This is a genomic window from Bradyrhizobium sp. UNPF46, from assembly GCF_006658625.1.
GTDB lineage: Bacteria > Pseudomonadota > Alphaproteobacteria > Rhizobiales > Xanthobacteraceae > Bradyrhizobium > Bradyrhizobium nitroreducens.
The window spans coordinates 55,776-111,271 of sequence record NZ_LFJB01000046.1 but is presented as its reverse complement, the minus strand read 5'-3'; the positions used below and the strand labels follow the sequence as shown (position 1 = coordinate 111,271).

General features: G+C 64.7%; 56 protein-coding genes (2 of these 56 cut by a window edge). 31 read left to right on the top strand and 25 right to left on the bottom strand.

Translation table 11 applies throughout. From position 1 onward, the window contains the following. Together UNPF46_RS19300 and UNPF46_RS19295 are read left to right on the top strand one after the other, a co-directional pair. Positions 1-474, top strand: partial view of an acyl-CoA synthetase gene (locus UNPF46_RS19300; RefSeq protein WP_142251048.1) — the final stretch only. 1,434 nt of this gene lie to the left of the window's left edge; only the last 474 of its 1,908 coding nucleotides appear in the window; the start codon falls outside the window, past its left edge; its stop codon occupies positions 472-474. Positions 475-815: 341 nt separating this feature from the next. Continuing rightward, the gene (locus UNPF46_RS19295; RefSeq protein ID WP_142251047.1) at positions 816-3,038 is read left to right on the top strand and encodes a putative bifunctional diguanylate cyclase/phosphodiesterase; all 2,223 of its coding nucleotides are present in this window, start codon (positions 816-818) and stop codon (positions 3,036-3,038) included. 9 nt (positions 3,039-3,047) lie between these two features. Here the strand turns inward: UNPF46_RS19295 and UNPF46_RS19290 are convergent, their stop codons facing one another. After that, positions 3,048-3,638 (bottom strand): Crp/Fnr family transcriptional regulator, encoded by a 591-nt coding sequence (locus UNPF46_RS19290; RefSeq protein WP_100181102.1) that lies wholly within the window; start codon positions 3,636-3,638, stop codon positions 3,048-3,050. Positions 3,639-4,136: 498 nt separating this feature from the next. Here UNPF46_RS19290 and UNPF46_RS19285 point away from each other — a divergent pair, with 498 nt between their 5' ends. After that, the gene (locus tag UNPF46_RS19285; protein WP_142251046.1) at positions 4,137-5,492 is read left to right on the top strand and encodes a globin-coupled sensor protein; all 1,356 of its coding nucleotides are present in this window, start codon (positions 4,137-4,139) and stop codon (positions 5,490-5,492) included. Positions 5,493-5,495: 3 nt separating this feature from the next. Here the strand turns inward: UNPF46_RS19285 and UNPF46_RS19280 are convergent, their stop codons facing one another. After that, positions 5,496-6,665, bottom strand: a complete 1,170-nt coding sequence (locus UNPF46_RS19280; protein ID WP_142251045.1) for a M20 aminoacylase family protein — start codon at positions 6,663-6,665, stop codon at positions 5,496-5,498. Positions 6,666-6,794: 129 nt separating this feature from the next. After that, on the bottom strand, positions 6,795-8,102 hold the full coding sequence (gene purB / locus UNPF46_RS19275) for an adenylosuccinate lyase (RefSeq protein WP_142251044.1): 1,308 nt from the start codon (positions 8,100-8,102) through the stop codon (positions 6,795-6,797). Between the two features lie 564 nt (positions 8,103-8,666). Between purB and UNPF46_RS19270 the strand changes: the two genes are divergently transcribed. Continuing rightward, the gene (locus UNPF46_RS19270) at positions 8,667-9,251 is read left to right on the top strand and encodes a TetR/AcrR family transcriptional regulator (RefSeq protein ID WP_181770009.1); all 585 of its coding nucleotides are present in this window, start codon (positions 8,667-8,669) and stop codon (positions 9,249-9,251) included. Positions 9,252-9,308: 57 nt separating this feature from the next. Here UNPF46_RS19270 and UNPF46_RS19265 read toward each other — a convergent pair whose 3' ends face one another. Both UNPF46_RS19265 and UNPF46_RS19260 read right to left on the bottom strand, forming a co-directional pair. Further along, entirely contained in the window at positions 9,309-9,959 is a 651-nt protein-coding gene (locus UNPF46_RS19265) for a response regulator (RefSeq protein ID WP_142251042.1), read from the bottom strand. A 7-nt stretch (positions 9,960-9,966) separates the two neighbouring features. Further along, positions 9,967-11,337: a sensor histidine kinase gene (locus UNPF46_RS19260; RefSeq protein WP_100176693.1), complete on the bottom strand. Its 1,371-nt coding sequence runs from the start codon at positions 11,335-11,337 to the stop codon at positions 9,967-9,969. Positions 11,338-11,536: 199 nt separating this feature from the next. On the opposite strand from UNPF46_RS19260, the gene UNPF46_RS19255 reads away from it, so the two are divergent. The 5 genes from UNPF46_RS19255 (at position 11,537) to UNPF46_RS19235 (ending at position 15,900) form a co-directional block, all read left to right on the top strand. After that, a complete protein-coding gene (locus UNPF46_RS19255) occupies positions 11,537-12,304 on the top strand; it encodes a MotA/TolQ/ExbB proton channel family protein (RefSeq protein ID WP_100176694.1) in 768 nt (255 codons plus the stop codon). After that, entirely contained in the window at positions 12,301-12,987 is a 687-nt protein-coding gene (locus UNPF46_RS19250; protein WP_100176695.1) for a DUF2135 domain-containing protein, read from the top strand. The genes UNPF46_RS19255 and UNPF46_RS19250 overlap by 4 nt, the downstream gene beginning before the upstream one ends. Continuing rightward, the gene (locus UNPF46_RS19245) at positions 12,980-13,585 is read left to right on the top strand and encodes a hypothetical protein (RefSeq protein ID WP_142251041.1); all 606 of its coding nucleotides are present in this window, start codon (positions 12,980-12,982) and stop codon (positions 13,583-13,585) included. The genes UNPF46_RS19250 and UNPF46_RS19245 overlap by 8 nt, the downstream gene beginning before the upstream one ends. Before the next feature lie 116 nt (positions 13,586-13,701). Continuing rightward, the gene (locus tag UNPF46_RS19240; protein ID WP_142251040.1) at positions 13,702-14,442 is read left to right on the top strand and encodes a metallophosphoesterase family protein; all 741 of its coding nucleotides are present in this window, start codon (positions 13,702-13,704) and stop codon (positions 14,440-14,442) included. 6 nt (positions 14,443-14,448) lie between these two features. Next, positions 14,449-15,900 carry a serine/threonine protein kinase gene (locus UNPF46_RS19235; RefSeq protein WP_142251039.1) on the top strand — a complete coding sequence of 484 codons (1,452 nt, stop codon included), beginning with the start codon at positions 14,449-14,451 and terminating at the stop codon, positions 15,898-15,900. A gap of 88 nt (positions 15,901-15,988) precedes the next feature. Here UNPF46_RS19235 and UNPF46_RS19230 read toward each other — a convergent pair whose 3' ends face one another. The 6 genes from UNPF46_RS19230 to rpe all read right to left on the bottom strand — a co-directional run bounded on the left by UNPF46_RS19230 (position 15,989) and on the right by rpe (position 22,453). After that, complete coding sequence (locus UNPF46_RS19230) at positions 15,989-17,095, bottom strand: hypothetical protein (protein WP_142251038.1); 1,107 nt, start codon at positions 17,093-17,095, stop codon at positions 15,989-15,991. 10 nt (positions 17,096-17,105) lie between these two features. Next, positions 17,106-20,822: a CHAT domain-containing protein gene (locus tag UNPF46_RS19225; RefSeq protein ID WP_142251037.1), complete on the bottom strand. Its 3,717-nt coding sequence runs from the start codon at positions 20,820-20,822 to the stop codon at positions 17,106-17,108. 221 nt (positions 20,823-21,043) lie between these two features. Next, a complete protein-coding gene (locus tag UNPF46_RS19220) occupies positions 21,044-21,235 on the bottom strand; it encodes a hypothetical protein (RefSeq protein WP_063195324.1) in 192 nt (63 codons plus the stop codon). A 22-nt stretch (positions 21,236-21,257) separates the two neighbouring features. After that, the gene (locus UNPF46_RS19215) at positions 21,258-21,437 is read right to left on the bottom strand and encodes a hypothetical protein (protein ID WP_100176701.1); all 180 of its coding nucleotides are present in this window, start codon (positions 21,435-21,437) and stop codon (positions 21,258-21,260) included. A 5-nt stretch (positions 21,438-21,442) separates the two neighbouring features. Further along, on the bottom strand, positions 21,443-21,586 hold the full coding sequence (locus UNPF46_RS37560) for a hypothetical protein (protein ID WP_181770008.1): 144 nt from the start codon (positions 21,584-21,586) through the stop codon (positions 21,443-21,445). A 165-nt stretch (positions 21,587-21,751) separates the two neighbouring features. Continuing rightward, positions 21,752-22,453 carry a ribulose-phosphate 3-epimerase gene (gene rpe / locus UNPF46_RS19210; protein WP_142251036.1) on the bottom strand — a complete coding sequence of 234 codons (702 nt, stop codon included), beginning with the start codon at positions 22,451-22,453 and terminating at the stop codon, positions 21,752-21,754. A gap of 252 nt (positions 22,454-22,705) precedes the next feature. Here rpe and UNPF46_RS19205 point away from each other — a divergent pair, with 252 nt between their 5' ends. Then, positions 22,706-23,497, top strand: coding sequence for an EF-hand domain-containing protein (locus UNPF46_RS19205; RefSeq protein ID WP_142251035.1), 792 nt, complete (start codon positions 22,706-22,708; stop codon positions 23,495-23,497). A gap of 162 nt (positions 23,498-23,659) precedes the next feature. Here the strand turns inward: UNPF46_RS19205 and UNPF46_RS19200 are convergent, their stop codons facing one another. Together UNPF46_RS19200 and UNPF46_RS19195 are read right to left on the bottom strand one after the other, a co-directional pair. Beyond that, positions 23,660-24,658 carry a P1 family peptidase gene (locus UNPF46_RS19200; RefSeq protein WP_142251034.1) on the bottom strand — a complete coding sequence of 333 codons (999 nt, stop codon included), beginning with the start codon at positions 24,656-24,658 and terminating at the stop codon, positions 23,660-23,662. Between the two features lie 58 nt (positions 24,659-24,716). Then, the gene (locus UNPF46_RS19195) at positions 24,717-27,524 is read right to left on the bottom strand and encodes a PAS domain S-box protein (RefSeq protein WP_100176705.1); all 2,808 of its coding nucleotides are present in this window, start codon (positions 27,522-27,524) and stop codon (positions 24,717-24,719) included. 235 nt (positions 27,525-27,759) lie between these two features. On the opposite strand from UNPF46_RS19195, the gene UNPF46_RS19190 reads away from it, so the two are divergent. Continuing rightward, entirely contained in the window at positions 27,760-28,146 is a 387-nt protein-coding gene (locus UNPF46_RS19190) for a response regulator (RefSeq protein ID WP_174718885.1), read from the top strand. Positions 28,147-28,227: 81 nt separating this feature from the next. Here UNPF46_RS19190 and UNPF46_RS19185 read toward each other — a convergent pair whose 3' ends face one another. The 5 genes from UNPF46_RS19185 to UNPF46_RS19165 all read right to left on the bottom strand — a co-directional run bounded on the left by UNPF46_RS19185 (position 28,228) and on the right by UNPF46_RS19165 (position 33,323). Further along, the gene (locus tag UNPF46_RS19185) at positions 28,228-29,346 is read right to left on the bottom strand and encodes a branched-chain amino acid ABC transporter substrate-binding protein (protein ID WP_100176706.1); all 1,119 of its coding nucleotides are present in this window, start codon (positions 29,344-29,346) and stop codon (positions 28,228-28,230) included. Positions 29,347-29,507: 161 nt separating this feature from the next. After that, positions 29,508-30,248, bottom strand: a complete 741-nt coding sequence (locus UNPF46_RS19180) for an ABC transporter ATP-binding protein (RefSeq protein ID WP_100176707.1) — start codon at positions 30,246-30,248, stop codon at positions 29,508-29,510. Continuing rightward, positions 30,245-31,078: an ABC transporter ATP-binding protein gene (locus tag UNPF46_RS19175; RefSeq protein ID WP_100176708.1), complete on the bottom strand. Its 834-nt coding sequence runs from the start codon at positions 31,076-31,078 to the stop codon at positions 30,245-30,247. The genes UNPF46_RS19180 and UNPF46_RS19175 overlap by 4 nt, the downstream gene beginning before the upstream one ends. Beyond that, complete coding sequence (livM, locus tag UNPF46_RS19170) at positions 31,075-32,394, bottom strand: high-affinity branched-chain amino acid ABC transporter permease LivM (protein ID WP_100176709.1); 1,320 nt, start codon at positions 32,392-32,394, stop codon at positions 31,075-31,077. The genes UNPF46_RS19175 and livM overlap by 4 nt, the downstream gene beginning before the upstream one ends. An 11-nt stretch (positions 32,395-32,405) precedes the next feature. Beyond that, positions 32,406-33,323 carry an ABC transporter permease subunit gene (locus tag UNPF46_RS19165; RefSeq protein ID WP_100176710.1) on the bottom strand — a complete coding sequence of 306 codons (918 nt, stop codon included), beginning with the start codon at positions 33,321-33,323 and terminating at the stop codon, positions 32,406-32,408. Positions 33,324-33,605: 282 nt separating this feature from the next. Here UNPF46_RS19165 and UNPF46_RS37555 point away from each other — a divergent pair, with 282 nt between their 5' ends. Both UNPF46_RS37555 and UNPF46_RS19155 read left to right on the top strand, forming a co-directional pair. Continuing rightward, positions 33,606-33,782: a hypothetical protein gene (locus UNPF46_RS37555; RefSeq protein WP_181770007.1), complete on the top strand. Its 177-nt coding sequence runs from the start codon at positions 33,606-33,608 to the stop codon at positions 33,780-33,782. 280 nt (positions 33,783-34,062) lie between these two features. Beyond that, positions 34,063-34,632, top strand: coding sequence for a hypothetical protein (locus UNPF46_RS19155; protein ID WP_142251033.1), 570 nt, complete (start codon positions 34,063-34,065; stop codon positions 34,630-34,632). On the opposite strand, the gene UNPF46_RS19150 is transcribed toward UNPF46_RS19155, so the two are convergent. The 3 genes from UNPF46_RS19150 to UNPF46_RS19140 all read right to left on the bottom strand — a co-directional run bounded on the left by UNPF46_RS19150 (position 34,594) and on the right by UNPF46_RS19140 (position 37,280). Next, entirely contained in the window at positions 34,594-34,986 is a 393-nt protein-coding gene (locus UNPF46_RS19150; RefSeq protein ID WP_142251032.1) for a carboxymuconolactone decarboxylase family protein, read from the bottom strand. The genes UNPF46_RS19155 and UNPF46_RS19150 overlap by 39 nt on opposite strands. 127 nt (positions 34,987-35,113) lie before the next feature. Beyond that, on the bottom strand, positions 35,114-35,896 hold the full coding sequence (gene pcaD, locus UNPF46_RS19145) for a 3-oxoadipate enol-lactonase (RefSeq protein WP_142251031.1): 783 nt from the start codon (positions 35,894-35,896) through the stop codon (positions 35,114-35,116). A gap of 28 nt (positions 35,897-35,924) precedes the next feature. Then, positions 35,925-37,280 carry a 3-carboxy-cis,cis-muconate cycloisomerase gene (locus tag UNPF46_RS19140; protein WP_142251030.1) on the bottom strand — a complete coding sequence of 452 codons (1,356 nt, stop codon included), beginning with the start codon at positions 37,278-37,280 and terminating at the stop codon, positions 35,925-35,927. 172 nt (positions 37,281-37,452) lie between these two features. Between UNPF46_RS19140 and UNPF46_RS19135 the strand changes: the two genes are divergently transcribed. From UNPF46_RS19135 to UNPF46_RS19100, 8 genes are all read left to right on the top strand, one after another. Beyond that, a complete protein-coding gene (locus UNPF46_RS19135) occupies positions 37,453-37,899 on the top strand; it encodes an SRPBCC family protein (protein ID WP_142251029.1) in 447 nt (148 codons plus the stop codon). 134 nt (positions 37,900-38,033) lie between these two features. After that, positions 38,034-38,519 (top strand): (2Fe-2S)-binding protein, encoded by a 486-nt coding sequence (locus UNPF46_RS19130; protein WP_097658276.1) that lies wholly within the window; start codon positions 38,034-38,036, stop codon positions 38,517-38,519. 27 nt (positions 38,520-38,546) lie between these two features. Next, the gene (locus UNPF46_RS19125; RefSeq protein ID WP_142251028.1) at positions 38,547-39,353 is read left to right on the top strand and encodes an FAD binding domain-containing protein; all 807 of its coding nucleotides are present in this window, start codon (positions 38,547-38,549) and stop codon (positions 39,351-39,353) included. Positions 39,354-39,413: 60 nt separating this feature from the next. Continuing rightward, positions 39,414-40,337, top strand: coding sequence for an AAA family ATPase (locus UNPF46_RS19120; protein WP_142251027.1), 924 nt, complete (start codon positions 39,414-39,416; stop codon positions 40,335-40,337). 147 nt (positions 40,338-40,484) lie between these two features. After that, the gene (locus UNPF46_RS19115; protein ID WP_100176718.1) at positions 40,485-41,687 is read left to right on the top strand and encodes a vWA domain-containing protein; all 1,203 of its coding nucleotides are present in this window, start codon (positions 40,485-40,487) and stop codon (positions 41,685-41,687) included. A gap of 10 nt (positions 41,688-41,697) precedes the next feature. After that, positions 41,698-42,021: an XdhC family protein gene (locus UNPF46_RS19110; RefSeq protein ID WP_097658284.1), complete on the top strand. Its 324-nt coding sequence runs from the start codon at positions 41,698-41,700 to the stop codon at positions 42,019-42,021. Between the two features lie 2 nt (positions 42,022-42,023). Then, entirely contained in the window at positions 42,024-42,725 is a 702-nt protein-coding gene (locus tag UNPF46_RS19105; RefSeq protein WP_142251026.1) for an XdhC family protein, read from the top strand. Continuing rightward, positions 42,722-44,326 (top strand): NTP transferase domain-containing protein, encoded by a 1,605-nt coding sequence (locus UNPF46_RS19100; RefSeq protein ID WP_142251025.1) that lies wholly within the window; start codon positions 42,722-42,724, stop codon positions 44,324-44,326. Before UNPF46_RS19105 ends, UNPF46_RS19100 begins: the two co-directional genes overlap by 4 nt. Before the next feature lie 152 nt (positions 44,327-44,478). Here UNPF46_RS19100 and UNPF46_RS19095 read toward each other — a convergent pair whose 3' ends face one another. Then, positions 44,479-44,964: an avidin/streptavidin family protein gene (locus UNPF46_RS19095; protein WP_142251024.1), complete on the bottom strand. Its 486-nt coding sequence runs from the start codon at positions 44,962-44,964 to the stop codon at positions 44,479-44,481. Between the two features lie 192 nt (positions 44,965-45,156). On the opposite strand from UNPF46_RS19095, the gene UNPF46_RS19090 reads away from it, so the two are divergent. The 3 genes from UNPF46_RS19090 to adhP all read left to right on the top strand — a co-directional run bounded on the left by UNPF46_RS19090 (position 45,157) and on the right by adhP (position 47,192). After that, a complete protein-coding gene (locus UNPF46_RS19090) occupies positions 45,157-45,546 on the top strand; it encodes a DUF4189 domain-containing protein (protein ID WP_100176722.1) in 390 nt (129 codons plus the stop codon). 64 nt (positions 45,547-45,610) lie between these two features. After that, positions 45,611-46,021 (top strand): DUF2000 family protein, encoded by a 411-nt coding sequence (locus UNPF46_RS19085; RefSeq protein ID WP_142251023.1) that lies wholly within the window; start codon positions 45,611-45,613, stop codon positions 46,019-46,021. Between the two features lie 145 nt (positions 46,022-46,166). Further along, positions 46,167-47,192 (top strand): alcohol dehydrogenase AdhP, encoded by a 1,026-nt coding sequence (adhP, locus tag UNPF46_RS19080; protein ID WP_142251022.1) that lies wholly within the window; start codon positions 46,167-46,169, stop codon positions 47,190-47,192. Positions 47,193-47,196: 4 nt separating this feature from the next. Here the strand turns inward: adhP and UNPF46_RS19075 are convergent, their stop codons facing one another. Genes UNPF46_RS19075 through UNPF46_RS19065 form a run of 3 tightly spaced genes read right to left on the bottom strand, consistent with a single transcriptional unit; the run spans position 47,197 to position 48,419 of the window. Next, entirely contained in the window at positions 47,197-47,610 is a 414-nt protein-coding gene (locus tag UNPF46_RS19075) for a GFA family protein (RefSeq protein WP_100176725.1), read from the bottom strand. 12 nt (positions 47,611-47,622) lie between these two features. Then, a complete protein-coding gene (locus tag UNPF46_RS19070; RefSeq protein WP_142251021.1) occupies positions 47,623-48,087 on the bottom strand; it encodes an SRPBCC family protein in 465 nt (154 codons plus the stop codon). Then, positions 48,084-48,419 carry an ArsR/SmtB family transcription factor gene (locus UNPF46_RS19065; RefSeq protein ID WP_142251020.1) on the bottom strand — a complete coding sequence of 112 codons (336 nt, stop codon included), beginning with the start codon at positions 48,417-48,419 and terminating at the stop codon, positions 48,084-48,086. The genes UNPF46_RS19070 and UNPF46_RS19065 overlap by 4 nt, the downstream gene beginning before the upstream one ends. Positions 48,420-48,518: 99 nt before the next feature. Between UNPF46_RS19065 and UNPF46_RS19060 the strand changes: the two genes are divergently transcribed. From UNPF46_RS19060 to UNPF46_RS19025, 7 genes are all read left to right on the top strand, one after another. Continuing rightward, positions 48,519-49,205, top strand: a complete 687-nt coding sequence (locus tag UNPF46_RS19060) for a TetR/AcrR family transcriptional regulator (RefSeq protein ID WP_142251019.1) — start codon at positions 48,519-48,521, stop codon at positions 49,203-49,205. After that, on the top strand, positions 49,202-49,987 hold the full coding sequence (locus UNPF46_RS19055; RefSeq protein WP_100176728.1) for an HlyD family secretion protein: 786 nt from the start codon (positions 49,202-49,204) through the stop codon (positions 49,985-49,987). The genes UNPF46_RS19060 and UNPF46_RS19055 overlap by 4 nt, the downstream gene beginning before the upstream one ends. Further along, a complete protein-coding gene (locus tag UNPF46_RS19050) occupies positions 49,984-50,916 on the top strand; it encodes an ABC transporter ATP-binding protein (protein WP_142251018.1) in 933 nt (310 codons plus the stop codon). Before UNPF46_RS19055 ends, UNPF46_RS19050 begins: the two co-directional genes overlap by 4 nt. After that, positions 50,913-52,094 (top strand): ABC transporter permease, encoded by a 1,182-nt coding sequence (locus UNPF46_RS19045; RefSeq protein ID WP_142251017.1) that lies wholly within the window; start codon positions 50,913-50,915, stop codon positions 52,092-52,094. The genes UNPF46_RS19050 and UNPF46_RS19045 overlap by 4 nt, the downstream gene beginning before the upstream one ends. 108 nt (positions 52,095-52,202) lie before the next feature. Further along, positions 52,203-53,510, top strand: a complete 1,308-nt coding sequence (locus tag UNPF46_RS19040; RefSeq protein ID WP_142251016.1) for an adenylate/guanylate cyclase domain-containing protein — start codon at positions 52,203-52,205, stop codon at positions 53,508-53,510. Between the two features lie 506 nt (positions 53,511-54,016). Beyond that, positions 54,017-54,748: a GntR family transcriptional regulator gene (locus tag UNPF46_RS19030; protein ID WP_100176733.1), complete on the top strand. Its 732-nt coding sequence runs from the start codon at positions 54,017-54,019 to the stop codon at positions 54,746-54,748. A gap of 52 nt (positions 54,749-54,800) precedes the next feature. Further along, a protein-coding gene (locus UNPF46_RS19025) for an MFS transporter (protein ID WP_142251015.1) crosses the window boundary here: on the top strand, positions 54,801-55,496 show its 5' portion. Its footprint extends 546 nt past the window's final position; the window shows 696 of its 1,242 coding nt (coding positions 1-696); its start codon is at positions 54,801-54,803; its stop codon lies off the right edge, out of view.

Here is a 55,496-nt window from a genome sequence, read left to right as displayed (position 1 = left end):
CCGGCGCCGATCGAGGAGATCATGTTCCGCCATCCCGCCGTCGGCTTCGCCGCGGTGGTCGGCCAGCCCGACGCCTATGCCGGAGAATTGCCGGTAGGTTACGTGCAGCTGAAGCCGGGCGCGACCGTCGAGCCGGGCGAATTGGAGACGTGGGTGCGCGAGCGCACGCCGGAGCGCGCCGCCGTTCCGGTCCAGGTCATTCCGATCGACCCGATGCCGGTCACCGGCGTCGGCAAGGTGTTCAAGCCGCAGCTGCGCTGGGACGCGGCCGAGCGCGTCTTCACCAAGGTGCTTGCGCCGCTGGTCGAGCGCGGCATCGACTGCAAGGTCAAGGTCGGTGCCCATGGCAGCCACGGGTCAATCGCGACCGTCACGCTCGCCGGTCTGCCGGCGGACCAGCGCGAGGCGGTTGCTGGCGAGGTGCACACGCTGCTCGCGCCGTTCGTGATGCGGCACGAGGTCGTGCAGGCGTAAGGCGGCGTGCGATCTCCAGACCCAGGCATGATGCGGCGATATGTCGTCGCATCGTGATCTGGCGAAGAGATTCCGCCGCCGGTCATTGCTGCTGCGCGCTGGACCGGGTTCATCGATCCGGGGCCAGCCAGGGGAGTCGCCTGCGCCTGCATGTGACGATCGTGGTGGCGAGATCAGCAGGGCCGGAGCTGATCTTGATCCAGGTTAAGAACACCGATCAAGCGGCCGATTCAAACATTTACCGCAACCAAAGCTTGCGGCCGCAACGCGGGCGCGACGTTTTGATTTTAAGTTCATCTTAGATAGGTGGGTGTTCGCATCAGAGCCGGGAGGGAACTCTGATGCACTCATTAGGTCGTTCGGAGAGAATCGGCGGTTTGGCGGGCTTCGTGCTGCTGCTTGCTGCGGCGATCGTCATGCAGATCGGGACGGGGGCGCTGGCCGCCTATGTCGCGCTGTTGTGCGTCGGGCTTGTCTGGCTGTTGGCATCGGCGGACCGGCCCAAGTCGACAACTGTGCTGGACCACGCCATCGAAAGCGTGCCCGCCGGCCTTTGTGTGTTCGCGGCGGACTTGCGGGTCATCGCCAGTAACCAGCAATTCGCGAGCATGTATGGCTTAACGCGCGCCGACGTCAAACCCGGAACGCGACTGCGCCAGATCACCGAAGCAAGGAGGGCCAAGCGCGGCCTTTCGGAGAGCGTCGTCGACGCCATCCATGGGTTCGACGCCGCGGCGACGTCGGTCCACGAGCTCCGCGACGGCCGGTTCATCTCGGTGTCGCGGCATCCAATGGCCGGCGGCGGCCTGGTCGAGGTGCATCGGGATGTTACCGGCGAGCGGTTGGCCGAGATACGGGCCAACGAAACGATGCAGGAGCTGATCGAGAAGCAATATGCCATCGATCAGGCCGTCATCGTCGCGATCACGGACGTGAAGGGCGTCATCAACTACGTCAACGACAATTTCTGCTCGATCAGCGGCTATTCGCGCGAGGAGCTGATTGGGCAAAATCATCGGATTCTGAAATCGGGCGTCCATTCCAAGGAGCTCTTTCGCGACATGTACCGCTGTCTGGCGGGCGGCCATGTCTGGCGCGGCGAACTCTGCAATCTTGCCAAATCCGGCAGGCTGTATTGGGTGGATACCGTGATCACGCCGCAGCTCGGTCCCGACGGCAAGCCCGTTGCCTATATGGCCATCCGGGTCGATATCACGGCGCGGAAGGAAGCCGAAGCCAAGCTCTCGTTCGCCGCCACGCACGATTCCCTGACCGGCCTGTTGAACCGGTGTGCGCTGTTCGATCAGGCAGGAATTGGCCCCGAGCCTGACGTGCAGCCGGACCGCTTGGGCGTTCATCTGATCGACCTCGATGGCTTCAAGCGTATCAACGATACGTTTGGGCACGACGTCGGTGACCACCTGCTCAAGGCGGTCGCCTCGCGCCTGCGTTCGCTCGCCACGGACCGGGATCTCGTCGCGCGATTGGGCGGTGACGAGTTCGCCATGATCCGGCGTGTGGGTGACGACGCATACGAGACCGCGCAGGATCTCGGTCGCCGCATCGTCGATGTCATGGCGGCGCCGTTCGAGATCGAGGGCCATCAGCTCGACATCAGTGCAAGCGTCGGGATCGTGCTCTGTCCGGAGCACGGCTCGAGCAGCGCCGATCTCCTGAAAAAGGCGGATCTGGCCCTTTATGAAGTCAAGGCCGCGGGCCGTGACGGCCATCGCCTCTATCAGCCTGCAATGCTCGAGGCGATCAAGGGGGAGAAAGTCCTGGAGGCGGAGCTGCGTCGCGCGATCTCGGCGCAGGAATTCGAATTGCACTACCAGCCCATCCTCGACGTCGAAAGCCGCACGGTCCATACGGCCGAAGCGCTGGTGCGGTGGCGCCATCCCGTCGATGGTCTCGTTGCGCCGGACCGGTTCATTGCGCTGGCCGAACGCACCGGTCTGATTCAGCCGCTCAGCGAATGGATCATTCAACGGGCGTGCCTGGATGCGGTGTCCTGGCCGCCCCATGTCCAGCTCGCGGTCAACGTATCCGCGACCCAGTTCAAGCGCGGCGATCTGTTCGATGTCGTCCTGCAGGCACTGCTTCGGTCGGGCTTGAATCCGCGGCGGCTGCAGATCGAGGTCACCGAAACCGTCCTGCTCGAGCAGCAGTCCGAGCAATTGCAGACGTTCCGGCGGTTGAAGTCCATGGGTGTCACGCTCGTGCTCGATGATTTCGGCACGGGATTCTCGTCGGCGAGCTATCTGACGAATTTTCCGTTCGACAAGATCAAGATCGACAAGTCCTTCATACAGGGCTTGTCCAGGCGCGAATGCGCGGCGGTGATCGCGTCGGCGGTCGTGCTGGCGAAGGGGTTGGGCATCAGCGTCACGGCCGAGGGAATAGAAACCGAACCCCAGCTCGAGCACGTTCGTTCCATGGGAATCGATTTCGCACAGGGATATCTGTTTGGTCGCCCGGTACCCTACCGCCAGTTCAAGTGCGCGGCGGCGATTCCGGACGATTCGGGCCGTGTTCTGCGAACGGCGATGGCCGGCGCGAATTGAGGCTCGGGCTCAGTTCAGCGCACCCAGTCGCTGAAGCTCACGTAGATCGAATACTTCGAGCACGCCGTTCGACAAATCCGCGACGCGGCGTTCCCTGAAGGCGCTGAGCACGCGGCTGACATGGACCGGCGTCAGTCCCACGGCGTCGGCAATGTGCTGCTGGCGGAGCGGCACGCGATAGCGCTCGTCGCGGATCACGTTACGGCTCGCAATCCGCTTCATCAGTTGCAGGAACAGATGGGCGATGCGCTCCTCCGCCGAGAACTGGCCGAGTGCGGCAATGGTCTCGTCGGCCGTCCTGGCCTCGTTCGCGCAACACTCCGCCGCGGCCCAGAGAATGCGCACGTTCATCGCGACACGTGCGTGGACTTCCGTCCGCTTCATCGTGCTGACCTGGATCGCCGTCAGCGCCTTGACCGAAAAATGCAGGCGCTCGTGAAGGAGCGAGCCGGCGAGGACATCGCCTGGCAGCAGGAAGCCGAGGATCTGCCGTCGTCCGTTCGGCATCTGAAGAAATCGAAATCCCCAGCCTGCGCAAAAAACATAGATGTCGGGAGAGGCCTGGTTAGCGGTCAGCAGCTGCCTTCCGGCGGGGACCACGAGATGATGCTGCCAATCGGATGCGCCGATCGATTCAGTCGCTGCCGCGTTATCGAATATCGCCGCACAGAATCCGGAGGCGCCGCTCTTCGGGCACGTTGCACAAGGCGAAAGGTCCTTCATATTCTGCTGAAGTCGCCGCTGTGCTGCCGCATCGTCGCGGATCCTCCCGAGGTCATGGCCACTATGATCCGTAACATTTTCGTATAGTCAACCGCTCATTTTGTTGCATATTTCGGAGGGCAGAAATTTGGAGGTTGTCTGAAGAAGCGTGAAGAGCGTCGCATCGATTGCCCCCTGTGACGATTGCCCGTGCGAGACGATGCGGCGGCGCTGTTTTTAATGTGCGTTATTAATCTACATCAACTCCGGGTCACCTGTGTTGTTTCGCGCTCAGCCAAGCTTAACCGAAAGCGATGATAATCGCCGGCATTGAAGTCTCCGCGTGATTGTTCGTTCGCAGCGTTTCGCCTCCGATGAATTGCAAAGGGCGTTATCATGACACTCGCGCAGCCCGCAAATGATGAGAGCCAGGATCGCGACGGCCGCATGCGCTTCATGCGCATCGGTGCCGAGACAGGCGAACTCCTGCGCGGATTCTGGTCGGCGGCCGAGCCCGCGCTGCCGGATATCCTCGACGGGTTCTACCAGCATGTATCGAGCGAGCCGCGGCTTGCCGCCTTGATCGGCGATGACATGCAGCGGCTGAAAAAGGCCCAGAGCTCGCACTGGGCGCGGCTGTTCAATGGCCGCTTCGATCACGACTACATGCGCGGCGTGCGCATGATCGGGCTGATGCACAACAAGATCGGGCTGGAGCCGCGCTGGTATATCGGCGGGTACAATTTCGTGCTCTGCCGGCTGGTGGCGCTGGCCGTCAGGAAATATCGATGGACGCCGATGCGAATGGCCAGCGTGCTCAGCGCCCTCAACGCCGCCGTGATGCTGGATATGGACATTGCCATCTCCGCCTATCAGGAGGCGATGCTTGCGGAGAGACAGAAGCAGCAGGAGACCATCGCCGCCGCCATTCAGGATTTCGACGGCCGGATGAAAATCGTGCTGGGAGGCTTAGGCAGCTCGGCGGCCGGTCTGCAAGGCGTGGCCGATGTACTCAGTGCAAGCGCGGAGCGCTCGATCCGGCAATCGACCGTGGTGGCTGCCGGCTCGGAAGAGGCCTCGACCAACGTGCAGGCCGTGGCGGCCTCGACCGAGGAGCTCGCGTCTTCGATCAAGGAGATCGGCCGCCAGGTTTCGGAATCGACCAGGATGACCGGCGAGGCCGTCGATCAGGCTGCCCGTTCCGGTGCCGCCATCGAGAGTCTGGCCAGGGCAGCTCAGAGAATCGGCGACGTCGTCGAGCTGATCAACACGATCGCGGCCCAGACCAATCTGCTTGCGCTGAATGCGACAATCGAGGCTGCGCGCGCCGGCGAGGCCGGCCGCGGCTTTGCGGTGGTCGCATCCGAGGTCAAGGCGCTCGCGGAGCAGACGGCGAGGGCAACCGGCGAGATCGGCCAGCAGGTCCTCTCGATACAGCAGGCGACGACGGAGTCCGTCGGCGTCATTCGCCAGATCGGCACAACCATCGCCGCCGTCGACGAGGTCGCGACGGCGATTGCGGCCGCGGTCGAGCAGCAGGGCGTGGCCACCGCCGAGATCGCGCGCAACGTACAGGAGGCCGCGCAGGGCACACATGACGTATCGAGCAATATCGGGGGCGTGAGCAATGCCGCCAGGGAGACCGGCATCACGGCCTCCGAGCTCCTGGCGGCCTCCAAGGAGCTTTCGAGTCGGACGGATGTGCTCCGCTCCGAGGTCGAAGGCTTCTTCGCGGCGATTCGGGCGGCCTGACGATTACGCCGGCATCCGCGTCTCGATCATGCGCACCCAGAACGAGGCGCCGTGGCCCAATATGTTGTCGTTGAAGACGTAGGCCGGGTGGTGGCATTCGTTGCCGTCGCCCATGCCGACCAGCACCATCGCGCCGGGACGCGCTTCCAGCATGAAGGAGAAATCCTCGGCGCCCATCATCGGGATGAACTTGTCGTTGACGCGCTCAGTGCCGACGATGTCGCGGGCGACGTCGGCGGCAAGGCCGGCCTCGCGCGCATGGTTCATCGTGACCGGATACATCCGCGTGTACTTCGTCTCGGCCGAGCCGCCATAGGCGCGGGCGACGCTGTCGGCGACTTCGCCGATGCGGCGCTCGACGAGATCGCGCACTTCGGGATCGAGCGTGCGCACGGTGCCGCCGAGCTCGGCGACTTCAGGGATGATGTTGAAGGCCGTGCCGGAGTGGAATTGCGTAATCGAGATGACGGCGGATTTGAGCGGATCGACGTTGCGCGCCACGATCGATTGCAGCGCGTTGACGATCTGCGAGCCGATCAGCACGCTGTCGACGGATTTGTGCGGGCCTGCACCGGCGTGGCCGCCCTTGCCGTGGACCGTGATCTGGATGTTGTCGGAGGAGGCGAGCATCGCACCGGGGGTGGTTGCAAAATGGCCTTCCGGCAGGCCCGGCATGTTGTGCATGCCGTAGACCTCCTGGATGTTCCAGCGCGTCATCAGCCCGTCCTCGACCATGGCCTTGCCGCCGCCGCCGCCTTCCTCGGCGGGCTGGAAGATCATGATCGCCGTGCCGTCGAAATTGCGCGTCTCGGTGAGATATTTGGCCGCGCCCAGCAGCATTGCGGTGTGGCCATCATGGCCGCAGGCGTGCATCTTGCCGGGGACCTTCGATGCGTAAGGCACGCCTGAGGTCTCCATGATCGGCAGTGCGTCCATGTCGGCGCGGAGCCCAATGGTTTTGCCGGACGCCGATTTGCGGCCGCGGATCACGCCGACCACGCCGGTCTTGCCGATACCCGTTACCACCTCGTCGCAGCCGAACTCGCGCAACTTGTCGGCGACGATGCCGGCAGTGCGGTGGACTTCGTAGAGCAATTCCGGATTCTCGTGGAAGTCATGGCGCCAGGCGGCCATTTCGTCGGAGAGGGCAGCAACGCGGTTGACGATGGGCATGAGGGGGATCCGTTTCTTTTGGGTTCTATCGTCATTCCGGGGCGATGCGTAGCATCGAACCCGGAATCTGGAGATCGTGGCGCGAGATTCCGGGTTCACGCTTCGCGTGCCCCGGAATAACGAGAACAATCAGCTCTCGCCGAACACGCGCCTGAAGATCGTGTCGACGTGCTTGAGATGATAGCCGAGGTCGAACAGCTCATCGAGTTCGGCATCGCTGAGATATTTCCTGACCTCGGCGTCCTTCTTCAGGAGCTGGAGGAAGTCGCCTTCGCCGCGCCAGACCGGCATCGCGTTGCGCTGCACGAGCTTGTAGGAATCCTCGCGGCTCGCGCCCTTCTGCGTCAGCGCCAGCAGCACGCGTTGCGAGTGCACGAGGCCGCCGAGGCGGTCGAGGTTCTTCTGCATGTTGGCGGGGTACACCAGCAGCTTGTCGATCAGGCCGGCGAGGCGCACCAGCGCGAAATCGAGCGTGACGGTGGCGTCCGGGCCCATCATGCGCTCGGCCGAGGAGTGCGAGATGTCGCGCTCGTGCCAGAGCACGACGTTTTCCAGCGCCGGCGTCACATAGGCGCGCACCATGCGGGAGAGGCCAGTGAGATTCTCCGACAGCACCGGGTTGCGCTTGTGCGGCATGGCGGAGGAGCCCTTCTGGCCCTCCGAGAAGAACTCTTCGGCCTCCAGCACCTCGGTGCGCTGCATGTGGCGGATCTCCACCGCGATGCGCTCGACCGAGGAGGCGATCACGCCCAGCGTCGAGAAGTACATGGCGTGGCGGTCGCGGGGGATCACCTGCGTCGAGATCGGCTCGGGAACGAGGCCCATGGCTTTCGCCACGTGCTCTTCGACGCGGGGATCGATCTGGGCAAAGGTGCCGACGGCGCCTGATATGGCGCAGGTCGCGACTTCCTTCCGCGCCGCGATCAGGCGCTCCTTGGCGCGTGTGAACTCGGCATAGGCATAAGCCAGCTTGAGGCCGAAGGTGACGGGCTCGGCATGGATGCCGTGGCTGCGGCCGATGGTCGGCGTCATCTTGTGCTCGAAGGCACGCTTCTTCAGCGCGGCCAGCACCTTGTCGAGGTCGGCGAGCAGCAGGTCGGCGGCGCGGGTGAGCTGGACGTTGAGGCAGGTGTCGAGCACGTCGGAGGAGGTCATGCCCTGGTGGACGAACCGCGCCTCGGGGCCGACGATCTCGGCGAGGTGGGTGAGGAAGGCGATGACATCGTGCTTGGTCTCGCGCTCGATCTCGTCGATGCGGGCGACGTCGAAGACGGCGTCCTTGGCCTTGGCCCAGACCGTCTTGGCGGCTTCCTTGGGAATTGTCCCGAGTTCGGCGAGGGCGTCCGCCGCATGCGCCTCGATCTCGAACCAGATCTTGAACCGGGTCTGCGGTTCCCAGATCGAGGCCATTTCCGGGCGGGTATAGCGGGGGATCATCTGACGGCTCCAGGAAGGTGGGCGGGCGGTCCTGAAGGGGCGGCGCCGGCCAAAATGCTTTTTACGCCGTGATTTAACAGAGCGGGCAGGGCGAAACAAACGGTCTGGGCCCTGGGCGAGGGGGGATCGCCGAGCTTTCCACCGGACCCGGTCGGCAGGGAGCGACCCCGGCCCGCAAATATTAACTGTCAATCACGGATCATTGACTGACAGATATTGAAATCTGTCAGCGGGACGTGTATATCCGTTCCCGGACGCTCCGATTGGGCGTCCCGCGACAAGCCCCGGGGAGCCCGACATCCGAACCAAGCTCGGATCGAAGGGCGAATTGAAGAACGGGGACCCGCGGACGAATGGAGACTTACGACGATGACGACCGAAATCCTCAATTTGACCGGTGTGATTGGGCAATGGCTCAATTTACTGGTGGCGCGCCAGATCGCGGCGCAGGCTGCAAAACTGCCTCATTAAGGCATAGGCTTTCCGAACCGACCGGCTACGGGCGCTTCGGAAGCAGCCCTACTGCCGGAGTAACTGAGCCCTGAACGGGAACATGGTGCTGGCATGAATGAAGCCGTTGTCTTGACGCCGGAGCGGATCCTCGAAGTCACCGAGGACGTGCTCAGGCGCTTTGGACTTGCCAAGGCCACCGTGGTCGACGTGGCCCGTGCGCTCGATGTGAGCCACGGCAGCGTCTATCGCCATTTCCCGAGCAAGGCCTCGCTGCGCGAGGCCGTCGCCAAGCGCTGGCTGGACCGCATCGATGCGCCGCTGCGCCAGATCGCCGAGGAGAAGGGCCCGGCGCCGGCGAGGCTGGAGCGCTGGCTGCGCACGCTGTTCGCGGCCAAGCGGTCGCGCGTGCTCGATGACCCCGAGATGTTCGACACCTATCTGACGCTGGCGCGCGAGGCCTGCGCGGCCGTCAGATGCCACAAGGATACCCTGACCGACCAGGTCGTGGCCATCCTGTCCGACGGTGTGGCACAGGGCGTCTTCGCCATAGACGACGTCAAGGCCACCGCGCGCGCGATCTACGATGCCACCAGCCGCTTCCACCATCCGGCCCATGCCGACGAGTGGAAGGATGCCGATCTTCCCGCGCGCGTCGATGCAACGCTCGCGCTGTTGCTGCGGGGGTTGAGGGCTTGACGCTTTTTCCCTCTCCCACAAGGGGAAGAAGGAAGAGCGCGCGTCTCAATATCCCACCTAGATCCTCGTCAGCCCGCACGTCGCGGCAAGGCGCACCAGCTGCGCATCCGTGCGGGCGCCCGTCTTGGTCTTGATCAAATAGTGATAGTTCTGCACCGTCTTCACGCTGAGATTGAGATGCGCCGCGATCTGCTCGGTGGTGGCGCCGCCGGCGAACTGGCGCAGGATCTCGATCTCGCGTTCGCCCAGCTGATCCAGCACTGAGCCCGCCGACAAACTGTCCTCGGCCAGAATGTGCGCGATGTCGTCGCTCATGGCGCGCTCGCCGCGGGCGACGGCGCGGATGGCGCCGACCACGGCGGACGGCTCGCTGCTCTTGGTGACGAAGCCGCTGGCCCCGGCACCGAACGCGGCCTTCACCAGCACGGCCTCGTTGTGCATGGTGAAAACCAGGATCCGCGCCCGCGGGCTGCGCGCGCGGATATTGCGGATCGCCTCCAGCCCGCTCGCGCCCGGCATCGAAATATCGAGCAAGACGACGTCGGGGTCGTGCGCCTTGAAGGCGCCGTAGGCGTCCGCCGCGTTGTCGGCTTCCGCGACGACATGGAGGTCGCCCTGGCTTTCCAGCACGCGCCGGTAGCCTTGCCGGACGATCGGATGGTCGTCGACCAGCAGCACGGAAATGCCTGTTGCTGCCACCTCGCTCATGTCGGCCTCATGCGGCGAGCGGGATGGTCGCGGCGACACTGAGGCCGCCCCGGGCCGGCAGGATCGACAGCGATCCGCCGACGGCTGCGACGCGCTCGCGGATGCCGGTGAGGCCGAATCCGGCCGACTGTGCGACGCGTTCCGCATCGCCGCCGCCATCGTCCTCGACCCGGATCAGCAGCGCGTCGTCCTCACCGGCGCAGCGCTCGACGCGCAAGGAGATCTCGCGCGCCGAACTGTGGCGCAGCGCGTTGGTCAAACATTCCTGGGCAACGCGATAAGCGGTGGTGGCGGCCGGTCCGCTGATGTCGGTGAGATCGCCCCTGAGGTCGAGCTGGATGGTCGGCTGCGCCGCGCTCTGCGAGCGCCAGCTGTCGACGAGATTGACGAGGCTGGCCTCCAGCCCGAGCTCCTCGGGCAGGGGATTGCGTAGCCGCTTCAGCGCATCGCGCAGCGAGGCCATCAGGTGATGGGTGGCTTGCGAGATCATGCGGGCATCCTGTGCGACGCCATCGTTCTTGCTGTCCTTCGCGCTTGCGTTCTCGATCGTGTTGGCAAAGGCGAGGATGGCCGACAGATTTTGCCCGAACTCGTCGTGCAGCTCGCGGGCGAGCGCACGACGCTCGTCGTCGCGGATCTCGATCAGGCGCCGTGTCAGTGCGGCGCGCTGCTCGGTGGCTTCCTCCAGTCGGCCGCCGAGCTCGCTGACGGCGCTGCCGATCATCGCCAGCTCCATGGAGCGGAACCGCGGCAGCTTGGTGCGATACTGGCCGCGCGCCATGCGCTGCAGGGCGGTCACGATCGCCCGCGCCGGTGCCAGCGCATGCGCGATCGCCAGCGAAGCCAGCAGCGCGATGGCCGCCGCCATCAATAGCGCGACGTCGATCACGTTGAGGATGTATTCCCAGGCGAGCGAAATCGCAGCCGCGGCGTCCGGCGTCGCAACCACCGTTCCGGCCGAAGCAGCGCGGGGGCTGACCGGCCGCACCACTTCGGCGTGGCTGCCGAGGAAGATCGGCACGATCGATGCGAACCAGCGCGGCGGGGTCTTGCCGAGCCCCTCGCTCTGGCCGCAGAGCGGCTTTTCAAATGCGATGGCCGGCTGGAACTCGACGCAGACGCCCGGCGAGATCAGCTTCATCGTCTCAAGGGTGCGCCATTCCGGAACCGGCAGGAGCTGCTCGCGCGTTCTGCTGCTGCGCAACAAGAACTCATGCCAGTACAATGCCTGAAGGGCCTGCCCGACCCGCTGCGCGGAGGCCGCGGTCGCCCGGTCGACGCTGCGATAGGCGTCGAACGTAGCCCATACCGTCGCGGCTCCCAGGCACAGAGCCACGATGAGCAGCAGACGGGCGACAAGCTGAAGCACGAGGCGCATGCGATGACCCCCGACGTTTGATAGGATCAGCCTAACAACGCCGCCGCGCCTTGCCAATTGCGGGGTGTGGCAGGATTGCAGCTCGGGCAAATTTCCCAAGCCGGATTGGGCATGGGTCTTTGGACCTGATACGGCGGCTTTGATCTAATTGGACAGGAAGCTTGATAGGCTGAACGTTGCGAGCGAGGAGCAGTGCAGCATGAGTTCGATGACGATTGGACCGATCGCGCCTGCAACGACCGACCCGTCCGAGCGCAGCGCGTTGCTGTTCTGGATGATCTTCACCGGTCTCTCCATCTTCGCCGTCGTGCTGCTGTGGCGGTTCGGCTTGATCAACCTGATGCTGACCTCCGACCGCACCTACATCTCCAGCGTCATCGCGGTGCTCTACATCCTCACCTGCGGTCACTGCTTCCTGCGCACCCGGGCGATCGCACGGGAGGGGGCGGCGGCGCGGCGCTGCCGCGAGGCGCTCGCGGCGCCTGACGGCGGCAAGGTGCTCGATGCACGTGCGACGGCGCTGCCGCGCGGGCTGGTGCGCGATCACATCGAGAGCCTGGTGACCAAGGCTGCCGCGCAGGATTATCGCCCCGTCGACCAGACTCTGCTGCTGCGCACGCTTGCCGATCGCCTGCGCGGCTCCAACGGGTTCGGCGCCTTCGTCTCGGATACGCTGATGAAGCTCGGCCTGCTCGGCACCATCATCGGCTTCATCATCATGCTGGCGCCGATCGCGGGGCTGGATGCCGCCGACAAGGTGGCGATGCGCTCCTCGATGGGGTTGATGAGCGATGGCATGGCGGTCGCGATGTACACGACGCTGGCCGGCCTCGTCGGCTCGATCCTGGTCCGCATCCAGTATTACATGCTGGATGCCGCGACCCAGCGGGTGTTCTCGGACGCGGTGGTGCTGACCGAGACCTACGTGACGCCGGTGCTGGAGCGCAAGGGTGCCGGAACGCCATGATGGATGATTTCGGTCTCTATCCGCGCGAGGAGCCGTTCGATCCGCTGGGCGTGATGCTGTTCAAGGCGCTCCAGGTGATCGCATTCCTGTTCTTCCTCGCGCTGCTCGCGGTCTCGCCGGACGCCAAGGAAGGCAAGATCGACTCCAAGGCCGAGTTCATCATCACGCTGGATTGGCCGGACAACCACCCCGACGACCTCGACCTGTTCGTGCAGGATCCCGCCGGAAACATAGCCTGGTATCGCCATCGCGAGGCCGGCTTCCTCACCCTCGACCGCGACGACCGCGGCGGAGCCAACGACTTCATCATGGTCGCCGGCAAGAAGATCGCCTCGCCCATCCGCGAGGAGATCGTCACCGTGCGCGGCATCCTCGCCGGCGAATACACCGTCAACGTCTCGCATTTCGTGGCGACGACCGGCGAGCCCGTCACGGCCAATATCAAAGTGCAGAAGCTCAATCCGACGGCGCAGGTGGTGTTCGACAACAAGTTCACGCTCGACCACACCGGCGACGAGAAGACCGCGGTGCGGTTCCGGCTCGACGCCGAGGGCAAGGTCGTCAATGTCGACCAGCGGCCGAAATCGCTGCTGGAGACGTTCCGTAGCGGCTGGCGCAACGGCGCCGATCTCGACCCGAGGACCGGCGTGAGCAAGAACCCCGTGAGGATCCGCCGTGATTAACCTGCAGACGGTCATCCTCACGCTGTCGCTCGCCTACGCCGTCATCGGCGCGCTGCTGCTGGTGGTGCTGGTCTATGCGCGGCTGCACTGGTCGCTGAAGGCGGTCGCGGTGGTCGTGACCAGCGCCTTCTATGTCGTGAGCTTCACCGAGATGCGCGGGCTGCTCGGCTGGGCCAGTTCCGACCGGCTGCCGACCACCTTCAAGCTGCTGAAGGCCCGCATCGTCGAGCCGCATTCGCTGCAGGGCGATCCCGGCTCGATCTATCTGTGGGTCGAGCAGCTCGACGAGGACAATCGTCCGAGCGGTATCCCGCGGGCGTTTCGCGTGCCCTACAACGACAGGCTCGCCGAGAAGACTCATGCCGCGGAGAACGAGATCGCTCAGGGACATCCGCAAGGTGGCCGGGCGGCGGATTTCGGCGGGGGCGACGGCAGCCTGATCGACATGGTCCGCGAATATGTGACGCCCAAGACGATCATGGAGACGAGCGGCGGCGATTCCTCGACCGGCGAGTTCATGGCACCGCCGGCCGGCGCGCAAGGCGCCGTGTTCACGCCGATACCGCCGCCCCGGATGCCCCCGAAAGACGAGCAATAGGCCCTTCACCATCGTGTCGCGGGGCGCTGGTCAACCGCCCAGCGCTGGCGCATCTTGTTGACATCCCTCAATTTGGCCTTATCGGCCTTCAATAAGAATTGGAGGGTGGAGGGTGCGTGCTTCTCGCTGTCTTTTCGGATATCCACGGCAACCGGCAAGCCTTCGAGGCCTGCCTGAAGGCCGCCCGTGCGAAGGGCGCGGAGCAGTTCGTGCTGCTCGGCGATTTCGTCGGCTATGGCGCCGATCCCGAATGGGTGGTGGATACCGCGATGGAGCTCGTTGGCCAGGGGGCCATCGCCGTGCGCGGCAATCACGACCAGGCGGTCAATTCCTCGGCGGAGACCATGAACGCCGAGGCCCAGGTCGCGATCGAATGGACCCGCGGCCGGCTCGACACCGGGCAGCGGCGGTTCCTGGCCGATTTGCCGATGCTGATCGACGACGGCGACTGTCTCTTCGTGCATTCGGAAGCCTCGAGCCCGCAGCGCTGGCACTACGTCCGCTCGACGGCGGACGCCGCAAAGAGCCTGATCGCGACCCCCGCCCATGTTACGTTCTGCGGCCATATCCATCGTCCCGCGCTCTATTCGATGTCGGTGACCGCGAAGATGACGAGCTTCGTGCCGAAGACCGACGTCCCGGTGCAGCTGCTGCGCGGGCGGCAATGGCTCGCCGTGATGGGCTCGGTCGGCCAGCCCCGCGACGGCGATCCGTCGGCGGCCTTCGTGTTGTTCGACACCGAATCGTGCCAGATCACCTATTGCCGCGCGCCCTATGACATCGCGACCGCGGCGGGTAGGATCCGCGACAACGGCCTGCCGCCTTGGCTGGCCGATCGGTTGTCGCAGGGGCGCTAGGAGCCGATGCCGAAATCGCTGGTCCAATCCGGTGCGGAGATCGACGGTTACACCATCGGCGAATGCGTTCACGCCGGCGGCATGGCGACGTTATGGACGGTGACCCATCCCGGCATCGACGTACCGCTGCTGATGAAGATCCCGCGGGTGTCGGAGGGCGAGGACCCCGCCGCGATCGTCTCCTTCGAGATGGAGATGATGATCCTGCCGCGGCTCGCGGGGCCGCACGTGCCGGCCTGTTTCGGCACCGGCGATTTCGCGCACCAAGCCTATGTCGTGATTGAGCGGATTTCCGGGACGACGCTCTACAAGCGGCTGCCTGATCTGCCGCTGCCGTATGACGAGGCACGGCAGCTCGTCGCCAGGATCGCGACCGCGCTCGCCGATCTGCACCGGCAGAACGTGATCCATCACGACATCAAGCCGAGCAGCATCATGTCCCGCGAAAGCGGCGAGGCGGTGCTGATCGACTACGGCCTGTCGCATCACAACCATCTGCCGGATCTGCTGCAGGAGGAGTTCCGCCTGCCTTACGGCACCGCGCCCTACATGGCGCCCGAGCGGCTGTCGGGAGTACGCGACGATCCGCGCAGCGACCTGTTTTCGCTTGGCGTGCTGCTGTACTTCTTCACCACCGGCGAGCGGCCGTTCGGCGAGGGCGAGACGCTGCGCGCGATGCGGCGCCGGCTGTGGCGCGATCCGCATCCGCCGCGCAAACTGCGCGCCGACTATCCGCCCTGGCTCCAGGAGGTGGTGCTGCGGTGTCTCGAGATCGAGCCGGTGTGGCGCTATCCGACGGCATCCCAGCTCGCCTTCGATCTCTCCCATCCGGACCAGGTCAAGCTCACCGCGCGCGCGGAGCGGATGAAACGCGATCCGCTCAGCGTCGCCTGGCGCCGCCGCTTCAATCTGGGCGTCATGGCGCCGCGCGTGAAATCGGATGTCGCTGCCCAAATCGCGTCGAGCCCGATCCTCGCTGTCGCGCTCGATACGGTGGAAGGGGCAGCCGAGCTGAACGAGGCGCTGCGCGTGACCACCGAGCGCATCCTCGCCACCTTGCCGTCAGCGCGGCTTGCCTGTGTCAACGTGCTGAAGCTGAGCCGGATCGCGATCGACCGGACCCTGGACGAGCAGGGCTCCAACAAGCATATCGACCGCCTGGTCGCGCTCAAGCATTGGGCGACGCCGCTCAAGCTGGATGAGAGCCGGCTATCGGTTCACGTGCTGGAAGCCGTCGATCCCGCGGCCGCGCTGCTGGAGTTTGCCGAGGTCAACCATGTCGACCATGTCATTATCGGCGCGCGGCAGAGCTCGTTTCGTCGCACGCTGCTCGGCAGCGTCTCGGCCAAGGTGGCCTCGGAGGCCGGTTGCACGGTCACCGTGGTACGGCCGCCGCGGATGGCAGGGGATGCCGACGAGGCAGGCGCGATATCGACGGCGGGACGCGACTCCGCTTAAGCTTCCGAGACCGGGAGCCAATATCCGGCCGCGGACTGAACTGCCGTCGAACACGACGACATCAGCCGCGTCTCATGTCGTGGGCAAGTCAAATCGCTTTGATAATGCCGCGAACGCCTGAGACCTGATTGAGCCATCTCGCACTGAACCTCTTCGCGTCAAGATAGTCGCCTCCGGAATACACCGTGTAGCCGACGGCCCCGACATAGCCGGCGTAGGCAATTGCGGGTCCCCACGGTGAAAGTGTCATCAACGCCGATTTGGCCCAACCGATGCCGCGCACCACCCATTCGAGTGTGGCGCACGATTTTTCGTAGCGGGCGAGGAGCTCGTCCAAGTCACCCGTTGCCTTGTTCCATTGTTCGGCAGCGGTTGATGGCGATTTGCCCGCGATTTCGTCGGCGATCTCCTTGCCGAGTTCGTCCGCAGCGTAAACGCTTTTCAGGAGGCCGCTCACGATGTCCTGCGGCTTTCCGAGGACGCTATCAATCCATGATTTCGCCTCGGATTGAATTTCCTTCTGTTGGTCCTTTCCGAAAGCGCTCCACAGTTTCTGAATGGCTTCACGGACCAGCCTGACGGCATAGCGGACAAACGTCCCGAGGCGTCCCGAAATATCGCCGATTTCCTGAGCGAGTGCCGAGGCCCATTCCTGGGCCGGCCCGAGGCCGAAGGTCGTCACGCCAGTCCCGGTGAACATCAGGACCCTGGCTGACCGATCGACAATGCCACGAATGACGGTCTCGGCTTTCTTGCCCAGGCCGGCGCGCGCCGCGTTGACGTCCGGCGGCCCGGCCGATCGCTCGGTCAGGAACGATTTCATTCCACGTTCCAGCGGCGCGTCGAGAACCTCTCGCAGCGTGGGGTCGACGAAGACCGCGACAGCCGATCGTTCAGTTTCCGACTTCTCGCCGCCGCTCTTGTTCTTGTCGATGAGATCCTTTGCGAGGCCGAGATCATACGCCGCGGCGGCCAGCAACTTCATGCTCGCCAGATCCTGGATGTCGGCGGTCCTCGTCGTCTGCGCGAGCGCGAGTTCCTCGTGCAATCGGACCGACGCTTCCATGATCCGATCGAGATTGCCAATCTCGCCCGAAATTCCGCCGGAGCGCTCGACCCCCGGGGTCGCGGAACTTCGAGCGTCCTCGATCGCATCACGATAATCGTGCCAAGCCTTATCTGCTGACGCCGTCATGTTCGTCTCCCTATATCAGGCCGCCGCCATCATCGTCACTGTCGTCGTAAGTCAAATCATGCATAACCCGATCGGGTATTTCGTTGGCAATGATCCGGTCGGGAATTCTGTCGGGACTGCTTGGAGCGGGAAGTTCAGAGTTGAAAATTCGGTCGGAAATCTCCGTCGTCGTCTTGGCATCGCTCAAACTCTGAAGCTCGCCCTCTACACCTTTGATCGTTGCGCGGGCCGTCGCGGCTGCGGCCATCGCCTCCTGGGCCCCCTCCTGCTTCAGCGTCCCCAGCACGACGGCAAGTGCCGACGAAGCCGTAATCTGCGTCAGCTTGTCGTCCAGAGCCTTTGCCAGATCGGAGGCCTTCCGAGCGAGCAATGCGGCGGCTTGTGGTTTGTCTCTCTGAAGCATCAATTTCGCGCGTTGCGCCGCCACGGCGGCCTCGAGTACACGATCCTTTTCCGCGTGCGCATATTTCTGGCATTCATCGTAGCCGCGCTCGGCATCGTCCAAACGCCCATCGCGCTGCGCTACGACGGCCAATTGGTAGGTGGCGTAAGCCGCGGCTCCTGCCTGTTTGAGCGAGGTGTTCAGCTCGATCGCCTGTTCGTAGTTCCGTCTGGCCTCGTCGTAGCGGCGTTCCGCGAGCGCCAGGTTGCCGAAGGCGACGAGGCACTTGGCAATACCGTTCTGGTAGCCGAACTGTTGGAACAGCCGCATCGCATCAGCGAAGCACGCCTGCGCCTTTTCATAGTGCTCCGAGTAGTAGTGCTGACAGCCGATCAGGTGGAGGATGCTCGCGCGCTGGATCTGGTCGCCGGTCTTTTCCGCGAGGCGGCGCGCCTGGTCGAAGTCGGCTAGTGCCTGCGCGGGATCGGTAGCCTGATTCATGGCGCCCCGACCGAGATGGGCGCGCGTTTGCTCTTCGTCGTCGCCGATCTGCTCCGCCAATCGCAGGGAACGTCGATACGCCTCCTGCGCCTCAGTCCGGCGTCCCTGCTGGGCCAGGACAGCGCCTTGTCGCGCAAATGCTCCCGCGAGATCGGCGCCAGCCAGTAACGGATCGAACGACATGTGCGCAATGCCGTCCCGGAGATCCTGGTCTGCCAGCATCAGGTCGCCCTTCAGAACGTGAACGACGCCTCGTCGGTAGAGCGCGCGTCCAAGATTGACGCTATCGCCATCACACTCGAAACGTTGCGCGGCCCTGACCAGATCGCTGAGCGCATCGTCATAGCGAGCGAGCAGTGTGTGCAGTATCGCGCGGTGCAGGAAGGCCCATCCGCGATTTTCATCGCTCAGATACTGCTCGCTGCTCAGGCACGCATCGATCTTCTCGAACGCCTCCGACCAAAGTCCCCTGATACGCAGAAAGTCGAATAGATTGCGCAAAGTTGCGATGACCCGGTCGAGGTGGCCTGGCTCTTCGCTCTGGACGAAGTCGTCCAGCAGTCCGAGTAGGTTGTCCTGCTCCTTCTCCAGCATCGGATGGTTCTTCCGATTGTCTCTGGCGTATTTTTCGAGCCATTGTTCGGCATATCTACGCTCGGAGGCGACCTGCTCTCGATCCAGGGCAGGATTGCCGTGTTCGGCGAGCAGCGGGTGCTGGCTGAGGCGATCGGGGCCTATGGCATCGAGCAGACCCAGTGATATCAGCTTGTCCTTGGCTGGGAAGAACTCCTTGATCTTCTCGCCGGCTTGCAAGGCTGCGAACGAAGCCTCGAGAGCCGGGAAGCTCGCTATCCTGACCAGAAGCCTTTGAGCACATGGAAGCGACGCCAGCTCGTCGTAATTTGCCTTGAACAGAACTTGAACTTCGTCGTTCGAGATCGTTTCGGGGGCCGTCTCGAGCCGCAACCACAGGGTCTTGTACGAGTCGCCCTCCGCGCATTTGGAGGCCGCCAGCCTGATTCCGAGCGGAAGGCGGCCCATGCGCTTGCAGATCTTGTCGACCAAAATCAAGTCAGCCTTGTTCAGGTCGGCTGCAGAAACTTGGCATAGTGAAAGGAACAGCTCTCTGGCAGCCTCCGCACTCAGCGGCTTAACTTTGACATCCTGTACTCCGTTCAGCTTGAGCGGCGCGGTGCCGTTCATCATCACAGCGCAGCCATTTGTGGCATCCAGCACGGCACGTCCGATCGTCTGATCGGATACTTCGTCGAGTCCGATCAGCAATCCCGGAAAGCTCGCCAACAAAGCCTTGAAGGCCTCGGTCTTGGCGGCTAGCCCGTCGGCCTCCGAGACTTTTTGGCCCGGGAAGAGTCTCGCAAGAGACTCGATGGCGCGTTCGGGGGTGGTTTTTCCAAGGCGATGCCAGATGCGGCCGCGGTCGATCGGCGCGCTGGTCGAAACCTGATTGAACAGCTGCGCTGCCAGACTGGTCTTTCCAACGCCGAAATTGCCGTGCAGGAACAGGTTGACGCCGGGTTTGACCTGCGCCGCGAGCTGTTCGAGCTGGTCGGCGCGACCGATCAGTGGCATTTGAAGTGGTGGCGCCTCGATGCAAGGTGCCGATACTTTTCGATCTTCGGTTTCTTGTTGTGGAAAGACCACACCTTGATCACCCCGCAGGTAGAGTACGAGCGCGCCCCAATCGCGATCTCCCAGGGCCGATTGCTGGAAGATGCTCTTGCGAGCCTGGAAGATGCAGTGGTCAATGGTCTCGCCGGACAGCAGGCGGGGATAGATCGCTTTGGCGATGGCAACGGCGTTCTTGTCGCGTAGCCGGTATTGGCTCGCAACCACCGCCGCAAGCCCCTTGAGGACGAGTGCGGCGGCGACTCCGCCATACGGGTTGTCGCCGCGCTCTGCGCTCTCACAGGCCTCCAGGATAGCCACCTTCACCTTGGCATCGCCGAGGAGTTGCGCGAGTTTGCTCCCCTCATATTTCTCGCTCTTCCTGTCCGCTCCCACGAGCAGCAGGCTGCCTTCTCCTTCCCAGAAATAGCCATGGCCTGAGAAATGGAACACGTCGCAAGGGCCCTTGAGCAGTCTTTCCAATTCCTCGCGGGTCCCCTGTTCGCCCCAGGCCGTCGAGACGATGACGCCTTTGGAATTCTTTGAGATTGCTTCAAGCGCGGCGGCGATGGCCTCGCGATCACCCTCGAGGTTCAGCTTTGGCTGACCATCCGGGCCTGCGAACGCAGCAACCAAACGGTACTTGCCGCCGTGCGGCGTCGATGGTTCCTCACCTCCGATGTCTTCGTGACGGACAATGGAGATGTCCTGATCCAGCGCCAGAAAGCCCGAAGGGTCGCAGATTTCCTCCTTCGGCGGCAGATAGAGATACTCCCATGGAAGGGACTTGAGTTCGGGCACCTGCAGCACCAGCCGCAGCCGCAACCGCTCGCCGACGTCCTTGACCTTGCGCCTGCTCGCCAGAAAGTTGGAGCGTACGGCCTTGGGGAAAATGAGTTCGGCGAGGATCGCACCTACCTGATAGAGGACCGCATCCCCTCCCTGCCGATCCTTGATTTGATCCAGCAGATTGACCGGCTCGCCGCTTGCGTCCTTCCGAACAAAAAGGTCGGGGCTATACGTAACTCGTTCCGGCTCGCCTGGGTTGGTTTCTCCCGGGGTCGAGCCCCACACCTGGACCCAGAGCGCGGTCTCCTTCCGTTCACTCCGGGCTTGCGGCGCAACGTGATCCGGCTGCTGGATAATGCGCGCGTCAGGCTCCTCCTTGGAGCCGCACCAGACGCGAACCGCGAAGGTCCGATAGACCGCTCCAGGCATGAGACGCGACCTTTGGCTAATCTGGCTAAGAGCCGATGTAATTTAGCCGAAAAGTAATCGTCCTACAATCTGTGAGCGAAGGTATTGGGAGGCATCGGCAGTTCTACGCCTCTTGTACGCCTCTTGCCGCGCAGCGGCAGGCAAACCGAGAATGATCCCGAGGGCGCGATGCGACCGCGCCCGCTCGGCCCATTGCCGGTCGACCTCGGCAGGCGACGAGTTCAAGCCGCGTGAGCGGTGTGGGCGACGCGCTTGCGGCGGATCGGCCAGGAGAACTGCGGGCCGGGCTCGCCGTGATCTGCGCTACCGCCGAAATACTGGATGATCTCGCGGCAGGGCTCGCAATTGAACAGGTTACGCGACGCGGATGCCTTGGTCATTTCCTTGAGGCAGTTCGGGCAGTGCGGTTTCATGGGGCGGTCCGGAAAGTAAATCTCAGTGTCGGCGTTGAGACGGAAAGGAGTGGTCGAGGTCCGTCGTGTCGAGCCCCGCATCGTCGTCCAGCGTGCCGTCGGTGCGCTCGAGGCGGCCGAAGAAGTAATCGAGGCCCGGATGCGGACGGCGCGGAATGCGGCACCTGCGTTTCGGCTGGCGCTTCACGAGTGCGATCTGCATGGCACTCAGCTCCGGCGGCGATGAAGGTGGACGATGCGGGCGGAGGTCGCGATCTTCACCGGTTGCGCCACATAGAGGCTGCGAGCTGCAACCGCCATGTTGAATCCGAGCCACAACGCTACGCCAGTCCAAATCAGGGTCATTGCCATGATGCGCTCCCGTCAAAAGCAGGCAGGAGTCACTTGCGGTGATTTGCGCGAATCAGTGAAGTCCGGATGAGTACGGATCAAGGTTGCAATTTTAGGCATTGCGCGTCGCAACACCCGTAAAAGCCGCGAGATTTCCGGTCGTTCGCTTGCGCCGCTCGATCTGGCTCAAATCGCTTCGCCGCGTGCTCCCAGCGCCGCGTTGCGGATCGCGGCGATGTTGGCCTTGTAGGCGTCCTGGGTGCCGCCTCTGAACACGGACGTGCCGGCGACGAAGGCGTTGGCGCCCGCCGCGGCGAGCGCACCCGCAACATCGGGGCCGACGCCGCCGTCAACCTCGATGTCGATCGGGCGTCCCGCGGTCATCGCGCGGATGTCGCGGATCTTGCCGATCGCCGAGGGGATGAAGGCCTGGCCGCCGAAGCCGGGATTGACCGACATCACCAGCACGAGGTCGACGAGGTCGAGGACATATTCGAGCGTGCTGATCGGCGTGCCGGGATTGAGCGAGACGCCGGCCTTCTTGCCGAGCGCGCGGATCGCCTGCAGCGAGCGGTGCAAATGCGGACCGGCCTCCGCATGCACGGTGATGTGGTCGCAGCCGGCTTTCGCGAAGGCCTCGAGATAGGGATCGCAGGGTGAGATCATCAGATGCGCATCGAACACCTTCTTGGTGTGCGGGCGCATCGCCTTGATGATGTCGGGGCCGTAGGAAATGTTGGGAACGAAATGACCGTCCATCACGTCGAGATGGATCCAGTCGGCGCCGGCGGCGTCCACCGCGCGCACCTCCTCGCCGAGCCTGGAGAAATCCGAGGCCAGGATCGAGGGTGCGATGGCCAGGGGGCGGGGGACGAAGGCTTGGGTCATGGCGCGGTTTCCCGGAAGGAGCCGTGAAAGATGGGCCTCGCCTAACATGGGCCTCCACGGCGGGCAATGCAGGGAGGCGTGCTTCCTGTGGGCGGAAATTTCTGCCGCGACCGGCACGAATTGCCGATGTGCCGAGGCCGCCTGGGGTGCGGCAGCGGCAGATTTCATTGAACTTTTCGCGCTGGCACGACGCTTGCTGATCTCGCCTGCAGAACATTGGCCGCGGCATGCCGCATTGGTTGGAGTTGTGCAATGTTGTTCGCCCTTGGTGCCGTCTCGAGCGCCCTCGACGCGATCCAGTCACTGACGAACTCGAAATCGTCCTCCTCGACGCACAAGACGGGGTCTGCGCAGGGCGCGACCAATCCGTTTGCGATCGACAGCGGCAAAAGCAGCACGACCAGCGGCGCGACCTCCTCCGTCAATTCAGGCAGTTGCGCGCAAATTTCGCCGGAGACCATGAGCGCGCTGATCGCCGCGCAGAGCCAATCGGCCGATAGCACCAGCGGTGCGACGAGCTCGACCTCCGCGAGCTCCACCTCCTCGACGTCGAAGAGCCGGGATGCTGCACTCAAGGATCTGTTCTCGCAGATCGATGCGGACGGCGACGGCAGCATCACCAAATCCGAGTTCGAGGACGCGCTGGGCGCTGGCGGGACCAACCTCGCGCAGGCTGACGACGTGTTCTCCAAGCTGGACTCCAATGCGGACGGCAATGTGAGCCTGGACGAGATGTCGAAGGCGCTGAAGAGCGGGCACGGCGGCCACCATCACGCGCAAGGTGCCAGCGGCGCGGGCGATGGATCGGATTCCTCGTCGAAGTCCGGCGGCGGATCGACCTCGACCACGACGACGGCCGCGGACGGCTCGACCACCACCACCGTCACCTATGCAGACGGCTTCAAGATGTCGACGACGGTGCCGGGCGCCTCCAGCTCCCGCAATTCGGCTTACGATCTGTTCGCGCAGTTGATGCAGCAGCAAGGTGGGCAGGCGCAGGGCGCTTCGGCGGCTGCCGGCTCGTCCATGTCGATGAGCGTGTAAGCGGTTAATCTCGCCCCGCAAGTGACGCTGTCATGCCTCGGCTTGACCGGGGCATCCAGTACGCCGCGGCCCATCGGTTCAATCAGGTCTGTCTCTGGAACGCTGGATCGCCCGGTCTTCGCCGGGCGATGACACCTGGTGCGTGAAGAGATGGGCGTCGAACTATCCGCCAAACCGGTCCTGCCACGCCGGCTGCGCGCCGGCGAACGGCAGCGCGGTCGCGTTGTACACGCCGCGTGCGATTGCGCGCGCGACCACGTTGGCGGCGACCATGCCGAGCTCGGTGAGGCCAATCAGCGGCTCGATCGGCTTCTCGCAGGTGGCCGCGGCAAACAGCACGTCGCCGTCCAGCGGTGCATGCACCGGATAGATCGCGCGCGCAAAGCCGGTGTGCGCGATCATCGCCAGCCGCTTGGCCTGAGGCTTGGTCAGCACCGCGTCGGTGACGACGGCGCCGATGGTGGTGTTTTCGCGCGCGCCGGCCGCGGGACCGCCCTTGATGCGCATGCGGAGCATGTCGTCGGTGAACCCGTCGGGCAGGCCGCGGCCGCCGAACTCGCCGTCCACCTCGAACGGCGCCGCCCAGAACCAGGGTCCGTTGCCGACGGTGACACTGCCCACCGCGTTGACGGCGACGATCGCCGCGACCTTCACGCCATCACGCGTCACGGCCGATGCCGAGCCGAGCCCGCCCTTGAACGTCGCAGTGGTGGCACCGAGGCCGGCGCCGACGCTGCCGAGCGCGAAATCCGTGCCCGCGGTGGCGGCAGCGGCGTAGCCGAGGTCGCGATAGGGCGAGAAGCGGCCCCAGGCCTTGTCGCCACCGTTGAGGAGGTCGAACAGGATCGCGCCCGGCACGATCGGAATCAGCGCTTCGCGAATCCGGTGGCCGCGCCCCTGCTCGGCGAGCCAGGCCTGCACGCCGCCACCGGCATCGAGGCCAAAGGCGGAACCGCCCGATAGCGCGATCGCATCGACGCGCTCGACGGTATTGGCAAGATCGAGCAGCGCGTCCTCGCGCGTGCCGGGACCGCCGCCGCGGACGTCGATGGCTGCGACCGCCGGCTGGTCGAAGATGATCGCGGTGGTGCCGGAGGCGACCTTGGCATCCTCGGCATGGCCGACGCGGACGCCGGCGATATCGGTGAGGAGATTCTTCAAGGCGGCTCCGTCGGCTGAAGGCGTTGCGCTTCAGCGATAGCGCAGGGATGCCGCAGGCTCAACTGGCAAGGGCTGTCCTGAGCATCTTGGCGAGCTCGGACTTGCGGTAGGGCTTCGCCAGCAGCAGCACGCCGGAATCGAGCCGGCCGTGATGGACGATGGCATTCTCGGTATAGCCCGAGGTGAACAGTGTCTTGAGGTCGGGGCGGCGCCGGGCGGCTTCGTCGGCCAGCTGACGACCGTTCATGTTGCCCGGCATGATGATGTCGGTGAAGAGCAGGTCGATGGTCTTGTCGCTGTCGATGATGGTCAGGGCATCCGCGCCGTTGGCGGCCTCGAGCGCGGTATAGCCGAGGCTCCTGACCTGGGTCACCACATACTGCCGCACCAGCGCATCGTCTTCGACGATCAGGATCTTCTCGCTGCCGCCGGTGATGGGCGCATTCTGCAGCGCCTCGATCTCGGTCTCCTGCACGCCGCTCGAGCGCGGCAGGTAGATCTTCACGCTCGTACCGTGGTCCTGCTCGCTGTAGATCTTGATGTGGCCGCCCGACTGCTTGACGAAGCCGAACACCATGCTGAGCCCGAGCCCGGTGCCCTTGCCGACCTCCTTGGTGGTGAAGAAGGGGTCGAACACGCGGTCAATCAGCTCCGGCGGGATTCCGGAGCCGGTGTCGCTGACGGCAATCATCACGTAACTGCCGGCAACGACGTCCGGGTTCATGCTGGCATAGCCGTCGTCGAGGAATATGTTGCGGGTTTCCAGCACCAGGGTCCCGCCCTCGGGCATGGCGTCCCGGGCGTTCAGCGCGAGATTGAGGATCGCCGTGGACAGCTGGCCGGGGTCGACCAGCGTCGGCCATGCATCCTCGGTGAGCTGCGGCACGATGGTGATCTGCTCGCCCAGGGTGGGGTGCAGCAGCTTGGCCGCTTCGAGCGCCAGCGCATTGACGTCGATCTCGCGCGGCTGGAGCGGCTGCTTACGGGCGAAGGCGAGCAGATGCTTGGTCAGCTGCGCGCCGCGCTCGGCGGCATCGTCGATCAGCTTGGTGATGGCAGCGAGCTCGGGGCGGTCGGCGACGGCGTCGGCCAGGATACCGATCGTGCCGGTGATGACGGTCAGCACGTTGTTGAAGTCGTGCGCGACGCCGCCGGTCAACTGGCCGATGGAGTCCATCTTCTGCACCTGGCGGAATTGAGCCTCGGCGGCCTGCTTCTCCGTCAGATCTCGTCCGATGAAGAAATGGCGCTTCACGGGCTCCGACCAGGTGCCCATCCAGTTCAGTGTGACCTCGTGACCGTCGTAGTGATAGTAGCGCGCCTCGAAGCTGCGCTTGACCGCACCGCGCCGCGCCGCGCGCATCTCCTCCCGCGTCTTGTCGAGATCGTCGGGGTGGATGAACTCGGTCGCGCTGTGTCCGATCATGTCTTCCGGGCTGAAGCCAAGGATGTCCTTCACGCTCGGGCTGACCTGGATGAAATTGCCGAAACCGTCGGTGACCAGGATCAGGTCCTGCGAGGTCTCGAAGATGCGTTGCCGCTCCTCGATCTCCCGGCGAAGCTTTTCCCTGGATTGCTTCTCCTCGGTGATGTCGTGGGCAATCTTGGAGGCGCCGATGATTTGCCCGTCCTCCGCCCTCAGCGGCGAGACATTGAGGACGACATCGATCTCGCGACCGTCCTTTCTGATTCGGACCGTCTCGTGCTGGGCGATCGATTCGTTGCCGCTGATGCGGTTGAGAATGCTCCTGACTTCCGGCTTGCGATCGTTCGGTACGATGATGTCGATCGGCTTGCCGATGGCCTCCGCCGCGGAATAGCCGAACAGGTCCTCGGCGGCGCGGTTCCAGCCGGTGACGACGCCGTTGAGCGACTGGGTGATGATGGCATCGTTGGAGGATTCGACGACGGCGCCATAGAGCGCCAGCCGCTTGCCGTAGAAGTCCCGATCCGATGCCGATTGCTCGCGCAGCCTGCCGACGAGACCCACCGTTCGGGCCTGAAGGCGAACGTTCTCGATCAGCAGCACGGCGAGCACGAAGCTCGACGCGCAGAGGCCGTAGAGACGGCCGGCATAAAAACCGAGATCGAAACGTGCGACGTTGACGATCGCGGACAGCGCGATGTCGAACAGCCATGCGCACATCACGACCATGAGCCAGACGTCGATCACCGAATGCGGGCGGCGGAACCACAGTGAAACGAGCGCGGCAAAGCTCAGCGACCACACGAAGGACACGACCCCGATCATGGTCGCAGTGTAACGGCCGTCGCGAAGCAGCACCGGCAACAGATCGTGCTGGCCGGTGACGATCCAGGTGAAGGCCCCCATGGCCGCGACCACGCCGAGCACGATGGCGTAAATCGCGTTGCGCGTGGTGCCTCTGACCCTGGGGCCGCCGTCCTTTTCCTTCAGCCAGGCATAGCCGAGGACGAAGAGCGGAAAGCCGCCGTGCCAGATCATGTAGAGCCAGACGGTGGTTTGGCTGCCCGCCCCAAACAGCCCGGTCGGCGTGAACAGGCCGGGGAAGGTGAGGGCGTGCACCAGCGCCGCCGCGGCGGTGAACAGGTAGCCGCTCGACAGCCACAACAGCGCGCGGGTCCGCAACACCGAAAACTGCGACAGCAGCAGCACGGCGGTGACGATGTCGCTGACCGCCAGGGCCGATTGATAGCTCGCGACGAAGGCCGGGATCGGAAGTAACGGGATACCTGCGAACGGAACGGCCAGGGCGAACAGGATCGAGGAAATGCCGACGATCCATAAGGCCGCGGTTCGGTCGGCCGACGTGGCCGGCAGGGTTGAAAGGAAGGTGCTTCGGTCGATCGCAGGCGCATTCATGTCGTGCAGACCCGTTTTGAGCATCTCCGCATTCCAAGATCCGGGCAGGCTGACCTTCACGGTAACCCGTTCCGCGCGCGTGTCGCGAACTGTTGCAGCGACGACTCAACCGAAGGTTACAGTTTACTTAATTTGGGTGGGAACGCGGAACAGGGATCAGGTAAGATGCGCTTTACTGGGCGGTGTCATAATGCCCTGCTACTGTGCCGGGTTCCAGGTTTGAATCATACGATTTGGTCGATCTGCGGGAGTTGTTCCCATGCCTCGCGTTCTCATCATCGACGACCAGAAGGACGTGCGCGCGATGGTCGCGATCGTGCTCCGGGTCAACCATTACGAGGTTGCCGAGGCCGACAATGGCGCGGCCGGGCTGAAGACCTTCGCGGAAAGCCCGTTTGACGCGGCGATCGTCGATATCTTCCTTGGCGACATCAGCGGTGTTGACGTCATCGCGGCCCTGCGGGAGCGCGCGCCGGGGCTTCCCATCGTTGCGGTGTCCGGAATGACGGCGCTGGATTTCATGGAACAGTCGCCCCACCTCGCCAACGTGATTTGCCTGCAAAAGCCGTTTCGACCGAACGATCTCCTGCAGGCGCTTCGCAAGGCCCAGACCGCGGCTACCGGCGAGCTGCCCGCAGCCGTTTGATACTGCCGCGAAAAAAACGCCCCGGGGCAAGCCGGGGCGTTGACGAGGTTCGCATGACGGGCTCGAGGGCCCGCGCCGCGCTCAGGTGCCGTTGCCCTTGATCTCGGCGTAGCCGCCCTTGGCGTCCCACTTGTAGACGACATAGTCGAGCTGCTTGATGTCGCCCTTGGCGTCATACTCGATCGGGCCGATCACGGTATCCCACTTGCCGGCCTTGATCGCAGCCATGACCTTCTTGGCGTCCGTGGTGCCGGCCTTCTTGGCCGCCTGCGACCAGACCTGCATCGCCGCATAGGTGTAGAGCGTGTAGCCTTCAGGGTCGATGTTCTTGGCCTTGAAGGCCTCGACGATCTTCTTGGCGGTCGGCTTGTTGCGCGGGTCGGGGCCGAAGGTGAAGAGCGTGCCTTCGCCGGCCGGGCCGGTGATCGAGGCGTACTCCTTGTCGGCGAGCGCGTCGCCGGCCATCAGGATCGTCTTGAGGCCCTGGTCGCGCATCTGGCGCAGGATCAGGCCGCTCTCTTGGTGGTAACCGCCGACATAGACGAGGTCGATGTTGTCGCGCTTCAGGCGCGAGACGATCGCGTTGAAGTCCTTGTCGCCCTTGTTGTAGGACTCGTACATCTTCTCGGTGATGCCGGCCTTGTTGAGCGCCTTCTTGGTCTCGTCCGCAAGACCCTTGCCGTAGGTGGTCTTGTCGTTGAGGATCGCGATGTTCTTGCCCTTGTAGTTCTTGGCGATGTACTGCGCCGCGACCAGGCCCTGCTGGTCGTCGCGGCCGCAGACGCGCGCCACGTTCCAAAGTCCCGCATCGGTGAACTTCGGATTGGTGGAGGCGGGGGTAATCTGGAGCACGTTGCCGTCGGCATAGGCTTCGGAGGCGGGGATCGACGACGACGAGCAATAGTGCCCGGCCACGAACGGGATCTTCGCGCCGGCGATCTTCTCGGCGATCGAGCGCGCCTGCTTCGGATCGCAGGCATCGTCCTCGACGGAAAGCGCGAGCTTCTTGCCGTTGACGCCGCCGGCGGCGTTGATATCGGCCACGGCCATTTCGGCGCCGTTCTTCATCTGGCGGCCGAAGGCGGACTCGCCGCCGGTCATCGGACCTGCGACAGCGACGGTGACATCCTGCGCGAATGCCGCGCTCGACAGCGCGATCGATACGCCGAATGCCAGACCGATGAGCTTCAGTGATTTCATGAGATACCTCGCGGGTGGTCGCCTGTGGGAGTTTCCGGGCATGCCCGGTCCAAACCGGGCGCCATTCTTGAATGAATTCGAGGAGAAGTCACCGGCAAAATACGGGCATTGGCGCAGATATCTCGCCACATTCAGCCGCACGCGGGCGCCCTGCGGCTCCGTCAGCCGTGTCGGCCGCCTTCCAGATAGGCGGCCCGAATCTCCGGGCGCTGCAACAATTCGGCGCCGGTGCCGGCCAGGGTGATCAGGCCATTGACCATGACATAGCCGCGATGGGCGAGCTTGAGGGCGTGGTTGGCGTTCTGCTCGACGATCAGCACGGTGAGGCCGTCCTGCCGGTTCAGGGTCCGGATTGCATCGAAGATCTGGCGCGCGATCAGCGGGGCGAGACCGAGCGAGGGCTCGTCGAGCAGGAGGAGGCGGGGACGGCTCATCAAGGCACGGCCGATCGCCAGCATCTGCTGCTCGCCGCCGGACAAGGTTCCGCCGCGCTGGGCATAGCGTTCCTTCAGCCGCGGAAACAGCGTGAAGACGCGTTGGAGCGTCGCCTCGCGTTCCGCATCCGTGCATTCGGTGGCATCCGCTCCCATCTGGAGGTTTTCCGCCACGCTCATGCGGGGGAAGATGCGCCGGCCCTCCGGCGATTGCGCGATGCGCAGATGCGCGATCTCGTGAGTGGGAACATCGGTGATGTCGCGGCCTTCGTACAGGATCTGGCCGGCGCGGGCGCGCGGCTTGCCGAAGATCGTCATCATCAACGTGGACTTGCCGGCGCCGTTGGCGCCGATCAGCGCCACGATCTCGCCGGCATTGATCTCGACGTCGACGCCCTTCAGCGCCTCGATCTTGCCGTAGGCGGCGCGAAGGCTGCGGATCGCGAGCAGGGGAGTGGGCGACGTCACGACCCGCTCTCCATCACGGCTGCGGCCTCGTCCTCGTCGGTGCCGAGATAGGCGGCGATCACCTTGGGATCGTCGCGGACCTCGCGCGGAGTGCCTTCGGCGATCTTGACGCCATGGTCCATCACCACGATGTGGTCGGAGATCTCCATCACCACCGACATGTCGTGCTCGATCAGGAGGATCGAGGTGCCGAGCTCGTCGCGGATCGAGAGCAGGAGCTCGCTCAAGGCCGCGCTCTCGCGCGCATTGAGGCCGGCGGCGGGCTCGTCCAGGCACAGCAGCGCGGGCTCGGTGCACATCGCGCGCGCGATCTCGAGCCGGCGCTGGTCGCCATAGGCGAAATTGCCGGCGGCATCGTCGGCGCGGTCGAGCAAATTGACCCGCTTGAGCCAGTCGGTGGCGAGATCGATCGCGCGCTTCTCGGCGTCGCGATAGCCGGGCGCACCGATGAGGCCGAGGAAGGTGAAGCCGGAGGCGCGCATCAGGGCGTTGTGCTGCGCCACCATCAGGTTTTCCAGCGCGGTCATGCCGGGAAACAGGCGGATGTTCTGGAAGGTGCGGGCGACCTTGGCCTGCTTGGCAATGCGGAAATCGTTCAGGCGCTCCAGCGCGACCGTTCTGCCGTCGTCATGGGTGAGGCGAATGGCGCCGCCGCTCGGTTTGTAGAAGCCGGTGATGCAGTTGAACACCGTGGTCTTGCCGGCGCCGTTCGGCCCGATCAGCGCGGTGATCTTCTTGCGCGCCGCCGAGAATGACAGGTCCTGCACGGCGACGATGCCGCCGAAACGCATGGTGAGCCGGTCGACGGTAAGAATCTTGTCGCCGCTCATCCGTGCCCTTCCTTGACGAGGTCGGAGGAGATCGCCTGCGCCTTGGTCAGATAGACGGTCGGTGCGCGATGGCCGATCAGGCCGCGCGGCCGCCAGATCATGATCAGCACCATGGCCATGCCGAACACCAGCATGCGATAGGTCTCCAGGCTCCGGAACAGCTCGAAGCCGCCGATCATGGCGAGCGCGGACAGCGCGACGCCGAGTTGCGAGCCCATGCCGCCGAGGACGACGATTGCCAGCACCAGCGCCGATTCCTGGAAGGTAAAGGATTCCGGGCTGATGAAGCCTTGACGGGTGGCGAAGAACGCACCGGCAAAGCCGCCGAACATCGCACCCGTCGCGAACGCCGTGAGCTTGGTGGTCGTGGTGTTGATGCCGAGCGCGCGGCAGGCGACCTCGTCCTCGCGCAAGGCTTCCCAGGCCCGCCCGATCGGCAGGCGGCGCAGGCGGATCGTCGCCCAATTGGTGAGCAGCGCGAGCGCCAGGATCAGATAGAACAGGAAGATAATGCGGTGGGTTGGCGAATATTCGATGCCGAGCTTGGCGGCGAGGCCGTCATCGCTGTTGTCGAGCGGGATGCCGAAGAAGGAGGGGCGGGGAATGCCGGATACGCCGTTGGGGCCGCCAGTCAGATCCTGCCAGTTGATGATGACGAGACGAATGATCTCGCCAAAGGCGAGCGTCACGATGGCGAGGTAGTCGCCGCGCAGGCGCAGCACCGGGAAGCCGAGCAGGACGCCCCAGAACGCGGCGAGGATTCCGGCCAGCGGCAGGCAGATCCAGAACGACCAGCCGAAATTGGTGGCGAGCAATCCATAGGAGTAGGCGCCGACCGCGTAGAAGGCGACGTAGCCGAGGTCGAGCAGGCCGGCGAGCCCGACCACGACGTTCAATCCCCAGCCCAGCATGACATAGGTGAGCACGAGGATCGCGAGATCGAGAATATAGCGTTGGTTATAGAAGATCACCGGCACCAGCAGCGTAAAGATCAGGAGCGCGGGCGCAAGGTAGCGGCCGATGAACGACACGCCGCTCTTCACCGCGGGCGGCACCAGGTTCTCGGCGCCGGTCGGGCCGATCCATTGCCTGAGCAGCTCGATCACGATCGAGCCGCCGAACACGGCGGCGACGATGGATGCGAGGTCACCGAAGCGGGTCCAATAGGTGAGCTGGCCCGAGGAGCCCGCCTCGGTGCGGATGCCGATCATCAGCGAAAACAGCACCAGCGCGATCAGCGCGTTGACGAAGGCTGTCTTCAGGAGAGCGGGGATGCTCGTTGCAGGTTTAGCCGGGTGGGTCGAGGGAGCTTTCACGCGTGCGACCGTCAGACTTTTTCGACTTCGGGACGGCCGAGCAGGCCGGTCGGCATGAAGATCAGTACCACGATCAGGATCGAGAATGCGGCGACGTCCTTGTACTCGACCGAGAAATAGGCCGACCAGAACGTCTCGATCAGGCCGATCGCGAGGCCGCCGAGCATGGCACCCGGCAGCGAGCCGATGCCGCCGAGCACGGCAGCGGTGAACGCCTTGATGCCGGCGACGAAGCCCATGAAGAAATCGACCAGGCCGTAATAGAGCAGGTACATCAGGCCCGCCACCGCGGCCAGCGCCGCACCGATCACGAAGGTCATCGAGATGGTGCGGTCGACGTCGACGCCGAGCAGCGCCGCCATGGTCTGGTCCTGCTCGCAGGCGCGCATGTCGCGGCCAAGCCTTGTGCGCGATACCAGCCAGGTGAAGATCGCCAGCAGCACGATGGTGGTGATGACCACGATGATCTGGATGTTGGAGAGCTGGATGACGAAGCCGTCCGCGCTCTCGTGCAGGGTATAGCCGCCGGTAATGACGGGCGGGATCGGCTTGACGCGTGCGCCCTGCGCGACCTGCGAGTAGTTGGTCAGCACGAAGGACATGCCGATCGCCGACAGCATCGGGGCGAGGCGGAAGGAGTGACGCAGCGGCCTGTAGGCGATGCGCTCGATGGTCCAGCCATAGAGCGCGGTGATCGCCATCGACACCAGCAGCACCACGAGCAGGATCAGCGGGATCGCGGTGAGGCCGAGCGAGATCAGGATCAGGAAGGTGATCAGGGCGATGAAGCCGCCGATCATGAAGACGTCGCCATGGGCGAAGTTGATCATGCCGACGATGCCGTAGACCATCGTATAGCCGATCGCGATCAGGCCGTAGATGGAGCCGAGCACGAGGCCGTTGATGAGCTGCTGGGCGAAATAATCCATGGGCTGCCGTACCAAACCTGACGCGGGCTCAAAGGAAGAGCTCTTAGGAGAGTGGGTTTATTGGGCCGTTTCTTTGGGCCCCGGCAGCCCCTAAGCATTCTTCCGGTTTTGTAACAGGAGGGAACTGGCGGCTGCAACAGGTCAACGCCTCGGCAGAAGGTCTTGTACAGAGGTCATTTGGTGCTTTCGGTTCCGCACCTGCGAGGAACTGGGTTCCCGGGGCAACCAATATGGATCGCGGCGGTTATCTCGTCTCTGACGTCCAACAAGGGAGTTCCCCGAATGACGAAGCAGCAGAACCAGAATCCGGGCCAGCAGAGTCAGACCCCCGGCCAGCAGCGCCCCGGGCAGCAGCAGGGCGGCGGTCAGAAACCCGGACAGCAGCAGCAGAACGACCCGATGCGCCAGGGCGACAGGCCCGGCCAGCATCAGGGCGGCCAGCGCGATCAGGACAGGTAGTTTGGGAGCCCAGGAGTAATTGAGGGTGACGAGGGCCCCGCCGGAAGGCGGGGCCTTCTTTCTTTTGGGTCTCACTCCGTCATTCCGGAACGGCTCGAAGAGCCCCCCCGGGGATCTCGAGATTCCGGGTACTGACCACCATCCCGGAATGACGACGTCCCAGGGGCCCGGTTAAGGTAAACAAAGGGTTTAAATTGCCGCCACAGTCTGATGCGAGTTAGCTCCGGCGAAGCCGCTGCCTTCCGTCGAAGGCCTACGGCCAGATCAAGCGGGAAGCGGCATGTTCAGGAATTGGCGGATCGGCTCGGTCAACGGCGCGCTGCTGGCAGCCTATTTCATTCCCGTATGGACCCTCGTCGCCTTCAGTATCATCGTGGCACCGGTGCACGGGCTCTACGAGCGGCCGAGCGTCGCCGTTGCGCTGTATCTCAGCGATCATCTCCAGATGGCAGGGATGGACACGGTGCGCGCCGCCTGGCTGCTGGCGCTGGGACGGCTGACCGTTGTGGCGTTCTTCGTGATCTATCTCGCGCTGCTCTGCATTCCCCGCACGCGGAAGAGTGGCGGCAGCGACGAGGCGCTCGGCATTGCGCTGGCGATCGGCAGCCTGCTCTCGTTTGCCAGCATGGTGATGGCCTCGAAAGTCGGCGAGATGGCTGCGCTCCGGCTGCACGCCACCGAACTTTTGCTGCTGCTCGGTGCCGCGATTGTGCTCGTGATCGAAAAGCCGGTGGCGCCGCCGAAGACGGTCGAGGCCGGCGCGCCGCCAAACCTTCAGCCGGCAAGTCTTCAGCCGGCAAGTCTTCAGCCGCTAGCTCTTGAGCAGGCCGAGCTCCTGCACAATCGCTGAGGCTTCCTTCACGGCGTGGTTGGCAGCCGGCACGCCGCAATAGATCGCTTGCTGGAGCAGGATTTCCTTGATGTCCTCGGGCGTGAAGCCGCCCTCGGCGAGCGCCGCGCGCACATGCAGGCGGAATTCGTCCCATTGCCCGAGCGCGACCATGGTGCCGATCACCAGCACCCGCCGCGTGCGCTCGTCGAAATGCGGTCGCGTCCAGATCTCGCCCCACGCATAGCGCGTGATCATGTCCTGGAAATCGGTGTTGAACGCGTTGCGGTTCGCGATCGACTTGTCGACCCAGGCATTGCCCAGCACCTTGCGGCGAACGTTCATGCCGGCATCGCGGCGCTTTTGGTCGTCCATTGTGTTTCTCCGGATCGGTCATTCCGGGGCGCCTCGGAGAGGCGAACCCGGAATCTCGAGGTGATGAATGCGGATCGAGATTCCGGGTTCGATGCTCCGCATCGTCCCGGAATGACGGTGATGGTGGTTAGCGCTGCGTCAGGAAGCCCACCACTGCGTCGGTGAATGCATGCGGCTGCTCGACGTTGGAAATGTGCGCGGCGTCGATGATGGTCATGCTGGCGCCGGGAATGTTCGAGCGGATCAGCTCTCCCGCGGAGATCGGCGTCGCCATGTCGTGGCGGCCGGCGATCACCAGTGTCGGACTCTTGATCTTCGGCAGCAGCGAGCGCTGGTCGAGCGTCGATAGCGCCTCGCAGCAGGCGAGATAACCCTCGACGGGCGAGGCAAGCAGCATCGACTTCATCCTCGCGGTGATGTCAGGCTCGCGCTCGCGAAAATCCTGCGTCAGCCAGCCTGCGATCACGGCGTCGGCGACCGCGGCGATGCCGCCCTTCTTCACGGCGTCGATGCGCTCCAGCCATTTCGTCGGCTCGGCATAGTAGCAGGAGGTGTTGGCGAGGATGAGCTTGCCGAAGCGTTCCGGCGCATTGGCGCCCAGCCATTGCCCGACCATGCCACCCATCGACAGGCCGCACCAGTGCACCTTCTCGATGTTGAGATCGTCGAGGATCGCGAGCACGTCGCGGCCGAAGCGCTCCATCGTGTAGGGGCCGGGCGGCACCTGGGACTTGCCGTGGCCACGGCGGTCGTAGCGGATGACGCGGAACACCTGCGTCAGCGCCTTCATCTGCGGCTCCCACATCTGAAGCGTGCAGCCGAGCGAGTTGGAGAGCATCAGGGTCGGCCCGCCGTCGCGGCCCTCGACGGAGACGTTGAGCAGGCATCCGTCGGCATCGATCATGGGCATGCGGCGTCTCCGTCGTATTGTTCAGTTCTTATTCGCGGTCGAGGCTGTCGAGCAGCCGGTCGATCAGGGCTTGGGAAGCCCCTTGATAGGCCATCGGCTCGAACAATGCCGCAATTTTTTCCGGCGAAAGCTGCGCGGTGACCTGCGAATCGGCCGACAGCACCTCGCGCAGATGCTTCTTCTCGGCGACCGCGCGCTTGCTGGCGGCCTCGACGAGGTGATGCGCATCGCTCTTGCCGATCCTCTCCGCCAGCGCAAAGGTGACGGCTTCCGCCATGATCAGGCCATGCGTCGCATCGAGATTGCTGCGCATGCGCGCGGCGTCGACGTCCAGGCCCTCCGCGATGTCGACAATCGCGGCCAGCGCGCCCGAGGCGACCAGCATCAGTTGCGGCAGCGTCGGCCATTCCGCGTGCCAGGGGCCGGCGCTGCGCTCGTGGTCCTGCACCTGGGCCGCGAAGATCGTCGCCGCAAGCTGTGGAGCCATTGTCGCGGCGCCCAGCGCGCTGGCCGCGGCGACCGGGTTGCGCTTATGCGGCATGGTCGAGGAGCCGCCGCGGCCTTCGCCGGCGGGCTCGAATGCTTCGGCGACGTCGGTCTGCATCAGCAGCGAGACGTCGCGCGCGATCTTGCCGCAGCTGCCGGCCAGAATAGCGAGACAGGATGCGGCCTCCGCGATGCGGTCGCGATGGGTGTGCCAGGGCGCCTCCGGCAGCGGCAGGTTCAGCTCCTGCGCCAGCCGTTCGGCCACCGCGAGCCCCCTGTCGCCGAGGGCGGCGAGCGTGCCGGCGGCGCCGCCGAATTGCAGCGCGAGGCCCTCGCGGCGCAGCCGCCGCAGGCGGCAGCGGGCGCGGGCGAGGCTCGAGGCATATTCGGCGGCCTTGAGACCGAACGGCATCGGCAGCGCGTGCTGGAGCCAGGTCCGTGCCACCATCGCAGTGTTGCGATGGCTGCGCGCCAGCGCCGCAATGCCCTTGATGGCGCGGCTGAGGTCGGCGTCCAGCGCATCGATGCCGGCGCGAAGCGTGAGCATGGTCGCGGTGTCGATCACATCCTGGCTGGTCGCGCCCCAATGCACGTAGCGCGCGGCCTCCTTGTCAGCCTTGCCGACATTGGCGGTCAGCATCTTGACCAGGGGAATGGCGAGATTGCCCGATCGCGTCGCGGCCTCCGCCAACGCGGCCATGTCAAAGCCATCGGCCCTGCACGCGGCCTCGATCGGGCCCACCGCCGATACGGGAATCACATCCGTGGCGGCCTCGGCGCGTGCCAGGGCTGCCTCGAAATCAAGCATGTACTGGAGCGTCGACCGGTCGTCGCAGACCGCGCGCATGGCGGCGCTCGACAGCATCGGTGCGAGCAGGGGGGAGAGGGAAGTGCTCATGGTGCGCGCGACCTAATCATCATGGCCCGGCCGTGCCAATCCCCCACCGCCCGCACACGTCTTTTTGCAGTTGCGAATATGCATTGCTCGTGACCGGGCGCCGCCCTTTCCTTTGCCGCGTCCCTGCGTTACTTGATCAGCACTATAGTTGCGCGATCCGGGAGGTACCCTCATGGCCATGACGATGAACGGCGAAGTCCAGCTTGCGGCGCCGCGCGAGGCCGTGTGGGCCAAGCTCAACGATCCCGAGGTGCTGAAGGCCTGCATCCCCGGCTGCGAAGAGCTCGAGAAGACCGACGACGGCGGCTTCCGCGCAACGGCGAAAATGAAGGTCGGCCCGGTGTCGGCACGCTTCAAGGGCAAGGTCACGCTCAGCGATCTCGACCCGCCGAGCGGCTACAGAATCTCGGGTGAGGGCGAGGGCGGGGTCGCCGGCTTCGCCAAGGGTGGCGCGGTGGTCAAGCTCGCGGAGAAGGACGGCGGCACGCTGCTCTCCTACGAGGTCGAGGCGCAGATCGGCGGCAAGTTGGCGCAGCTCGGCCAGCGCCTCATCAACGGCGCCGCCAAGAAGCTGGCCGACGAGTTTTTCGCGAACTTCGCCAAGGCGGTACAGAGCTGAAGGTCATCGCCTTCGGCATGGCGCCTTGCACCCCGGGCGATGTTGCCCCGGGGCATAATGGCCCATATGATGGGTTGGAATAATTATAAGAACCGCTTCGACGGGACCCGTCGGGGCGCTGATAGAGAGTGCTTATGGCAAAAATCTCCCTCATCGTGAACGGCAATCCTGTTACCGCCAACGTCGATCCCCGCACCCTCCTGGTGCAGTTCCTGCGCGAGAATCTGCACCTGACCGGCACCCATGTCGGCTGCGACACCTCGCAGTGCGGCGCCTGTGTCGTGCATCTCGACGGCAAGGCCGTGAAGTCCTGCACCACGCTTGCCGTGATGGCCGATGGCCACGAGGTCAAGACGATCGAGGGACTGGCCGCCGACGGGGCGCCGCTGCATCCGATGCAGGAGGCCTTCCGCGAGCATCATGGCCTGCAGTGCGGCTTCTGCACGCCGGGCATGATCATGACCGCGATCGACATCGTGCACCGCAAGGGCCACGAGCTGGACGACCATACGATCCGGGAAGAACTGGAAGGCAATCTCTGCCGCTGCACCGGCTACCAGAACATCGTCACCTCGATCTCCGCCGGCGCCAAGGCGATGGCGAAATCCGATCTCGCGTAACGCGCCTCCCGCGACCAGGACATTCAGATGTACGAATTCAAATATCATCGCCCCGGGACCGTGCGGCAGGCCGCCAACCTCCTGGTGAAGAACGAAGACGCCAAGGTGATCGCCGGCGGTCACACGCTGATTCCCGTCATGAAGCAGCGCCTCGCCAGCCCCCCGCATCTGGTCGACCTCTCCCATATCGAGGGGCTCAACACGATCGAGATGAAAGGCCGTTCGCTCGTGATCGGCGCCACCGCCAGGCACGCCGAGGTCGCGGGCTCCGCGATCGTCGGCGAGGCGATCCCGGCGCTCGCGAATCTCGCGAGCCAGATCGGCGATCCCGCCGTGCGCCACAAGGGCACGATCGGCGGCTCGCTCGCCAACAACGATCCGACCGCGGACTATCCGGCCGCCGTGCTCGCGCTGGGCGCGACCATCGTCACCAACAAGCGCCGTCTCAAGGCCGAGGAGTATTTCCAGGGCCTGTTCTCGACCGCGCTGGAAGCCGATGAGATCATCACCAAGGTGATGTTCCCGCTGCCCAAGAAGGCGGCCTACGTCAAGTTCCGCAACCAGGCCTCGCGCTATGCGCTGGTCGGCGTGTTCGTGGCGCGGCGTCCGTCGGACGTTCGGGTTGCCGTGACCGGCGCCGGCTCCGAGGGCGTGTTCCGCGTCGAGGCGTTCGAGGAAGCGCTGAAGAAGCGCTTCGCGTCGAAGGCGATCGAAGGCATCGAGGTGCCGGCGGAGGGGCTCAACAGCGACATCCATGGCAGCGCCGAATACCGCGCGCACCTCATCGGGGTGCTGACGCGGCGTGCCCTCGATGCCGCCAATGCCAAGGGGTGAGTTCATCTCACGCCACGGCAAAACTTGTCCCGGTGAGGGCGTAGCGAGACTGGCTTTTTCATGACTTCAGCGACCAATTCTTCCGGTGCTTTGCCGGCATCGGTGGATGCGATGCTCGAACTCCTGACGTCGCGCGGCTATCTCGCCGAGCGATCGCTGGCGACGGTGACGTACCTCTCGCTGCGCATGGGCCGGCCACTGTTCCTGGAAGGCGAGGCCGGCGTCGGCAAGACCGAGATTGCAAAGGTGCTGTCGGCGGCGCTGGGGCGGAAGCTGATCCGCCTGCAGTGCTACGAGGGCCTCGACGTCTCCTCCGCGGTCTACGAGTGGAATAGCGCTGCGCAGATGATCGCGATCCGGATGGCGGAAGCCGCCGGCGATACCGATCGCGATCAGCTCTCGAGCGACATCTTCGCCGACCGCTACATGATCAAGCGTCCGTTGCTCCAGGCGCTGGAGCCCGACGTCGCGGGACCGCCGGTGCTGCTGATCGACGAGCTCGACCGTGCGGACGAAGCGTTCGAGGCGTACCTGCTCGAAATCCTCAGCGACTTCCAGGTGACCATCCCCGAATTCGGCACCGTGAAGGCACCGGCCCCGCCGATCGTCATCATCACGTCCAATCGCACCCGCGAGATTCACGACGCGCTGAAGCGGCGCTGCCTCTATCATTGGGTGGATTATCCCGCCGCCGAGCGCGAGCTCGCGATCGTCAAGACGCGCGTGCCCGGCATCTCGGCCAAGCTGTCGCAGCAGGTCGTGCTCTTCGTGCAGGCGCTGCGTAACCAGGACTTCTACAAGTCCCCGGGCGTTGCGGAGACCATCGACTGGGCCACCGCCCTGTCCGAGTTGGATGCCCGCTCGCTGACCCCGCAAGTGGTCGGCGACACGCTGGGCGCGCTGCTCAAGTACCAGGACGACATCACCCGCATGCAGGGCGACACGCTGCAGAAGGTGCTGAAGGAAGCGACGAGCGAGAATTGACGTTCGCGCGTCATAACTAACTCGTCATTCTTGGGCGACGCGTAAGCGTCGAGCCCGGAATCCATCGGGCCGCAGAGTTAGTGGATGAATGGATTCCGGGCTCGCGACTTCGTCGCGCCCCGGAATGACGGCTGAGAGTGCTGAAACATGGCCATCAACCACCTTGCCCCCGAGCAGACCGAGCAGTTCGCCGACAACATCGTCGGCTTCGCCCGCGCGCTGCGTGCGGCCGGCATGCCGGTGGGGCCGGGCGCTGTCATCGACGCCATGAGCGCGCTGCAGGTGATCGACATCGGCAACCGTGCCGACGTCTTCACCACGCTGGAGGCGATCTTCGTCAAGCGCCACGAGCATGCGCTGATCTTCAGCCAGGCCTTCAACCTGTTCTTCCGGGCCTCGGAAGAATGGAAGCACATGCTGGATTCGGTGCCGCTGCCGGACGAGGCCAAGAAGAAGCCGAAAGCCGGCTCGCGCCGCGTGCAGGAGGCGATGTCGCAGCCGCGGATGACGGAGACGCCGCAGCACCAGGAGCAGGATCTGCGCCTGTCGGTCTCCGACAAGGAGATCCTTCAGAAGAAGGATTTTGCGCAGATGAGCGCCGCCGAGATCACCGAGGCGCTGCGTGCCATCGAGCGGATGCACTTGCCGCAGGCCGAGCTCCTGACGCGCCGCTACCTGACCGATCCGCGCGGGCTGCGCCTCGATTTGCGCCGCACGTTACGCGCGTCCTTGCGCACCGGCGGCGACATCATCGACATCCATCGCCTCGGGCGGATCGAGAAGCCGGCGCCGATCGTGGCGCTGCTCGATATCTCGGGCTCGATGAGCGAATATACCCGCCTGTTCCTGCATTTCCTCCACGCCATCGGCGACGCGCGCAAGCGCGTCTCGGTATTCCTGTTCGGCACCCGCCTCACCAACGTGACCCGCGCGCTGCGCCAGCGCGATCCGGACGAGGCGCTGGCGAGCTGCTCGGCCTCGGTCGAGGACTGGGCCGGCGGCACGCGCATCTCGGCCTCGTTGCACAACTTCAACAAATTGTGGGCGCGGCGGGTGCTGAGCCAGGGCGCCATCGTGCTCCTGATCTCCGACGGGCTGGAGCGGGAGGCCGATTCCAAGCTCTCCTTCGAGATGGACCGGCTGCACCGGTCCTGCCGCCGGCTGATCTGGCTCAACCCGCTGCTCCGGTTCGGCGGCTTCGAGGCCAAGGCGCAGGGCATCAAAATGATGCTCCCGCACGTTGACGAATTCCGTCCCGTGCATAATTTGAGTTCGATCCAGGAGCTGATCACCACGCTCTCCCGGCCGCTGCCGCCGCATCACCGCAGCCTGATCCGCTCCGCAGCTTGAGAGGCCACCGATGCTCGATCGCGACGAGGATATCCTGAAGGCGGCGGAGGACTGGCAGAAGGCCGGTCATGGCGTCGCGCTGGCGACCGTTGTGGAGACCTGGGGCTCGGCGCCGCGCCCGGCGGGCTCGAGCCTTGTCATCAACGACGAGGGCACGTTCTTGGGCTCCGTCTCCGGCGGCTGCGTCGAGGGGGCCGTGGTCACCGAGGCCATGGACGTGATCCAGAGTGGCAAGCCCAGGATGCTGGAGTTCGGCGTCGCCGACGAGACCGCCTGGAACGTCGGGCTATCCTGTGGCGGCACCATCCGCGTCTTCGTCGAGAAGGTCGGCTAGCCGTGAAGCTCGAGATCCTGCACGAACTCAATGCCGAGCGGGCCGCGCGCCGGCCGGCGATCCTGGTCACCGACACCGAGAGCGGCGAGCAGCGCCTCGTGAAGGCGAAGGATTTTCCGAGAGATCCCTTGCGCGCCGAGCTGGAAAAGCAGCTTCGCATGGGCAAGAGCGCCAATGTCGAAGTTGGCGGCAGGAAGCTGTTCCTCAACGTCTACGCGCCGACCGCAAAGCTCGTCATCATCGGCGCGGTCCATATCAGCCAGGCCCTGGCGCCGCTGGCGCGCTCGCTCGGCTATGACGTCACCGTCGTCGATCCCCGCACGGCGTTCGCAAGCCCCGAGCGTTTTCCGGACATTCCGCTCGTTGCCGAATGGCCCGACACCGCGTTGCCGCCGCTCAATGTCGATGCCTACACCGCCTTCGTCGCGGTGACGCACGATCCCAAGATCGACGATCCCGCCTTGCTGCATGCCTTCGAGCGCAACTGCTTCTATATCGGCGCGCTCGGCTCGCGGAAGACGCACGCCAAGCGCGGCGACCGGCTGCGGGCGCAGGGCGCGAAGGAAAGCGACATCGCGCGCATCCACGCGCCGATCGGGCTTGCGATCGGCGCCGTCTCCCCGTCGGAGATCGCGGTGTCCATCATGGCGGAGATCACGGCGGTGCTCCGTCTGCCTCCCAAAGAAAAAGAAGAAGCCGCATGAAATTCGGCCCGGCGAGTCCCAACGATGCGATCGGCGGGGTGACCGTCCACACCCTGCGCCAGGGACCGCTGGTGCTGAAGAAGGGCACGACGATCGGCCCTACTGAGGTCGAGCAGCTCACGCGCGCCGGCATCAAGGACATCGTCGTTGTGCGCATGGAGGCGGGCGACGTCTCCGAGGACGTTGCGGCCGCCAGCATCGCGCTGGCCGTCGGCGGCGAAGGGATCCATGTCGAGCGCGCCTTCACCGGCCGCGCCAACCTGTTCGCAGCAACCCCGGGCGTGCTGGTGATCGACCGCGCCGCGGTCGACCGCATCAACAACATCGACGAGGCCATCACCTTTGCGACGCTCTCCGCCTACAAGCCGGTGGTCGAGGGCGAGATGGTCGGCACCGTCAAGATCATCCCGTTCGGCGTCGAGGGAAGTTTGCGCGATGCCGCGGTGAAGGCCGCGGGCAAGGACGTGCTCAGAATCGCGCCTTACGTGATCAAGCGCGTCGGCGTGGTCTCGACGCTGCTGCCGGGCCTGTCGTCCAAGGTGATCGACAAAACGCTGCGCGTCACCGCCGAGCGGCTCGCACCGGCCGGCGCCGGCATCATCGCCGAGCGGCGGGTCCAGCATGACGAAGCCGCGCTGTCGGCCGCGATCAAGGAATTGCTCGCGCTTGGCGCCGAACTCGTCATCGTGTTCGGGGCGTCCGCGATCGCCGACCGCCGCGACGTGATCCCCGCGGCCGTCACCGGCATCGGCGGCGAGATCGAGCATTTCGGCATGCCGGTCGATCCCGGCAATCTCCTGCTGATCGCGAGGGCCGGCGGCGTGCCGGTGCTGGGTGCGCCGGGCTGCGCGCGCTCGCCGGTCGAGAACGGCTTCGACTGGGTCTTGATGCGGCTGCTCGCCGGCATCAAGGTGACGCGCGCCGAGCTGATGGGCATGGGCGTCGGCGGCCTCCTGATGGAGATCGTGACGCGGCCGCAACCCCGCGCGACGCCAGAGATCGAGGGCAACAGCCGGGTCGCGGCCATCGTGCTCGCGGCAGGTCGTTCGACCCGGATGGGAGGACCGAACAAGCTGCTCGCCGAGCTCGACGGCAAGAAGCTGGTGCGGATCGCAACCGAGCAGGCGCTGGCCTCCAAGGCGTCCGAGGTGATCGTCGTCACCGGCCACCAGACCGAGCTGGTCGAACAGGCGCTGCAAGGCCTGAAGGTACGGTTCGTCAAAAATCCGGATTTCGCCGGCGGCATTGCGAGCTCGGTCAAATCAGGCATTGCCGCCGTCCCCGAAACTTGCGACGGCGCCGTGGTGTGCCTGGGCGACATGCCGCTGATCGATGCCGGCCTGATCGACCGTCTCATCGACGGCTTCGCGCCCGATCGCGGCAATCTCATCGTCGTGCCGGTCAGCGAGGGGCGCCGCGGCAACCCCGTGCTGTGGTCGCGCCGCTTCTTCAGGGAGTTGATGACCCTCGACGGCGACGTCGGCGCGCGTCATCTGATCGCCAAGCACACCGAGGCGGTGGCCGAAGTGCCGGTTGACGGCGAGAGCGCCTTCCTCGACATCGACACGCCGCAGGCATTGGAAGCGGCGCGACGGGGGTGACTGTGGGTTAGCCTTGCGGTTGCGCGAAGCGCAGGCGCAGGACGTAACCCACCATGTTTTCGGGTTTGCCGAGCGAAGGTGGTGGATGACGCGGTGCGGACTGCACTTCTCGCAGCCGCGAGCTCATCCACCGCACCACCTTCGCCGCTCGCCTACTTCTTCGTGTTCGACAGCTTTTCGGTGGCGGCCTTCAGGTCGACGCCGCCCTTCGTCAGCAGGGCCTTGTCGCCGCTGTTGAACGTGAAGGTGTCGGCTCCCGCGCTGATGCCGTTCCATGCGACGGCCTCGCCGAGGGACAGATACCACAGGCCCTGGAAGCCAGACGAGTTATTGAGCTGTCCGGTCCAGACGGTGGTCGAGCCGCAGCCGAGGAAATTCACCGAGAAGCTGATCGCGGTGCCGGTGTTGCCGTAGGCCAGCCAGCCCGTCACGCCCTGTGGCTTGCCCTCATCGCAACTGTTCGCCGCGTTGTTGGTGTAGGTCCCCGCGATCGCGCCCGTGTTCTGGTTGAAGCTGGTGATGGCCAGCGTCGAACCGTACTGGTTGGTCCAGGTCCAGTTCACCGACTGCGCATGCGCCGATCCGATCAGGCACGTCGACAGGATGATTCCAAAGAGCATTCCGTTGGTTCGATGCATGGCGGTTTCCTCCGGGCCCCGTGCTGGCGCTTCCAGCCGCAACCACCTTAAATAACGCGATTCAAAAATACAACTAAAAGATGTATGAGATCACTCATTCGTCAATCCGGCTTTTCAACCACCCATTCACCATCTGGAAACGACCGCCGCTTAGAGTTCCTCCCGACCTGCCTTGGGGGGAGGGGATTTTCCATGGTTTCGAACGTCGTCGCGCGCCGTTGCGCGATGTTTTTCTTTGCGCTGTCCATTTGTGTTTCCGGCGCCCGCTACATCACCGAAGCCCATGCCGCCGGCGCGTTTGCGGTCGGCAAATGCGGCGCTTATGGCCAGGCCTTCGATTATGGCCACGAGCACGAGGCGCGCGCCGCAGCGCAGAAGCAGTGCAAGGGCGATTGCACCACCGTGACGATGAAGCGCGCCTGCGCCGCCATGTCGGTCGACCTCGCCAATCCCTGCGGCGCCTATGGCTACGCCGTCAAGCCGAAGATTTCCGCCTCGCTCAACGCCGCCACGCGCGAATGCTACAGATACGGCGGCAAGGAATGCGTGATCCGCGCCTGGGCCTGCGACGCGAAGGGGTGATTTCTATATTGTCATTCCGGGGCGCGCGACAGCGCGACCCCGGAATGACAATCGAGGGAGTTACATGCAATTCGACACCAAGATCGCCATCGTGATCCGCACCGACCTTCAGGCCTGGCAGAAGCTCAACGTTGCGGCCTTTCTCACCAGCGGCATCGCGGCTGCGTTTCCCGAATGCATCGGCGATCCCTATGAGGACGCCTCGGGCACCTCATATCACGCGCTGATCGGCCAGCCGATCCTGATCTACGGCGCCGACGGTCCTGCCTTGTCGCGCGCGCTCGACCGCGCGCTGACGCGCAACGTGAAGCCGGCTGTCTACACCGAGGACATGTTCAAGACCACGCATGATGCCGCCAACCGCGAGGCGGTGAGGGCGGTTGCGCGCGCCGATCTCAATCTCGTCGGCATTGCTGCCCGCGCCGAGCGAAAGGTGATCGACAAGATCGTCGACGGCCTCAAGTTCCACGGCTGACACGCCAGTCGCGCTTCGTCGTGCTGTCATCTCCATGTCACGATCGCGCGAGCGCTTTGCGTAAACTTTGTGCGGTTTGACTCCAATCAAAGGCGTATCGCCCGTCGCCGCTAGTCTGTTTCCTCAATCTAGACGGAGCAGACAGATGCCGACCATGAAAGCCGCAATCGTCAAGCAGTTCGGCAAGCCACTGGTGATCGAGGACGTGCCGGTGCCGCAGCCCGGTCCTGGCGAGGTTCTGGTCAAGGTCAAGGCCTGCGGTGTCTGTCACACCGATCTGCATGCAGCCTCCGGCGACTGGCCGGTGAAGCCGGTTCCGCCTTTCATTCCCGGCCACGAGGCCGCGGGCATCGTTGCGGCGCTCGGGCCCGGCGTGAAGAATCTGAAAGTGGGAGATGCCGTCGGCGTCGCTTGGCTGCATGACGCCTGCATGTCGTGCGAATATTGCGAGACTGGCTGGGAGACGTTGTGTGAGCACCAGCACAACACCGGCTACAGCGTGAACGGAGGCTTCGCCGAATATGTCATCGCCTCGGCGGCCTTCGCCGCGAAGCTGCCGGCGAACGTCGATTTCGCAGCCATCGCTCCGATCCTGTGCGCCGGAGTCACCACCTACAAGGGCTTGAAGGAGACCGAGGCCAGGCCCGGCGAGTGGGTCGTGATCTCAGGCGTTGGCGGGCTCGGCCACGTCGCGGTTCAGTATGCCAAGGCGATGGGGCTCAAGGTCGTGGCTGTCGATATTGCCGAGGACAAGCTCGAGCTCGCCCGCGAGACTGGCGCCGATCTCGCCGTGAACGCGCTTGCAGCCGATGCGGTCGACAAGGTGCTGGCCGCAACCGGTGGCGGCGCTCATGGCGTGCTGGTGACGGCGGTCTCGACCCCGGCATTCGCCCAGGCGCTGAAAATGGTGCGCCGGAAGGGCACCGTCAGTCTCGTCGGTCTGCCGCCCGGCGAATTCCCGACGCCAATCTTCGACGTCGTGCTCAAGCGCATCACGGTGCGTGGCTCGATCGTCGGCACGCGGCGCGACCTCGACGAAGCCGTCGCATTCGCCGCCGACGGCAAGGTGAAGGCCGAAGTGACGAAGGTGCCGCTTGCGGAGATCAACAACGTCTTCGACCGCATGAAGGCCGGCAAGATCGACGGCCGCATGGTGCTCGATTTCGGCTAGCGCCTCATCCGGGCGGCATGCCTTCGAACTTTACCAGATCGGGATCGAGGTGATCCCAGCCGTGACCGCGCGCCGCGTAGGTGACAGCCTGCGGCTTGTAGCGCGCGGGCTCGTCGAGGCTTGCGGCGCGGATGGTGAAGATGTCGGGCATGGCCGCGAAGGTCATGTAGACCGCGACGCCGCACCGCGGGCAGAAGCCGCGCGTCTTCACATTGCCGCTGTCGCCGACCATGTCCCAGTGCTTGGCCTCGCCAGTGACCATGACGCCGGCCCGCGCGAACGTCGCGTAGGAGCCGTGGCCACTGCCGCTTTCCCGCTGACAGTCGCGGCACTGACAATGATTGCTGAACAGGGGCTCACCCGGAATCGAATAGCGGATCGCGCCGCAGGCGCAGCCGCCGGCATAGGGCTTGTTCATCGCGATGCGTCCTCAGCTCTCTTCGCCGGCGATGGTATCGAGCCGCTGCAGCACCTTGACCCAACCGTCGCTCATGTTGCGATAAGCGGTGTCGTTCTTCGGCGTCACGAAGCCCGAATGCACCACGCGCACGCGCGTGCCTGCTTCGACCGGGGTGAGGGACCAGGTGACGACGGTGTCGAGCGCCGAGCCGTAGCCGGTGTTGCTTTCGTCGCCGCCCTTCCAGGCATAGGCGAAGCGCTGGTTCGGCACGACCTCCAGAACGCGGCAGTGGATCGTGCCGTCCCACACGCCCGCCGGATTGGTCTTGAACGTGAAGGTGTTGCCTTCGACGGCCTCGAAGCCGGTCGGCGGCATCAGCCAGCGCGCGATCAGCTCGGCGCTGGTCAGCGCCTTCCAGACCGTCGCGACGGCATGAGGGAAGACCTCGTCTATGACGATGTTCTGAGTTTGGACCTTGGAAGCAACTGCACTCACGGATCGATCTCCTTCAAGAGGTCACGCAGGTTCTGGAAGCGCTCGCGCCAGAACGCGCCGTAATGGTCCATCCAGGTGACCAGGGGCTCGAGCCCTTGCGGCGCGGCGCGGTAGTAGACGTTGCGGCCCTCGGCGCGCTCGGCGACGAGGCCGGCCTGCTTGAGGGACTTCAGATGCTGCGAGATCGCGCCCTGGGTCACGCCGCTGCCCCGTGTCAGCTCGGCGACGCTGATCTCCTTGCTCTCGAACACGCGCTCGAACACGGCCCGGCGCGTCGGGTCGGCGAGGGCACGCATGACGGTGGTGACGGGGTTTGGAGCGGCATCGATCATGTCGACTAATTAGCAGATACTAATTCATTAGTAAATACTAATTTGTTGAGCGTGGATGGCTGCCTTGACGATGACTGACTAGTCAGTCATAATTTAAATATGACGAAGAAGTCGACCAGACCCGCCAAGCTGTCTGCAGAGAGTGGAGGGCATGCGCCCGCGTCCGGCGGACAGATGCCCGCGTCGAATCGTGCGTCACGCGCGTTGGAGCGGCGCGCGGCGATCGTGGAGGCAGCGATGGAGGAGTTCATCGCCCGCGGCTTTGCCGCCACGCGCCTCGACGACATCGCCAAGCGCGCGGGCGTCGCCAAGGGCACGATCTACCTGCACTTCAAGGACAAGGAATCGATGTTCGAGGAGCTGGTGCGCGTCGTGATCGTGCCGGTCGTGGCGCGGCTGACCGCGCTGCCTCCGCCGACCGGCTCCGTTCGCGACCTCATCGAGGGCTTTGCCGGCAACTTCCTGAAAGAGGTCATCGGCACCAGGCGCGGCGATCTGGTGCGCCTGATCGTGGCAGAGGGGCCGCGTTTTCCGGCCGTCGCCGACTTTTACTACCGCGAGGTCGTCTCGCGCGGCATCGCCGCCATGCGTGGGCTGATCGAGCTCGGCATCGCCCGTGGCGAGATCCGTGAGAAGGATCTCGCGCGCTATCCGCAGATCCTGGTCGCGCCCGCGATGATCGCGGTGATCTGGCAGAGCCTGTTTGCGCGGCATGCGCCGCTCGACGCGCAGGACATGCTGCGCGTTCATCTCGATTTGATTTTTGGCGAACGGAGGACGACATGACGTCGTCACGCTTACTTGCGGCATTTGCATTGGTCGTCCTCGCAACCGTCGTTGCCGGCTGCAAGGAGAAGCGCGATCCCGGCTTCCAGGGCTGGGTCGAGGCCGACATGATCTATGTCAGCCCCGATGAAGCGGGCCGGGTGACGAAGCTCACTGTGCGCGAGGGCGATGACGTCAAGGTCGGCGACCAGCTCTATTCCGTCGACGACGACCTTCAGCTTGCCGATCTCAACCAGAACAAGGCGACGCTGGCGAATGCGCAGCAGACCTATGATCGCGCGGCCTCGCTGAGCAAGACCGGCTCCGGTACCCAGGCCAATCTCGATTCCGCGGTGTCCGCCCTGCGCGTTGCGGAAGCGCGGGTGGCGACGTCGGAGACGCGCATGGCGCGGCGCAAGGGCTTTGCACCCGTTGCCGGCACCATTCAGCAGATCTATTTCCGCGAGGGCGAGATGGTGGCGGCGCAGCGGCCGGTGCTGTCGATCATGCCGCCCGGCAACATGAAGCTGCGCTTCTTCGTGCCGGAGACCGCGCTGCCGAAGCTTTCGATCGGCGATACGGTGCGTATCTCCTGCGACAATTGCGCGGCCGATCTCACCGCAAAGATCTACTTCATCGCGACCTCGGCCGAATACACCCCGCCGGTCATCTACAGCCTCGATGAGCGCAACAAGCTGGTCTATCTGATCCAGGCGCGGCCGTCGCGCCCCGACGCGCTGCGGGTCGGACAGCCGATCGACGTCTATCTCAATCCAAAGACCCCGGTGGCGGACAAGCGATGAACGGCGGCAACGGCATCGCGATCGACGTCAAGGGCCTGAGCAAATCGTTCGGCGGCCGCGAGGTCGTGCACGATCTGTCGATGCAGGTGAGGCGCGGCTCGATCTACGGCTTCCTCGGGCCCAACGGCTCGGGCAAGACCACGACCATCCGCATCCTCTGCGGGCTGCTCACGCCCGATAGCGGCGAAGGCACCTGCCTCGGCTACGACATCCGGCGCGACTCGGAGAAGATCAAGCGCCAGGTCGGCTATATGACGCAGCGCTTCAGCCTGTACCAGGATCTCTCCGTGCGCGAGAACCTCGAATTCGTCGCGCGGCTCTATGGTCTGGCCGACGCGCGGGGGGCCGCGCGCGAGATGATCAGGCGGCTCGGACTCTCCGGGCGCGAGGAGCAGCTCGCGGGCGAGCTCTCGGGCGGCTGGAAGCAGCGGCTGGCGCTGGGCGCCTGCACGCTGCCCAATCCGCAATTGCTGCTGCTGGACGAGCCCACCGCCGGCGTCGATCCCAAGGCGCGACGTGACTTCTGGAACGAGATCCATGCGCTCGCCGCCGAGGGCCTCACCGTACTGGTGTCCACCCATTACATGGACGAAGCCGAGCGCTGTCACGAGATCGCCTATATCGCCTACGGCCATCTGCTGGCGCGCGGCACCGTGGAGGAGGTGATCGCGAAATCCGCGCTGACGACCTACACCGTGACAGGCGATGACCTCAACGGCCTTACATCCGAGCTCACCGGCAAGCCCGGGGTCGACATGGTCGCGCCGTTCGGCACTTCGCTGCACGTCTCCGGCCGCGACGTTGCGGCGCTCGAAGCCAGCATCGCGCCGTGGCGGCAGAAAAGCGGCTTGCACTGGCAGCAATCGTCGCCCTCGCTGGAAGACGTGTTCATCGAGCTGATGGGGCGCTCCAAGGACAACTTCCAATGAGCGCCGTCGATCGCCCGGCGCCAACCCAAGGTCCAGCCCCGGTCCATGCGATCCGCGAGCGCTTCGGCTTCCTGCGGCGCTCCTATGCGATGCTGATCAAGGAGTTCATCCAGCTCAAGCGCGATCGCGTGTCGTTCGCGATGATCGTGATGCTGCCGGTGATGCAGCTCATGCTGTTCGGCTATGCCATCAACACCACGCCGCACCATCTGCCGAGCGCCGTGCTGCTCCAGGAGGATTCCGATCTCGCCCGCTCGATCCTGAAGGCGCTGGAGAACACCGCCTATTTCCGCTTCCTCTATGAGGTGCACGACGTCGATGATTTCGACAATCTCCTGAAATCCGGCAAGGTGCTGTTCGGCGTCGAGATTCCGCGCGGATTCGAGCGCGCGGTGCGGCGCGGCGGCAAGCCGGCGCTGCTGGTGGCGGCCGATGCGACCGATCCGGTGGCGGCGAGCGCAGCGATGGGCTCGCTCGGCATGATCGTGCAGACCGCGCTCAAGCACGATCTCTATATCGGCGATCCCCCGGAGATGCCGTTCGAGATCCGCGCGCATGCCCGCTACAATCCGGCAGCGAGCTCCAGCCTCAACATCGTGCCGGGCCTCGTCGGCACCATCCTCACCATGACCATGCTGATCTTCACCGCGCTGTCGGTCACGCGCGAGGTCGAGCGCGGCACCATGGAGAGCCTGCTCTCGATGCCGATCAAGCCGGTCGAGGTGATGTTCGGCAAGATCGTGCCTTACGTGCTGGTCGGCTTCCTCCAGGCCTTCCTCATCATCAGCATCGGGGTCGGCCTGTTCGGCGTCCCCGTGCTCGGCAATCTGTTCCTGCTGGCGCTGCTCTCGACCCTGTTCATCACCACCAATTTGTCGATTGGCTACACCATCTCGACGGTGGTGCAGAACCAGCTCCAGGCCATGCAGATGTCGATGATGTTCTTCCTGCCGAGCATTCTGCTGTCCGGCTTCATGTTCCCGTTCGCGGGCATGCCGACCTGGGCGCAATATGTCGGCGAATGCCTGCCCCTGACCCATTATCTGCGCATCGTCCGCGCCATCATGCTGAAGGGGGCGACCATGCAGAATCTGCGTTTCGACACGCTGGCGCTGGCGGCCCTGATGCTGCTGGCCATGACCATCGCCGTGACGCGCTTCCGCCGCACGCTGGATTGAGGCAAACTGTCTCGATGTCATTCCGGGGCGATGCGCTAGCATCGAACCCGGAATCTCGAGATTCCGAGTTCGCGGCTTCGCCGCGCCCCGGAATGACAAGGGGGCAGGATGGTCAGGTTTGCGAGCAGAAGGACACGGCACCACGCCGTGCTGTCGGAGGATTTCGAGCGCGAGCTGACGCGGGAAGTGCTGCGCACCGAGCTTTTGCGGGTGCGGGCGCTGATCATGACGGGCTGCATCATGATGGTGCTGCTCACCGCGATCTATCTGATCGACCCCAGCGTGGTGAACCGGGTGTGGCGGGGGACGGAGGGGCTGGTCGAGGTCTACGGCCTCCTCGGCGGCTTTATCCTGTTCGAGGTCTGGGTCCACACCCAGATCAGGAAGAATCTCCGGCTCGATCGCGATGTGCCGGTGATCAGACGCTACATCGGCACGCTGATCGAGACGTCGGTGCCGACTTTGATCCTCATCCTGCAAACCCGCACCATGGGCCCGAGCCAGGCTCTCGGCTTCGCCGTGCCGCTGATGTACTTCATCTTCATCATCCTCTCGACCCTGCGACTGGATTTCTGGCTCTCTGCATTCACCGGTTTCGTGGCTGCAGCCGGGCTTCTGTCCGTCGCGCTGTACTACAATTCGGCCGACGAAGCCGGCGATCCCCTGATCTATTTTCACGCGGTGCGCAGCGTCGTCATCCTGATCTGTGGCGTGCTCGCCGGCTCCGTCGGCGCGCAACTGCGCCGCCAGTTCGCCGCGAGCATCGCGGCGGCGACCGCGCGCGACAGGGTGACGAACCTGTTCGGCCAGCATGTCTCTCCGCAGGTCGTGGAGCAACTGATCGCGGCGGGCACCGGCGGGGGCGGCGACGTCCGCCGCGTCGCGGTGATGTTCGTCGATTTCCGCGGCTTCACGGCGGGGGCGCAGTCGCGCACCCCGCAGGAGGTGGTCGATCGGCTCGACGGCGCCTTTGCGGTGCTGGTGGACATTCTCGACCGCCAGGGCGGCATCGTGAACAAGTTTCTGGGCGATGGTTTTCTCGCACTGTTCGGCGCCCCGCTGGAGGCCTCTGACGCCGCGCAGCGCGCAGTTGCCGCGGGCCGTGAGATGCTGCGTGCGATGGACCGCATCAACGCGCAGACGAGCTGGCCGCTGCGCATCGGCATCGGCATCCATTTCGGCGAGGTGGTCGCCGGCAACATCGGCTCGCCCCGGCGCAAGGAATACACCGTCATCGGCGACACCGTGAACTTCGCCTCGCGCCTGGAAGCGCTGAACAAGGAGTTCGGCTCGCAGCTGCTGATTTCGGCGACCGTGCGCGAGGCGCTGGGCGAGGCCGGCAGCGACGCTGTCGCGCTCGGCGAGGTCGCCGTGCGCGGTTATGAGCGGAAGGTGGCGGTGTTTCAATTGGGGTAGCGCGCCTTCACGCGAGAGTCGCGGGTCGTTGAAGCGCCGTCGCGTTGCGTTGAAGACGCGCGATGACATATCCCTGCTAGCTTTCGGGTCCTGCACTGTGGAAGCCGAATGTCTCGGCTTTCACGTGTCACCCGGAGAAAGCCAATGACCCGATTGATCCTCGTTGCAGCCGCCCTGATCGCTGCAGCCGCCACCCAGACCTAGGCCGCAACGATGCGCCACGCTGCTCCGCCGCGCGCCGCCGTCACTCAAGCGATGACTGACACCTGTGTCAGGGGCTCCGGCGGAAGGCGCGTATGCCTCTGCGCCCTATACGCAGCCACCGTGTCTGCCGAACACGGGGGACTCGGACCCGTACGCCTACGCCTACTGACGAGCGCGACAGACGATGCCGGGCTGGTGTGGTCTGCCAGCCCGGCGTTGCGAACACTGACGGCGGGGAACTGGCCGCAGAGGTATTTTAGTAGCGCTTGACTCCCCTCTCATCTAGTCATCTATATGACTATATGAATCCAGCGCCCCTCGACGACCGCCTGCCACGCTACCAGCGTCTGCGCGACGACCTCGCCGCGCGGATCAACCGCAACGAATGGCGGCCGGGGGAGCCGATCCCATCGGAGGCCGAGCTCGGTGCGCATTACGGCGTCGCCATCGGCACCGTGCGCAAGGCGATCGACCAGCTTGTCAGCGACAACGTGCTGGAGCGGCAGCAGGGCCGCGGCACCTTCGTGCGCCGCGCGCGCTTCAATTCCTCGCTGTTCCGCTTCTTTCGCTTCCAGTCCGAGAGCGGCGAGCGGCGCGTGCCGAAGAGCCGCATCATCCGCCGCAAGAGCATCGCTGCGACCTCCGCCATTGCATCCGCGCTCCGCATCCCGGTCGGTGAACCCGTGATCAGCTTGTCGCGCCTGCGCCTGATCGATGATGTGCCGCTGCTCGCCGAGGAGATCTGGCTGCAGCAGTCGCGCTTCGGGCCGATCCTGGAGATCGAGACGTCCGAATTCGGCGACCTCCTGTATCCGCTCTACGAGGAGCGCTGCGGCGAGGTCGTGGTCTCTGCCGAGGAAATCCTGACGGTCGAGACCGCCAACGAGATGCAGGCGCGCCTGCTCAGGCTCGAAGCCCACGCACCGCTGATCGTGATCGAGCGCCTCGCGCTCGATCTCGAGCGGCGGCCCATCGAATGGCGCCGCTCGCGCGGGCCGGCGGACCGCTTCCGCTATCACGCCGAAATCCGGTGAGAGCAGCCGCTCTCACCAACAAATCAAGCAAAAAAGTACAGGGGGTGGAAACATGTCGAACTGGTACAGCGAAAGCTCGCCGCTGGAGCGGCGCACGTTCTGGGCAAGCTTTGGCGGCTGGGCATTGGATGCGCTCGACGTCCAGATGTTCAGCCTCGCCATCCCCGCGCTGATCGCGGCCTTCGGCATCAGCAAGGCCGATGCTGGTCTGCTCGGCTCAGTCACGCTGTTCTTCGGCGCGTTCGGTGGCTGGTTCGGCGGCGCGCTCGGCGACCGCTTCGGCCGCGTCAAGGCACTCCAGATCACGGTGGCCACGTTTGCGCTCGCGACTTTCGCCTGCGCCTTCGCCATGACCTACACCCAGCTCGTGGTTCTGAAGGCGATTCAGGGCCTCGGCTTCGGCGCCGAATGGGCCTGCGGCGCGGTGCTGATGGCCGAGATCATCCGGCCCGAGCATCGCGGCAAGGCACTTGGCTCGGTGCAGAGCGCCTGGGCGGTGGGCTGGGGCGCAGCCGTGCTGCTCTCGGCGTTGGTCTTCACCTATGCGCCGGTCGACATCGGTTGGCGGCTCCTGTTCGCACTCGGTCTGCTGCCCGCGCTGCTCATCATCTTCATCCGCCGCGGATTGAAGGAGCCGCCGCGCGCGGTCGCCGCCGAGGCCACGCCGTTCTTCGCCACCCTCTCCGGCATCTTCCATCGCGATGTGCTGCGCTCGACCTTGATCGGCGGCCTGTTCGGCATCGGCGCC

Bases quoted from the DNA above. Each gene is read 5' to 3' on its own strand.
- UNPF46_RS19085 (WP_142251023.1), top strand. From the start codon at position 45,611: ATGCAATTCGACACCAAGATCGCCATCGTGATCCGCACCGACCTTCAG.
- UNPF46_RS19285 (WP_142251046.1), top strand. From the start codon at position 4,137: ATGACACTCGCGCAGCCCGCAAATGATGAGAGCCAGGATCGCGACGGC.
- UNPF46_RS19155 (WP_142251033.1), top strand. From the start codon at position 34,063: ATGTTCAGGAATTGGCGGATCGGCTCGGTCAACGGCGCGCTGCTGGCA.
- UNPF46_RS19205 (WP_142251035.1), top strand. From the start codon at position 22,706: ATGTTGTTCGCCCTTGGTGCCGTCTCGAGCGCCCTCGACGCGATCCAG.
- UNPF46_RS19060 (WP_142251019.1), top strand. From the start codon at position 48,519: ATGACGAAGAAGTCGACCAGACCCGCCAAGCTGTCTGCAGAGAGTGGA.
- UNPF46_RS19125 (WP_142251028.1), top strand. From the start codon at position 38,547: ATGTACGAATTCAAATATCATCGCCCCGGGACCGTGCGGCAGGCCGCC.
- UNPF46_RS19215 (WP_100176701.1), bottom strand. From the start codon at position 21,437: ATGCAGATCGCACTCGTGAAGCGCCAGCCGAAACGCAGGTGCCGCATT.
- UNPF46_RS19100 (WP_142251025.1), top strand. From the start codon at position 42,722: ATGAAATTCGGCCCGGCGAGTCCCAACGATGCGATCGGCGGGGTGACC.
- UNPF46_RS19280 (WP_142251045.1), bottom strand. From the start codon at position 6,665: ATGCCCATCGTCAACCGCGTTGCTGCCCTCTCCGACGAAATGGCCGCC.
- UNPF46_RS19030 (WP_100176733.1), top strand. From the start codon at position 54,017: ATGAATCCAGCGCCCCTCGACGACCGCCTGCCACGCTACCAGCGTCTG.
- UNPF46_RS19090 (WP_100176722.1), top strand. From the start codon at position 45,157: ATGGTTTCGAACGTCGTCGCGCGCCGTTGCGCGATGTTTTTCTTTGCG.
- UNPF46_RS19095 (WP_142251024.1), bottom strand. From the start codon at position 44,964: ATGCATCGAACCAACGGAATGCTCTTTGGAATCATCCTGTCGACGTGC.
- UNPF46_RS19120 (WP_142251027.1), top strand. From the start codon at position 39,414: ATGACTTCAGCGACCAATTCTTCCGGTGCTTTGCCGGCATCGGTGGAT.
- UNPF46_RS19045 (WP_142251017.1), top strand. From the start codon at position 50,913: ATGAGCGCCGTCGATCGCCCGGCGCCAACCCAAGGTCCAGCCCCGGTC.
- purB (WP_142251044.1), bottom strand. From the start codon at position 8,102: ATGATCCCCCGCTATACCCGCCCGGAAATGGCCTCGATCTGGGAACCG.
- adhP (WP_142251022.1), top strand. From the start codon at position 46,167: ATGCCGACCATGAAAGCCGCAATCGTCAAGCAGTTCGGCAAGCCACTG.
- pcaD (WP_142251031.1), bottom strand. From the start codon at position 35,896: ATGCCCATGATCGATGCCGACGGATGCCTGCTCAACGTCTCCGTCGAG.
- UNPF46_RS37555 (WP_181770007.1), top strand. From the start codon at position 33,606: ATGACGAAGCAGCAGAACCAGAATCCGGGCCAGCAGAGTCAGACCCCC.
- UNPF46_RS19270 (WP_181770009.1), top strand. From the start codon at position 8,667: ATGAATGAAGCCGTTGTCTTGACGCCGGAGCGGATCCTCGAAGTCACC.
- UNPF46_RS19255 (WP_100176694.1), top strand. From the start codon at position 11,537: ATGAGTTCGATGACGATTGGACCGATCGCGCCTGCAACGACCGACCCG.
- UNPF46_RS19235 (WP_142251039.1), top strand. From the start codon at position 14,449: ATGCCGAAATCGCTGGTCCAATCCGGTGCGGAGATCGACGGTTACACC.
- UNPF46_RS19075 (WP_100176725.1), bottom strand. From the start codon at position 47,610: ATGAACAAGCCCTATGCCGGCGGCTGCGCCTGCGGCGCGATCCGCTAT.
- UNPF46_RS19050 (WP_142251018.1), top strand. From the start codon at position 49,984: ATGAACGGCGGCAACGGCATCGCGATCGACGTCAAGGGCCTGAGCAAA.
- UNPF46_RS19065 (WP_142251020.1), bottom strand. From the start codon at position 48,419: ATGATCGATGCCGCTCCAAACCCCGTCACCACCGTCATGCGTGCCCTC.
- UNPF46_RS19185 (WP_100176706.1), bottom strand. From the start codon at position 29,346: ATGAAATCACTGAAGCTCATCGGTCTGGCATTCGGCGTATCGATCGCG.
- UNPF46_RS19220 (WP_063195324.1), bottom strand. From the start codon at position 21,235: ATGAAACCGCACTGCCCGAACTGCCTCAAGGAAATGACCAAGGCATCC.
- UNPF46_RS19295 (WP_142251047.1), top strand. From the start codon at position 816: ATGCACTCATTAGGTCGTTCGGAGAGAATCGGCGGTTTGGCGGGCTTC.
- UNPF46_RS19055 (WP_100176728.1), top strand. From the start codon at position 49,202: ATGACGTCGTCACGCTTACTTGCGGCATTTGCATTGGTCGTCCTCGCA.
- UNPF46_RS19130 (WP_097658276.1), top strand. From the start codon at position 38,034: ATGGCAAAAATCTCCCTCATCGTGAACGGCAATCCTGTTACCGCCAAC.
- UNPF46_RS19230 (WP_142251038.1), bottom strand. From the start codon at position 17,095: ATGACGGCGTCAGCAGATAAGGCTTGGCACGATTATCGTGATGCGATC.
- UNPF46_RS19110 (WP_097658284.1), top strand. From the start codon at position 41,698: ATGCTCGATCGCGACGAGGATATCCTGAAGGCGGCGGAGGACTGGCAG.
- UNPF46_RS19135 (WP_142251029.1), top strand. From the start codon at position 37,453: ATGGCCATGACGATGAACGGCGAAGTCCAGCTTGCGGCGCCGCGCGAG.
- UNPF46_RS19250 (WP_100176695.1), top strand. From the start codon at position 12,301: ATGATGGATGATTTCGGTCTCTATCCGCGCGAGGAGCCGTTCGATCCG.
- UNPF46_RS19140 (WP_142251030.1), bottom strand. From the start codon at position 37,280: ATGAGCACTTCCCTCTCCCCCCTGCTCGCACCGATGCTGTCGAGCGCC.
- UNPF46_RS19150 (WP_142251032.1), bottom strand. From the start codon at position 34,986: ATGGACGACCAAAAGCGCCGCGATGCCGGCATGAACGTTCGCCGCAAG.
- UNPF46_RS19115 (WP_100176718.1), top strand. From the start codon at position 40,485: ATGGCCATCAACCACCTTGCCCCCGAGCAGACCGAGCAGTTCGCCGAC.
- rpe (WP_142251036.1), bottom strand. From the start codon at position 22,453: ATGACCCAAGCCTTCGTCCCCCGCCCCCTGGCCATCGCACCCTCGATC.
- UNPF46_RS19260 (WP_100176693.1), bottom strand. From the start codon at position 11,337: ATGCGCCTCGTGCTTCAGCTTGTCGCCCGTCTGCTGCTCATCGTGGCT.
- UNPF46_RS19265 (WP_142251042.1), bottom strand. From the start codon at position 9,959: ATGAGCGAGGTGGCAGCAACAGGCATTTCCGTGCTGCTGGTCGACGAC.
- UNPF46_RS19190 (WP_174718885.1), top strand. From the start codon at position 27,760: ATGCCTCGCGTTCTCATCATCGACGACCAGAAGGACGTGCGCGCGATG.
- UNPF46_RS19225 (WP_142251037.1), bottom strand. From the start codon at position 20,822: ATGCCTGGAGCGGTCTATCGGACCTTCGCGGTTCGCGTCTGGTGCGGC.
- UNPF46_RS19040 (WP_142251016.1), top strand. From the start codon at position 52,203: ATGGTCAGGTTTGCGAGCAGAAGGACACGGCACCACGCCGTGCTGTCG.
- UNPF46_RS19195 (WP_100176705.1), bottom strand. From the start codon at position 27,524: ATGCTCAAAACGGGTCTGCACGACATGAATGCGCCTGCGATCGACCGA.
- UNPF46_RS19165 (WP_100176710.1), bottom strand. From the start codon at position 33,323: ATGGATTATTTCGCCCAGCAGCTCATCAACGGCCTCGTGCTCGGCTCC.
- UNPF46_RS19175 (WP_100176708.1), bottom strand. From the start codon at position 31,078: ATGAGCGGCGACAAGATTCTTACCGTCGACCGGCTCACCATGCGTTTC.
- UNPF46_RS37560 (WP_181770008.1), bottom strand. From the start codon at position 21,586: ATGGCAATGACCCTGATTTGGACTGGCGTAGCGTTGTGGCTCGGATTC.